The 57391-nt window shown below is 70.9% G+C and carries 51 protein-coding genes and 2 pseudogenes (2 of these 53 cut by a window edge); 29 read left to right on the top strand and 24 right to left on the bottom strand.

Going from position 1 to position 57391, the window contains the following annotated elements; translation table 11 throughout:
- The 5 genes from ACX27O_RS09005 to ACX27O_RS08985 all read left to right on the top strand — a co-directional run.
- Positions 1–1308, top strand: the 3' portion of a protein-coding gene (locus ACX27O_RS09005) for a mannitol dehydrogenase family protein (protein WP_458939240.1). Its footprint begins 186 nt before the window's first position; only the last 1308 of its 1494 coding nucleotides appear in the window; its start codon lies beyond the left edge, outside the window; its stop codon occupies positions 1306–1308.
- Positions 1298–2509 carry a Gfo/Idh/MocA family protein gene (locus ACX27O_RS09000; RefSeq protein WP_458939239.1) on the top strand — a complete coding sequence of 404 codons (1212 nt, stop codon included), beginning with the start codon at positions 1298–1300 and terminating at the stop codon, positions 2507–2509. The genes ACX27O_RS09005 and ACX27O_RS09000 overlap by 11 nt, the downstream gene beginning before the upstream one ends.
- Before the next feature lie 29 nt (positions 2510–2538).
- Positions 2539–3894 (top strand): pectate lyase family protein, encoded by a 1356-nt coding sequence (locus tag ACX27O_RS08995; RefSeq protein WP_358136507.1) that lies wholly within the window; start codon positions 2539–2541, stop codon positions 3892–3894.
- An 83-nt stretch (positions 3895–3977) separates the two neighbouring features.
- Entirely contained in the window at positions 3978–4703 is a 726-nt protein-coding gene (locus ACX27O_RS08990) for an HD domain-containing protein (protein ID WP_030327477.1), read from the top strand.
- 150 nt (positions 4704–4853) lie between these two features.
- Positions 4854–6347 carry an FAD-binding oxidoreductase gene (locus ACX27O_RS08985; RefSeq protein WP_458939238.1) on the top strand — a complete coding sequence of 498 codons (1494 nt, stop codon included), beginning with the start codon at positions 4854–4856 and terminating at the stop codon, positions 6345–6347.
- 505 nt (positions 6348–6852) lie between these two features.
- On the opposite strand, the gene ACX27O_RS08980 is transcribed toward ACX27O_RS08985, so the two are convergent.
- Both ACX27O_RS08980 and ACX27O_RS08975 read right to left on the bottom strand, forming a co-directional pair.
- Positions 6853–7218, bottom strand: coding sequence for a barstar family protein (locus ACX27O_RS08980; protein ID WP_051708073.1), 366 nt, complete (start codon positions 7216–7218; stop codon positions 6853–6855).
- An 82-nt stretch (positions 7219–7300) separates the two neighbouring features.
- Positions 7301–7750 (bottom strand): ribonuclease domain-containing protein, encoded by a 450-nt coding sequence (locus ACX27O_RS08975; RefSeq protein ID WP_156057207.1) that lies wholly within the window; start codon positions 7748–7750, stop codon positions 7301–7303.
- Positions 7751–8033: 283 nt separating this feature from the next.
- Here ACX27O_RS08975 and ACX27O_RS08970 point away from each other — a divergent pair, with 283 nt between their 5' ends.
- Together ACX27O_RS08970 and ACX27O_RS08965 are read left to right on the top strand one after the other, a co-directional pair.
- A complete protein-coding gene (locus ACX27O_RS08970) occupies positions 8034–8882 on the top strand; it encodes a hypothetical protein (protein ID WP_210857916.1) in 849 nt (282 codons plus the stop codon).
- Between the two features lie 80 nt (positions 8883–8962).
- Positions 8963–9529, top strand: coding sequence for a hypothetical protein (locus tag ACX27O_RS08965; RefSeq protein ID WP_210857915.1), 567 nt, complete (start codon positions 8963–8965; stop codon positions 9527–9529).
- A gap of 45 nt (positions 9530–9574) precedes the next feature.
- On the opposite strand, the gene ACX27O_RS08960 is transcribed toward ACX27O_RS08965, so the two are convergent.
- Positions 9575–9829: a hypothetical protein gene (locus tag ACX27O_RS08960; protein ID WP_210857914.1), complete on the bottom strand. Its 255-nt coding sequence runs from the start codon at positions 9827–9829 to the stop codon at positions 9575–9577.
- A gap of 117 nt (positions 9830–9946) precedes the next feature.
- Between ACX27O_RS08960 and ACX27O_RS08955 the strand changes: the two are divergent.
- A pseudogene (locus tag ACX27O_RS08955) lies at positions 9947–10174 on the top strand (helix-turn-helix domain-containing protein); the annotation flags it as partial.
- A 366-nt stretch (positions 10175–10540) separates the two neighbouring features.
- Positions 10541–11314 (top strand): hypothetical protein, encoded by a 774-nt coding sequence (locus ACX27O_RS08950; protein WP_247675107.1) that lies wholly within the window; start codon positions 10541–10543, stop codon positions 11312–11314.
- A 47-nt stretch (positions 11315–11361) separates the two neighbouring features.
- Here the strand turns inward: ACX27O_RS08950 and ACX27O_RS08945 are convergent, their stop codons facing one another.
- Together ACX27O_RS08945 and ACX27O_RS08940 are read right to left on the bottom strand one after the other, a co-directional pair.
- Complete coding sequence (locus ACX27O_RS08945) at positions 11362–11940, bottom strand: DUF6642 family protein (protein WP_210857912.1); 579 nt, start codon at positions 11938–11940, stop codon at positions 11362–11364.
- Positions 11941–12056: 116 nt separating this feature from the next.
- Positions 12057–12296, bottom strand: a complete 240-nt coding sequence (locus tag ACX27O_RS08940) for a winged helix-turn-helix domain-containing protein (protein WP_089020718.1) — start codon at positions 12294–12296, stop codon at positions 12057–12059.
- A gap of 312 nt (positions 12297–12608) precedes the next feature.
- Here ACX27O_RS08940 and ACX27O_RS08935 point away from each other — a divergent pair, with 312 nt between their 5' ends.
- Positions 12609–12902: a DivIVA domain-containing protein gene (locus ACX27O_RS08935; protein ID WP_458939237.1), complete on the top strand. Its 294-nt coding sequence runs from the start codon at positions 12609–12611 to the stop codon at positions 12900–12902.
- Between the two features lie 261 nt (positions 12903–13163).
- Here ACX27O_RS08935 and ACX27O_RS08930 read toward each other — a convergent pair whose 3' ends face one another.
- The 4 genes from ACX27O_RS08930 to ACX27O_RS08915 all read right to left on the bottom strand — a co-directional run bounded on the left by ACX27O_RS08930 (position 13164) and on the right by ACX27O_RS08915 (position 17822).
- On the bottom strand, positions 13164–13688 hold the full coding sequence (locus ACX27O_RS08930; RefSeq protein ID WP_458939236.1) for a carboxymuconolactone decarboxylase family protein: 525 nt from the start codon (positions 13686–13688) through the stop codon (positions 13164–13166).
- Between the two features lie 192 nt (positions 13689–13880).
- On the bottom strand, positions 13881–14753 hold the full coding sequence (locus ACX27O_RS08925) for a hypothetical protein (RefSeq protein WP_458939235.1): 873 nt from the start codon (positions 14751–14753) through the stop codon (positions 13881–13883).
- A gap of 13 nt (positions 14754–14766) precedes the next feature.
- Entirely contained in the window at positions 14767–16461 is a 1695-nt protein-coding gene (locus ACX27O_RS08920) for a hypothetical protein (protein WP_458939234.1), read from the bottom strand.
- Between the two features lie 572 nt (positions 16462–17033).
- Positions 17034–17822 carry a nucleotidyl cyclase domain-containing protein gene (locus tag ACX27O_RS08915; RefSeq protein ID WP_458939233.1) on the bottom strand — a complete coding sequence of 263 codons (789 nt, stop codon included), beginning with the start codon at positions 17820–17822 and terminating at the stop codon, positions 17034–17036.
- A gap of 168 nt (positions 17823–17990) precedes the next feature.
- On the opposite strand from ACX27O_RS08915, the gene ACX27O_RS08910 reads away from it, so the two are divergent.
- Both ACX27O_RS08910 and ACX27O_RS08905 read left to right on the top strand, forming a co-directional pair.
- Entirely contained in the window at positions 17991–18515 is a 525-nt protein-coding gene (locus ACX27O_RS08910; protein WP_458939232.1) for a hypothetical protein, read from the top strand.
- Between the two features lie 78 nt (positions 18516–18593).
- Positions 18594–19370 (top strand): Crp/Fnr family transcriptional regulator, encoded by a 777-nt coding sequence (locus tag ACX27O_RS08905; RefSeq protein WP_285796400.1) that lies wholly within the window; start codon positions 18594–18596, stop codon positions 19368–19370.
- A 142-nt stretch (positions 19371–19512) separates the two neighbouring features.
- Here the strand turns inward: ACX27O_RS08905 and ACX27O_RS08900 are convergent, their stop codons facing one another.
- From ACX27O_RS08900 to ACX27O_RS08875, 6 genes and pseudogenes are all read right to left on the bottom strand, one after another.
- A complete protein-coding gene (locus ACX27O_RS08900; protein ID WP_458939231.1) occupies positions 19513–19851 on the bottom strand; it encodes a hypothetical protein in 339 nt (112 codons plus the stop codon).
- 52 nt (positions 19852–19903) lie between these two features.
- Positions 19904–21337 (bottom strand): hypothetical protein, encoded by a 1434-nt coding sequence (locus tag ACX27O_RS08895; protein ID WP_458939230.1) that lies wholly within the window; start codon positions 21335–21337, stop codon positions 19904–19906.
- A gap of 114 nt (positions 21338–21451) precedes the next feature.
- Positions 21452–22084 (bottom strand): restriction endonuclease, encoded by a 633-nt coding sequence (locus ACX27O_RS08890; RefSeq protein ID WP_458939229.1) that lies wholly within the window; start codon positions 22082–22084, stop codon positions 21452–21454.
- 257 nt (positions 22085–22341) lie between these two features.
- Entirely contained in the window at positions 22342–23283 is a 942-nt protein-coding gene (locus ACX27O_RS08885; protein ID WP_210866055.1) for an endonuclease domain-containing protein, read from the bottom strand.
- 189 nt (positions 23284–23472) lie between these two features.
- Positions 23473–25098 (bottom strand): ABC transporter permease, encoded by a 1626-nt coding sequence (locus tag ACX27O_RS08880; RefSeq protein ID WP_210866054.1) that lies wholly within the window; start codon positions 25096–25098, stop codon positions 23473–23475.
- A gap of 122 nt (positions 25099–25220) precedes the next feature.
- Positions 25221–26144: pseudogene (locus ACX27O_RS08875) on the bottom strand (ABC transporter ATP-binding protein); the annotation flags it as partial.
- Between the two features lie 112 nt (positions 26145–26256).
- Between ACX27O_RS08875 and ACX27O_RS08870 the strand changes: the two are divergent.
- Positions 26257–27084: a TetR family transcriptional regulator gene (locus ACX27O_RS08870; RefSeq protein WP_458939228.1), complete on the top strand. Its 828-nt coding sequence runs from the start codon at positions 26257–26259 to the stop codon at positions 27082–27084.
- A 58-nt stretch (positions 27085–27142) separates the two neighbouring features.
- On the opposite strand, the gene ACX27O_RS08865 is transcribed toward ACX27O_RS08870, so the two are convergent.
- The gene (locus ACX27O_RS08865) at positions 27143–28921 is read right to left on the bottom strand and encodes an ABC transporter ATP-binding protein (protein ID WP_458939463.1); all 1779 of its coding nucleotides are present in this window, start codon (positions 28919–28921) and stop codon (positions 27143–27145) included.
- A 97-nt stretch (positions 28922–29018) separates the two neighbouring features.
- On the opposite strand from ACX27O_RS08865, the gene ACX27O_RS08860 reads away from it, so the two are divergent.
- A complete protein-coding gene (locus ACX27O_RS08860; protein ID WP_030327447.1) occupies positions 29019–29450 on the top strand; it encodes a MarR family winged helix-turn-helix transcriptional regulator in 432 nt (143 codons plus the stop codon).
- 144 nt (positions 29451–29594) lie between these two features.
- Positions 29595–31379, top strand: coding sequence for an N-acetylglutaminylglutamine amidotransferase (locus ACX27O_RS08855; RefSeq protein ID WP_458939227.1), 1785 nt, complete (start codon positions 29595–29597; stop codon positions 31377–31379).
- A 27-nt stretch (positions 31380–31406) separates the two neighbouring features.
- On the opposite strand, the gene ACX27O_RS08850 is transcribed toward ACX27O_RS08855, so the two are convergent.
- From ACX27O_RS08850 to ACX27O_RS08840, 3 genes are all read right to left on the bottom strand, one after another.
- Positions 31407–32540, bottom strand: a complete 1134-nt coding sequence (locus ACX27O_RS08850; protein ID WP_030327444.1) for a carboxylate-amine ligase — start codon at positions 32538–32540, stop codon at positions 31407–31409.
- A gap of 73 nt (positions 32541–32613) precedes the next feature.
- Positions 32614–33822 carry an RNA polymerase sigma factor gene (locus tag ACX27O_RS08845; protein WP_210859752.1) on the bottom strand — a complete coding sequence of 403 codons (1209 nt, stop codon included), beginning with the start codon at positions 33820–33822 and terminating at the stop codon, positions 32614–32616.
- 2 nt (positions 33823–33824) lie between these two features.
- Entirely contained in the window at positions 33825–34184 is a 360-nt protein-coding gene (locus tag ACX27O_RS08840; RefSeq protein WP_030327441.1) for a YciI family protein, read from the bottom strand.
- A 277-nt stretch (positions 34185–34461) separates the two neighbouring features.
- Between ACX27O_RS08840 and ACX27O_RS08835 the strand changes: the two genes are divergently transcribed.
- On the top strand, positions 34462–35040 hold the full coding sequence (locus ACX27O_RS08835; RefSeq protein WP_458939226.1) for an FAD-dependent oxidoreductase: 579 nt from the start codon (positions 34462–34464) through the stop codon (positions 35038–35040).
- Positions 35041–35155: 115 nt separating this feature from the next.
- Here ACX27O_RS08835 and ACX27O_RS08830 read toward each other — a convergent pair whose 3' ends face one another.
- Both ACX27O_RS08830 and ACX27O_RS08825 read right to left on the bottom strand, forming a co-directional pair.
- Positions 35156–37789, bottom strand: coding sequence for a galactose-binding domain-containing protein (locus ACX27O_RS08830; protein WP_458939225.1), 2634 nt, complete (start codon positions 37787–37789; stop codon positions 35156–35158).
- A 229-nt stretch (positions 37790–38018) separates the two neighbouring features.
- Complete coding sequence (locus ACX27O_RS08825) at positions 38019–39218, bottom strand: ROK family transcriptional regulator (RefSeq protein ID WP_358125977.1); 1200 nt, start codon at positions 39216–39218, stop codon at positions 38019–38021.
- Between the two features lie 236 nt (positions 39219–39454).
- On the opposite strand from ACX27O_RS08825, the gene ACX27O_RS08820 reads away from it, so the two are divergent.
- The 5 genes from ACX27O_RS08820 to ACX27O_RS08800 all read left to right on the top strand — a co-directional run bounded on the left by ACX27O_RS08820 (position 39455) and on the right by ACX27O_RS08800 (position 44833).
- A complete protein-coding gene (locus ACX27O_RS08820) occupies positions 39455–40753 on the top strand; it encodes an ABC transporter substrate-binding protein (protein ID WP_210866045.1) in 1299 nt (432 codons plus the stop codon).
- 70 nt (positions 40754–40823) lie between these two features.
- Complete coding sequence (locus tag ACX27O_RS08815; protein ID WP_458939224.1) at positions 40824–41816, top strand: carbohydrate ABC transporter permease; 993 nt, start codon at positions 40824–40826, stop codon at positions 41814–41816.
- Positions 41809–42648, top strand: coding sequence for a carbohydrate ABC transporter permease (locus ACX27O_RS08810; protein WP_203122170.1), 840 nt, complete (start codon positions 41809–41811; stop codon positions 42646–42648). Before ACX27O_RS08815 ends, ACX27O_RS08810 begins: the two co-directional genes overlap by 8 nt.
- A 29-nt stretch (positions 42649–42677) precedes the next feature.
- Positions 42678–44054: a GH1 family beta-glucosidase gene (locus tag ACX27O_RS08805; RefSeq protein ID WP_458939223.1), complete on the top strand. Its 1377-nt coding sequence runs from the start codon at positions 42678–42680 to the stop codon at positions 44052–44054.
- Between the two features lie 110 nt (positions 44055–44164).
- Complete coding sequence (locus ACX27O_RS08800; RefSeq protein ID WP_458939222.1) at positions 44165–44833, top strand: TMEM175 family protein; 669 nt, start codon at positions 44165–44167, stop codon at positions 44831–44833.
- Positions 44834–44884: 51 nt separating this feature from the next.
- On the opposite strand, the gene ACX27O_RS08795 is transcribed toward ACX27O_RS08800, so the two are convergent.
- Positions 44885–45472 (bottom strand): nucleotidyltransferase family protein, encoded by a 588-nt coding sequence (locus tag ACX27O_RS08795; protein ID WP_458939221.1) that lies wholly within the window; start codon positions 45470–45472, stop codon positions 44885–44887.
- 125 nt (positions 45473–45597) lie between these two features.
- Here ACX27O_RS08795 and ACX27O_RS08790 point away from each other — a divergent pair, with 125 nt between their 5' ends.
- From ACX27O_RS08790 to ACX27O_RS08760, 7 genes are all read left to right on the top strand, one after another.
- Entirely contained in the window at positions 45598–46095 is a 498-nt protein-coding gene (locus ACX27O_RS08790) for a 2Fe-2S iron-sulfur cluster-binding protein (protein WP_458939462.1), read from the top strand.
- The gene (locus ACX27O_RS08785) at positions 46092–47075 is read left to right on the top strand and encodes an FAD binding domain-containing protein (RefSeq protein ID WP_458939220.1); all 984 of its coding nucleotides are present in this window, start codon (positions 46092–46094) and stop codon (positions 47073–47075) included. Before ACX27O_RS08790 ends, ACX27O_RS08785 begins: the two co-directional genes overlap by 4 nt.
- Complete coding sequence (locus ACX27O_RS08780; RefSeq protein WP_458939219.1) at positions 47072–49156, top strand: xanthine dehydrogenase family protein molybdopterin-binding subunit; 2085 nt, start codon at positions 47072–47074, stop codon at positions 49154–49156. The genes ACX27O_RS08785 and ACX27O_RS08780 overlap by 4 nt, the downstream gene beginning before the upstream one ends.
- A 28-nt stretch (positions 49157–49184) precedes the next feature.
- Positions 49185–49550, top strand: a complete 366-nt coding sequence (locus ACX27O_RS08775) for an ArsR/SmtB family transcription factor (protein WP_458939218.1) — start codon at positions 49185–49187, stop codon at positions 49548–49550.
- A complete protein-coding gene (locus ACX27O_RS08770) occupies positions 49550–50191 on the top strand; it encodes an SRPBCC family protein (protein WP_458939217.1) in 642 nt (213 codons plus the stop codon). The genes ACX27O_RS08775 and ACX27O_RS08770 overlap by 1 nt, the downstream gene beginning before the upstream one ends.
- A gap of 131 nt (positions 50192–50322) precedes the next feature.
- Entirely contained in the window at positions 50323–50832 is a 510-nt protein-coding gene (locus tag ACX27O_RS08765) for an NUDIX domain-containing protein (protein WP_030327421.1), read from the top strand.
- 169 nt (positions 50833–51001) lie between these two features.
- Positions 51002–51811, top strand: coding sequence for an SAM-dependent methyltransferase (locus ACX27O_RS08760; RefSeq protein ID WP_458939216.1), 810 nt, complete (start codon positions 51002–51004; stop codon positions 51809–51811).
- A gap of 135 nt (positions 51812–51946) precedes the next feature.
- Here ACX27O_RS08760 and ACX27O_RS08755 read toward each other — a convergent pair whose 3' ends face one another.
- Positions 51947–53404 carry an ATP-binding protein gene (locus ACX27O_RS08755; RefSeq protein ID WP_458939215.1) on the bottom strand — a complete coding sequence of 486 codons (1458 nt, stop codon included), beginning with the start codon at positions 53402–53404 and terminating at the stop codon, positions 51947–51949.
- A 110-nt stretch (positions 53405–53514) separates the two neighbouring features.
- Entirely contained in the window at positions 53515–55173 is a 1659-nt protein-coding gene (locus ACX27O_RS08750; RefSeq protein WP_030327416.1) for an NAD(P)/FAD-dependent oxidoreductase, read from the bottom strand.
- Between the two features lie 151 nt (positions 55174–55324).
- Here ACX27O_RS08750 and ACX27O_RS08745 point away from each other — a divergent pair, with 151 nt between their 5' ends.
- A protein-coding gene (locus ACX27O_RS08745) for a hypothetical protein (protein WP_458939214.1) crosses the window boundary here: on the top strand, positions 55325–57391 show its 5' portion. Its footprint extends 171 nt past the window's final position; only the first 2067 of its 2238 coding nucleotides appear in the window; the start codon lies at positions 55325–55327; its stop codon lies off the right edge, out of view.

The following is a 57391-nucleotide window of genomic DNA, read 5'->3' as shown; positions in this document are numbered from 1 at the left end:
TGGGGCATCGTGGCCGTCGCCCCCCGCAGCACCGCGCTGGTCGAGGCGCTCGCCGCGCAGGACAACCTGTTCAGCGTCAGCACCCTCTCCGCCGCCGGCAGCACCACCCAGGTGGTGGGCGCGCTGAGCGGCGTGCGGCACGCGCCCAGCGACCCGGACGCGGTGGTGGCGCTGATCGCCGACCCGGCGGTACGCGTGGTGACCCTGACCGTCACCGAGAAGGCGTACCAGCTCGATCCGGTGACCGGCCAGCTGTCCCCGGACTCGGCGCTCGCCGCGGACCTGGCCGGCGGCGGCCCCCCGCGCACGGTTCCGGGTCTGCTGCTGCGCGGGCTGGCCGCCCGGGCGGCCGCGGACGCCGGGCCGGTGGCAGTGGTGAGCTGCGACAATCTGCCGGCCAACGGTCGACGGCTGCGCGGCATGCTCGACCAGGCGGTCGGCCGGGCGGCCGGGGTGCCGGCCGGGCTGGTCGAGTGGGTGGCCGGCAACGTCACCTGCCCGGGCACCATGGTGGACCGGATCGTGCCGGCCAGCACCCCGGGCACGATCGAGGCGGCCCGCCGGGCGCTCGGCGTGACCGACCTGGCCGCGGTGGCCGCCGAACCGTACGCGCAGTGGGTGATCGAGGACGACTTCCCCGGTGGGCGGCCCGGTTGGGAGTTCGCCGGGGCGGTGCTCACCGACGACGCCGGCCCGTGGGAGCGGCTGAAGCTGCGCACCCTCAACGGTGTGCACTCGGCCATCGCGTACCTCGGGGCGTTGGCCGGTCGGGAGACGATCGCCGACGCGCTGGAGATCCCGCACCTGCGCGACGTGCTGCGCCGGCTGATCGCCGAGGACGTGGCGGCCAGCTTCACCCCGCCGGACGGGGTCCGGGTGGTCGACTACGGCGAGCAGGCCCTGGCCCGGTTCGGCAACCCGGCGATCCACCACCGCACCCTGCAGGTGGCGATCGACGGCTCGCAGAAGCTGCCGCAGCGCGTCCTGCACACCATCGCGGACCTGCGCGCGACCGGACGGTCCGCGCGCTGGGGCGCGCTGGTCGTGGCGTCCTGGTTGCGCTTCGCGCAGGGGTACGCCGACGACGGCCGGTCGTTGCCGTTGCAGGACCCCCTGGCCGGGCCGATCCGGGCCGCGCTGGACGACGGGGTGCAGACCCCGGCCGGCGCTGTCGACGCGGTCTTCGCGTTGCGCGAGGTCATCCCGGCGGAGGTGGCCGAGGACGACGACGTGCGCGCCGACGTGATCGCCTGGCTGACCGCGTTGCAACGGCACGGCGTCGAGGCCACCCTGGCCGGTGCCCGGTGACCGGGTCGACACCGGCCGGCCGGCGGTGAGCGGGGCGACGCCGCCCCGGGTGGCGGTGATCGGGGCGAACGGGCACGGTCGGTGGCACCGGCGGGTGATCGCGCCCCTGCACGACGCCGGTCGGCTGCGGTTGGTCGCCCTGGTCGACGTACGACCGGTGGAGGACGACCCGGCCGCCCCGGTGCCGCCCGGGGTGGCGGTGTTCACCGACCACCGGGCGATGCTCGCCGCCACCCGGCCGGAGGTGGTGGTGATCTGCACGCCGCCGCACACCCACCTGACGATCGCCCGCGACGCCCTGGCCACCGGTGCGGACCTGCTGCTGGAGAAGCCTCCGGTGCTGTCGCTGGCCGAGCACGAGGAGTTGGCCTGGGCGCTCACCGCCGCCGGCCGGGTGGCCCAGGTCGGCTTCCAGGCGCTCGGCTCGGCGGCGCTCACCGCGTTGACCGACGCGCTGGCCGCCGGCCGGTTGGGCACTGTCACCGGCATCTCCACCATCGCCGCCTGGCAACGGCCGGACGCCTACTACGCCCGCTCCCCCTGGGCCGGTCGTCGGAGTCTGGACGGCCGGCCGGTGCTGGACGGCGCGCTCGCCAACCCGCTCGCGCACGCGGTGATGCAGTGCCTGGCCATCGCCGAGGCGCTCGCCGGGGCGACGCCCTGGCCGGTCGCGATCGAGGTGGAACGCTACCGGGTCCGGCCGATCGAGGTGGAGGACACCGCCGTGCTGCGGGTCCGGTTCCGGGCCGGGCCACCGGTGCTGGTGGCGGTGACCCTGGCCGCGGAGGAGTTCGTGGCGGGCGAGGTGGTGGTGACCGGGACGACCGGGCAGGCGGTGCTGGAGTACCCGACCGACCAGTTGCGCCTGCCCGGGGACGTGGTGACCCGTCGGGTGCCGGGGCGGTTGGGGCTGCTGGAGAACCTGCTCGCCCATCGGGTCGATCCGGTGGGCGTGCCGCTGATCGCGCCGCTGGCCCGTACCGCGCCGTTCACCGCGCTGCTGGACGCGCTGCGGCCGGCGCCGGAGCCCCGGCTGCTCGACGGCGATCTCGTGACCACCCTCGGCGAGGGCGGGCAGCGGGTCCGCCACCTGCGGGGCGTCGTCGACGTGTTGCGCCAGTCGGCTGAGCGGGGGGCGCTGCCGAGCGAGTTGGCGGTGCCGTGGGCGTCCGCCGCGTACCGCGCCGAGCTGGCGGGATAGACCTCCACCACAACGAACGGAGAGAGCCGATGCGCAGAATCCTCGGCGGCGCCACCGTGATCGCCGTCCTCCTCGGTGCCGCCCCGGCCGCCGCCGTGGCGAGCCCGGACGTTCCGTCCGCCGACCGGCTCTCCTGGACGGCCCGGCACCTCGGCCGGCAGGCGCTGCCCGCGCGGGACGGCTGGGCGGCCGACGGACCGGGCACCACCGGCGGCTCGGCGGCCACCCCCGAGCGGAGCCGGGTGGTCCACAACCGGGCCGAACTCGTCGCCGCGTTGGGTGGCGACAACGCCAGCAACGCCGCCGACGCCACCCCGAAGCTGATCTACGTCGACGGCACCATCGACGGCTTCGAAGGGCCGGACGGCACCGCCCTGGACTGCGCCGACCTGGCCGACCCGGGGTACCGGTTGGACGCCTACCTGGCCGCGTACGACCCGGCGGTGTGGGGTCGGGTGGCGCCGAGTGGGCCGCTGGAGGAGGCGCGGGTGCGTTCGGTGGCCAACCAGACCCGGCAGACCCAGATCAACGTCGGCCCGAACACCACCATCGTCGGGCTGCGCGGCGCCCGGCTGACCGGGCTCACCCTCATGATCGACCGGGCGTCGAACGTGATCGTCCGTAACCTCACCCTCGTCGACGCCCGGGACTGCTTCCCGGCCTGGTCACCGACCGACGGCGAGGCCGGCAACTGGAACAGCCAGTACGACCAGATCTCGGTACGCCGCAGCGAGAACGTCTGGGTCGACCACAACACCTTCACCGACGGCGACAACCCGGACAGCGCCCAGCCGGTGTACTTCGGTCGGCCCTACCAGGTGCATGACGGGTCGCTGGACGTCACCCACACCGCCAGCCTGGTCACCGCCTCCTGGAACCGCTTCTCCGGTCGGGACAAGCTGCTGTTGATCGGATCGTCCAACACCGTGGGCCCGGACGTGGGCCGGCTGCGGGTCACCCTGCACCACAACCTCTTCGACGGTGTCCTGCAACGGCTGCCCCGGGTCCGTTTCGGGCAGGTCGACGTCTACAACAACCACTACCGGCTCGGTGGGGACGACTTTCAGTACGCGCTCGGCGTGGGTGTCCAGTCGGCGATCTACGCGCAGAACAACTTCTTCACACTGGACGCGCCGGTCGACCCGGCCGACCTGCTCTACGACTGGGGTGGCACCGCGGTGACCGAGCGGGGTTCCTGGGTGCGCCAGGGCGGTGGCGTGGCGCGACCGGTCGACCTGCTGGCGGCGTACAACGCGACCCATGACCCCGACCTGGCCGCGGACGCGGGCTGGACGCCCACCCTGCGCCGCGACCCCGTTCTGCCCGCACCGCTGGTCCCCGTCCTGGTGGGCCCGCTCGCCGGCGCCGACCGGCTGCCCATCTGAGCGGCTCGGCGCGCGGGCGACTCGCGGTCGGGTCGGCGACTTAGGGGCTCATCGATGCGGAGAAGATCGGCTATAAGTGACGCATGGAATTCCCGCCGCACCTGGGCAGCATGCCGATGCACGCGATCACCGAGATCCACGGCGAACCGGGCCTGCTGGAACGTTTCCGGTTGGAGGTCCAGCAGTTCGACGACGCTGCCCGGACGCGGCTGACCGCCGCGCTCGACCTCGCCGCCGACCTGCACCGCGACGATCGACGCGTCCGCGAGCCGTACCTCAACCACCTGCTGCGGGTGGCGATCCGGTTGATGCACCACTACCAGGTGCGGGACGTGGACGTGATCGTCGCCGGCCTGCTGCACGACGCTGTCGAGGATCATCCGGCGGAGCTGGCCGACGGTGACCCGGGGGCCGACCCGACCGGGGCCGCGCTGGCCGCGCTCGCCGCGCGGTTCGGGCCACGGGTGGCCACCCTGGTCGCTGCGGTCACCAATCCGGTGTACGACCCCGAGCGGGACCGCAACGCGCAGTACCGGGAGCACCTGGCGGTCAGCCTGGAGCGCGAGCCCTGGGCCCGGGTGATCAAGGTGTCGGACTTCACCGACAACGGGGTTGGCGTGATCCACACGGTGGGGCCGAAGGTGATCTCGTCGGCCCGGAAGTACCGTCCGCTGGTGCCGCTCTTCCGGGACCTGATCGGCCGACCCGACACCCCGTTGTCGCTGGCGGTGAAGCGGCACATCTTCGGCCAGCTCGACCTGGCCGAGGAGCGGTTCAGCGCCATCCTGGACCAGCCCGCGCCGAACTGACCCGTCCCCTGATCACCCGACCGGGTTCCGTGACAAGTTCTCAGGTCTACCGGGAAGCCTCGGGCATTACGGTTGGTTTGCGCCAGATGAGCGGTATATCCCCTCGTGGTTCATCTTTCGGGCGCGCCACCAATCGAGAGGATTTGGATCATGCGCGACCTTTCCCGTCGGGATCTGCTCAGAGCCACAGCCGTCGGCGCCGGAGCGGTCGCTATCCCGAGCGTGATCGCTGGCAGCTCGGCGAACGCGGCCGATGGTCCCGGGTGGCCCGCGGACACGAAGTACCCACCGGCGCAGCTGACCGGCCGTATCGTCCGCCCGCAGAGCCCCGACTACGCGCAGGCCAGCCTCGGCTGGGACGAGCTGTTCGTGCACTATCCGCTGGTCATCGTCTTCGCCCAGGAGACCCAGGACGTGGTCAACGCGCTCACCTGGGCGCGGCAGCACGACGTCGCGCTGCGGGTACGCAGTGGCCGGCACAACCTGGAAGGCTGGTCGAACGTCGACAACGGCATCGTGATCGACGTCAGTGAGCTGAAGGACGTCCACATCGACACCGCCAGCCGCACGGCGAAGCTCGGCGCGGGGCTCAACCAGTCGGAGGCGGTGACCGCCCTCGGGGAGCACGACCTCGCCGCGACGACCGGCACGGAGGGGACCGTGGGCCTCTCCGGGGCCACCCTCGGCGGCGGCTTCGGCTTCCTCACCCGCTACCTCGGGATGGCCTGCGACAACCTGATCGGCGCGGAGATCGTCGTGGCGGCGGGCGCCGACGGGGCGAAGGTGCTCGAGGTGGACCCGTGGAATTACCCGGACCTGCTCTGGGCGCTGCGCGGCGCGGGCAACGGCAACTTCGGGATCGTCACCTCGCTGACCTACCAGGTCGCTCCGCTGACCAGCGTCGCCTACCTGCAGGTGACCTGGCCCGGTCTCGGAGACCTGCACGAGGTCTTCGACGCCTGGCAACGCCTCGCACCGTTCACCGACCCCCGGCTCGGCAGCCAGGTCGAGGTCCACCCGGATGAGATCCTGCTGTTCGCGGTGCTCGCGGAGGGCTCCGAGGCAGAGGCCAGGAAGCTGCTGGCGCCGATCCTGTCGATCGGCAATCCCACTGTCACCGTGCAGACCGGCGGCTGGGGCGACGTCTACGCCGGCTTCCAGATCCCCAACGAGGACGAGCCGGCGAAGTGGAAGTTCTTCTCCCAGTTCACCCGGGAACCGTTCCCGGAGAAGGCGGTCAGCATCGTCCAGGCGTTCATGGAGAAGGCGCCCTCGCCCGACAGCAACTTCTTCACCCAGGCCTTCGGGCGCGGGGCGCAGCGGCAGGAGCCGTTCGGCGGCGCGGCCTTCCCGCACCGCGACGCGCTCTTCTACTCCGAGCCCGGCGTCGGCTGGGGCACCCGAGGCGAGCCCGACAGCGACGACGCCGTCACCCCGATCGCGCAGACCTGGATCGCCGAGTTCAGCCAGGCGCTGCGCCCCTATGTGGACGGCGCCTACGTCAACGTGCCGAACATCGGCATGGCCGAGTGGGAGAAGGCCTACTGGGGGCGCAACTTCCCCCGGCTGCGCAAGATCAAGGCGAAGTACGACCCGCACAACGTCTTCCAGTACGAGCAGAGCATCCCGCCCGCGACGCACTGACCGGCCTCATCGCGCCCCGCTCGGCTCACCTCACCTCATGCGCGTCCTTTGCTCTGCACCCATGGGCGCACCCACTACGGACGGTGACTGTCGCCTCCGTGGGTGCAGAGCAAAGGACAAAGGAGAGGTGTCCGGGGGCGACGCCCAACTTCCGGCCGAGGTCGGCGCGGAACAGCTCGAACCGGCGTACCGCCTCGTTGATGTTCCGTTCGGCCAGGTGCACGGCGGTCAACGCCACCTGAACCGCTTCGCCGTACCGGCCCTGCGTGGTGAGCCGCTCGGCGAGCGCCCCCAGCGCTTAGCCCAGGTTTGCCCTCCAGCACGGGCGGCGGCGCGGGGCGGTGTCGCTGACGCGCGACATACCTCAGAGTCATATTTATACCTCTGGGTCATATCGCTCAGCCGACCATGCGCCTCCAGACGCCGTCACCCACGGTGAGACGCCGTCGACTCTGCGAATGACAGCCGGCCCACCGCGAGGCGGGAGAGTCGGCGGGAGGTGCGATCAGAAGGGCGAGACCTCGCCGAGGACGACGCGCAGCGGGTGGGGCGCGGTGGTGGCGAGGTCGCCGAGCACGGTGAGCAGCAGGGCGTACTGCTCGGCCGGCTCGTCGACGAGCAACTGACCGGCGTCGCTGACTACCAGGGTAAGCGGTCCGGCGTCCAGCCGATCCCGGAGCGCGTCGGCGAGGGCGTCCCAGGTGTGTCCGAGGTGGGTCGGCAGGGCCAGCGCGTCGGCCAGCGCGGCGAAGAGCGCGGGCCGGGTCCGGGTGGCCGCACCGCGCAGCACCACGGCGTCCGGCACCTCCTGCGCGCCGGCACGGGACACCGTCAACCAGTCCGGCCATCGCCTGTCGTCATGGTCGGCCATCACGTGCCTCCTGGTCCTGGCGGGCACCGAAACCGCGTGGTCGGCCGGCCGCGAAGACACGACCGGCCGACGCCCGGGCCGGTCAGAGCCGGTAGAAGTCGGTGTAGTGGTTGGGCGAGAACCAGGTGACCCCGGTGCTGCGGTTCACCACGATCCGGTACGCGTCCCGGGCGGCGCCCTGGGTCCGCGGGTAGACGTCGTACTCGTAGTAGGTGGCGTTGGTGGGCAGTTGACCCTCGTAGTTGTAGAACTGGCCACCGGCGAAATTGGACTTCCCGCCGCTCCAGGAGTACCAGCCACGGCTGGTCGGGAACCCCTTGGCGGACCAGCCCGAGCGGGCGGTGCGGGCGTCCGCGCAGCGGCTCATGGTGCAGGAGCTGTAGACCGCCGCCGACGCCGGGTCGGTCAACCGGGGGGTGACCACGGACGGGCCGACGAGCGCGGCGGCGACCATGGCGAGGAGCAGGGCGACGCTGGTGGTACGCCGGCGGATCGCGCCGAGCGTGGCCAGCGGGGACACGAGGGTGGACACAGGCTGCCTCCAGACCATCCAATCCATCGATCCGCGTGATTGTCGGACCAGGACCAGTCTCACCGTTGCCGGTCGACGGCGACAGCCCTTGCCGCCCCAACGTCGCCACAATGCTCGGTGAACCCCGGACGACCCTCTCCCCTCCGGAGGCCCGGCCCCCGTCGCACCCCCGGGCCCGAATGGGTGTGACCGCTTCGCCGCGGCGTCACGTCGGCGTGGCGGCGACCAGATCGGTTACCCGTTGTTAGCGTGGGACGCGAATCCGTGACCAGGGAGGGGTGGTATGTCCGACGCCCCCGACGGCAGGCCGAGACCGGCGGAGCCGCGGCGGCACTGGGCAATCCGCAGCCTCACCGCCACCCGCGACACGAGCGTCCGCAGTTGGCGGTGGTGGGCGCGAAACTGGGATCGACTGGTGGCGGCCCTCCAGGACGAGGAGCCGGTCGGGTTGGCCGCGCCCGCGACGCCGTCCGGCCCGCTCGTCGAGCAGCGCACCGCGCCCCGGCAGATCGTGGTGCCCGCCCAGGGTTACGTGTACTCCTTCCACATCCGCGCGACGTTCGCCTGGTCGTCGACGGTCAGCCTGCGCGCCGAGGTGCTGACCTGGTACGCCGACTACTTCATGCCGCAGGCGATCCAGCGCCTGACCCGGCTCGCCGCCGACGCCGCCCGGGAGTTGGCCCCCCACCGTGCGGCGGAGCTGGAGATGCAACTGCAACAGACGCTCGCCGCGCAGGGCCCCTGGCGCTACCAGCGGGGCGACCTTGAGGTCAGCTGCGCGCCGGACGTCGCCGTCCGGCTCGACGAGCACATCAGACGAGCGGTTCAGCCACAGATCGATCGGCTGGTCACCCTCGAATGCCGCCTCGAAGAGCACCTGCGGCAGGCGCGGTACGCCGAAGAACTCAGCCGCCGGTGGGTGGCGATCCTGGACGACCACCTGGCGGTGGCCGGCGGCGACCCGGAGCTGGCCACCGCGCGCCAGCACATGCTCAGCAGACAGCGCGACGCCGTCCGGTGGATCGACGAACTGCTGGCCCAGCGCCGCCGCCCGCAGCAGGGTCAGTTCGCCTCGCCGACCGTCGCACCCCGACCGAGTGGCCTCGACACCGGCGGTGACCTGCCAGGTTGAGGCAGCCCAGCGAGCAACCAGCTGTCAGATTTTTGTCATTCTCGACGCCTTGATCGGCGTGCAAACATCGAAATGGGACGGTGGGCGGCTCGGTCGGCGCTCAGTACTATCCGCTGGATCCTGGCCAGCACTCGCCGGAGCGCGACGAGAAGGCGCGGGCCCTCTACGCGGCCGCGCGGATGGTCATCGAGTCGGCGAACGAGGACGGCGACTCCCGCATTTACGCGGTCAACTCATTCGTGGAAGTCGGCGTCCAACCTGGCGACGTTCACGTGAAAGATCACAGCCTGCGCTACCTCGAATCACTCAACCGGAAGCTCGGCAAGGTCGCCTACCACCGCATCGTGCAGCTTTCGCACTTCGACATGGCCTGCTTGGAGCGCCACCCCGACGAATCAATCGCAGAGCTCGTGGCAGAGAACTACCTGGCGCACTATCGGGAAATCGTCAAAGCCGGCCAGCAGGGCAAGGAAGCAGTACTGGAGGCGGTGCTCGGCAAGTACCCGACCTGTTTCGTCCTCCTCCAGAACGCCGCAGACGGAAAGTACGGCGGCCGGCTGATCTGGCAGATGCACCAACACGTCGACGGGCGGCCGCGCGAGGACATCGTCGAACTCACATCCGGCGAGCACCAGTCGACCAGGTAGGGGAAAGGTAGGCGGTCAGCGGTCCAGGCGCACAGGTCGCGGGTGTCACTGTTGGTCATGGCGACGAGAGTGGCTGGCAGCGAGGCCGACCAGCGCAGTGACGATGGCTCCAACCGCGGCGACCGCAGCGGTTGCCGTGCCTTCAGGGCCGTTCAACGCGACCACCAGAAGCACCCCAGTGGCCGACGCACCGATAGCCAGGGCGCGACCCACTACGTTTGACGATTGATCACTTCGCGCCGGCTTCTCCGACTCATCCATCACGACTCCCAACGAGTAGCGTTCGATCACGTTCAGCACAGCATTGGTGTGCGTGTGCGAGCACTCGGCCTGTCATATTGCGAAACAGCCTTGCGTGAGACGTCATTCACGCAACACAGTCGACAAAGGCAACATCGGGGCCGAACGGAGGCCGCCATGGGCGCGGACCGTCGCTGGTACGAGCTACCGGAGGCCAGGCAAGCGGCCTCCACGGGAGACTTCGGCGTGTTGCTGCGGGTAGCCCGTACCGCTGCTCGGCTCACCCTCGCAGAGGCCGGTCAGCGCTGCGGATATTCGGCAGCGACCCTCTCCCGGATCGAGCGTGGCCGCCAGCCGCTGACAGACGTCACGGTGTTGCGTCGCCTCGCTGAGATCTTCGACATTCCGCCGGAGTTGTTCGGACTCGCAGGAGGAGGCGGCCCGACATTCAACCGTCTCGGTGGCTCACTGGATAGGGTGCACGGTGAAGAGCCATCGCGCGAGGCGGGAGATGGTCCGGTGCGACGACGTGACGTGCTCGGCGGCCTGGCAGGCATCGTGGGCGCTGCCATTCCCGGGACGGATGACGGACCGGCCGCGGTGCCGGGCCGAGTCGTCAGCAGCCTTGAGGACGCTCTACTGGGGAACGCACCGCCCCCAACCGGCCCCGTTGGCACAGCGTCGATACGCGCGGCGCTCGGGACCGCCTGGTCCGACTTCCACGCCTGCCGGTACGCCCGATTATCGTCACGGCTCTCGGGCCTGGTGTCGATGGCAACGGCTGCGCGCGTCACCGCCGACGTTGATGATCAGCCGACGGCGGCCAGCGCCCTGACCGAGACCTACCACCTGGCAACGCAGGTGCTCATCAAGCTGCACGAGGACGGCATGGCGTGGTCGGCCATGGACCGGGCCCGCCAGGCGGCGCGCGAAGCGGACGACCCACTGCTGACCGCAGAGACGGAACGGATCTCCGCGATCGTGCTACGACGCTCCCGGCACCGAGCCCGCGCAGAACAGACGGCGGTCAGCGCCGCCCAGGCCCTCGACGCCGGGACCGGCTTGACCTCGATTGAGCAGAGCTGCGCGTACGGGCGGCTGCTGGCGACAGCGGCATACACGGCAGCTCTCTCGGACCGCCGGGACACCGCTTGGGAGTTGCTGGCCGAGGCCGACGAGGCCAGCCGGCGGGCCGGAGCGGGCGGCGGTTTCGCGGAGGTCGACGTCGCGCTCTACAAGATCAGTGTCGCCCGAAGACTGGGTGACTTCGGAGCGGCGGTCGAATACGCCCGCGCACTACGCCCCGATCAGCTGGGCAACGTGGAGCGGCGGGCGCGGTACTGGGAAGACGTCGCGTTGGCCCTGTTCGGACGCGGTGCGCACGCGCAGGCGTACCAAGCGCTGCTCGCCGCCGAGCAGACGGCACCGCAGGAGGTCCGCTACCGACCGTGGGCTCAACAGCTCACCGACGCGCTGCTCAGCGCCGACCGCCGTCAGGCGTTACCCGGGCTCCGCAGCTTCGCCGCCCGCACCGGCGTCACCTGACCGCGCGGACTCGGTACCGCGTTGATCAGATTCGGGATGCGAGTGACTTACGTCGAACGGCCACTCTGGTAAACGATCCTGAAGCCGTAGTGCCGCGCCAGCGCCGCCCAGCGTGACGACTTAACCAGCCGCTCCACGCTGTCTACCTTGCCACCGTTGACCATGTTGTTGAGGACCACCGTCTCGAATGCCGCAGACTCGATCCAGTCGATCTCTTTGGTGAAACCACACAGCATCGCCGCCTTCGTCTCACGAAGGAACTCGGCGAGCGTGGTGTCCGAGGCGCGAAGCACCGAGCAACTTCCGAAATAGAACCGCTTACCCTCGCACTGACCTGACATCCAGCTCGCAATCTCGGCGAGCCCTACGGAGTGCGAACTGGACAAGTGCAGCCGGGTGGGCGAGCCGTGCAGCGCGAAGAAGCCGACCTGGTAGGCGGAGTACTTGCGAGACAACCACCGCTCCAGGAAGTAGCGCAGTTCCTGTGGAGTGGCGGTGTCACGGTGGATGAAGCGGATGCTGCCGAGCCGTTCAAGCAGTTCGAGGGTCGGCAGAACCGAACCCCGCTCCGCGAGATCGTCCTCCCACTCGCCCTCGAAGCAGAAGACACCACCTGGCTTCGCCACGCCGGCTCCCCTCGCCTGATCCCGGACGTCGACCCTAACGAATCCGATGGATCTCGGCGTACCGCTGATGGTCCGGTCGCCTTCGGTCCGTCCGTGGCCCCGGTCGAGCCGATCGTCTATGGCTCCCGCATCCAGGTCTTCGGGTCGGTCACGAAGACGCCCTTGCCCTGCTGTCGCCGAATAACCCGCAGCGCCTCCAACCGGGCGTAGGCCATCTGCACGGTCCCGTGGCTGACGTCGTAGCGGGCACGCAGCTCAACGATCGAGGGCAGCTTGTCCCCCGGCTTCAACTTCTTCGACCTGACGTCGGCGATCACATCATCGGCGATGCGCCAGTAGTCCGGCACTTCTCGCATGGCTCTCCTCGCGTGGCAATCCGATTTGATCACACCGCGACTCACCTAACAAGCAGCGTTGACTCATCTGACATGTCTAGCTATGTTGGTTCCGAGCTGCTCCTCGCGTGGCAACGAGTTCGGCTCATCCCCTGGTCGGGGCGGGTGCGTGTGCCCGTCCCGACCCACCGGACTGCTCTGCTGTCGTACCGCCGAATGGGGCTGCGGCGGCGGAGCGGGCGGGTCGCCCGCGGCCCTCGCGCGGACGGCCCGCCCTTCCCGACCCACCGCACGGACCTTCCGCGCTCCCGCCTGCCCTCAGAGAGGACCGCCGTGGCTCAGGTGTATCGAGGTGGCCAGCCCTACCCCGCCGACTACCCAGGCCGGTTGACGCCGCACGAGGTGCGGACCCGCGAGTTCGCCACGTGTCGGCGCGGCGTCGACCCCGATGAGGTACGCGAGTTCCAGGCCCGGGTGGCCGACGAGCTGGCCATGACCAACGAGACGGTACGGCTGCTGAGCCAGGAGAACGACCGGATCAAGCGGGCGCTGCGCGACTGGCAGACCATGCACGCCCGGGAGTGCCCGCCGGCCCAGGAGCAGAGCCGCAACTCCGGCCACTGGTGACCACGCGCCCCTCGCCCGGCGACCTGCTCGTCATCGACGGCCGAGCATCGGTGCAGTTCGCCGGGGATCGCGCGCTGACCTTCCGCGTCGTCTCGGTCTGCGACCAGCCGACGTACGAGGGTTGGGTCTGGTTGACCGGCTACGTCCTCAACCGCCGAGGTAACGCGACAGCCAGACGCGAAGTCTTCGTCCAACTCGCCGGCCTCCGCCGCGCTCCGGCACCCGCTGCGTCAACTCCGGGCAGGGTGCGTCTCGCTGGGCCTACCCGCCGAAGCTCAGCGCCTGCCGCAGATCCGCGTCCAGGCTCTCCTGGTACTGCGGATCGGGCTCGGCCCCGGCAGCACTGAGGACGGTGCTGAAGAAGCATCTGGCGCCAACGGTGAGGATCACGCGGAAGATGTCCGTGTCATCGAGACCGTGAGCGCGCAGGTCCTCAACGTCGGCCTCAGTGACGGAGTTCGCATCGGCCGCGACCTTGCCGGCGAAGTTGACGACGGCGACCTCCTGCGCGGAGAGGCCGGCGCTGCCGTGATCCGACGCGATGGCGGCGACAGTCGGCGCGTCGAAGAACTTGTCGCGCAGAAACTTCCCATGTGCCAGACCGCAGTAGGAGGACTTGAGGGCCCGGGCCGCGGCGAGGGTCGCCAACTCATAGCGGCGCAGCTCCATCCCGTCCTTCACCGCGCCGTTGAGCTGCTGCCATGCCAGATACGCCGCCGGATTGTGGGCGAACAACCTGGTGTAGTTGGGCAGGTAGCCCATCGCCTTCGTGTCGGTGTCGAACATCCGCTCGGTGTCCGGGGACCGCTCTGCCTGCCGTAGGAAACTCATCCGGCTCCTCCCTGTTCGGACCCGGACGGTACGCCGTTGGGGCTGCGGACGCTGTCGGGAAAACGGCCCTGCGCGGAGGGTCGAACGCTGCCCGCGCTGAGCGCGGTCTCCAACGTCGGCTTCGGGGCATTCCCGTCCGACCTTCTATCACGGCCTACCCGCTGGCGGTGCTGCGTGCCGACCGTTTCCGTTCATCTCGGAAGCCTCAGGAGTCGCGGTCGCCTCGTCCCGGAGGATGTCGTCGAGAAGCTTGATGATCTCTGCGGCCTCGTGCTCTTCCAAGGGCTGCCCGACTCGGCCGCTACGGCGCAGGGCTTCCTCCAGTAGGGCCGCCAGACGCTCGACGTTTGACCGTTCCTCCTTGAGGACGAATTGGTCGAGGACGTTGGCAAGCTCCTGGTCGGTGAGGCGGAGGGCGGCGGGCGCCAGTGGGCTCAGGCGTAGACGATCGATCAGAGCGACCCAGCGTTGAGTCAGCTGGTCGGTCAGTTGGATCCGCCGAATCCGCAGCTCGTGTTCGCTCTCTTCCCGGAGCCGCTGCAGGTGGACGTGCCGGAGTTCTGCCTTCACGTCCTCGTCGAGCTTCACCCGCACCTCTGGCCTGCAGTGCAATACGACACCCTGACGCTCGTAACGTCGACGACCGCGAGAAAGCTCACGGTTGAGCTGAATCTCCAGGGCGCCTGCCTGGTGAGGATGGAAATGTCGAGCGAGGTCCGCCGCCTTGTGTTCAACGTCGCGACGGGCGAGGTCCGCGAACTGCAGTGACCATGCGCCGAGCTGATCCTCCCTCAAACCTTCCGAGTACCAGGTAAGAGCCACGTGTATTTCGAACGAGAAAACATGACCCCGAGCTGGCACGATGACCGGCCTGGGGTGGCGGCGGCGTTGGGTGAGGTCGGGTGCCGGCGGTCGGTCCCAATAGCTGAACGCCGCTCGAAAATGGGTCAGCAGGCGGCGAATGGGGCCGGCGCCCTGGAGAGGTTCAGATTTGGGAGGAATCTGGTTATCGGCGGTCACAGTGGCTCCTGGATCAGGCGAGGGAAGTGGATGTCGTTGGGGCCTTGGAGAGCCAGTAGTTCAGCCGGGAGCGGATCGCGGGTTCAGCGGCAAGCCTCATCGCGAGCGCTCGGACCGGCTCCCTGAGTCGTGCGTCGCTGGCACCACTGCGTAACCAAGCCGCGAGGCGCCGCCACGCGGCGACGGAGCATCCGGGATCGAGGAGTACGACTCGCCACAGCGTGGCCACCCGATCGACCATGGATGGCTGGGCCTCCAGGAGAGCCACGAGCTGATCAACTCGCTCGGTGAGTGGCTCCTCCAGCCAGTTCAGGAAGGCGAGGGTGGCACCAGCGCGGAGAGTCACGCCGTCGCTTTCGAGCCACCAGGAAAGGACGTTGATCGTCCATGCGCTGCCATACTTTCGAGACAGATTATCGATCGCGTCCGTGACGGTCCAGATGGACGACGCGTTGGCATTTGCTGCCACGGCAGTGAGGGCGCGTGCGGTCTGGAAGGGGTGCCGTGGCGTGTAGCCCATCCCCCACACCATCGCTGCGGTGTCTCGTTCGAACGCCGACCTGGAGTGGGCGAGCCATTCGAGCTTCTTACCCACGTCTGCCCTGACCTGAGAGCTCACCGTCAAGCCAACCGGCACCGCACCGTCGAGGTTTGCGGCGGAAGCCATGGCGGCTGCGGCTGCCTTCCGCCTCCCGCGCCTTCGATCCCTCGCCCATCGCCGAATCACCTCCTCGTAGACCTGCTCAAAGTCATGAGTGGCAAAGATCGCGGCGGCGACGGCGGCGCAGTTGCTGAACCCTGGGGCAGGATGGGCGGCGAGTTCGTCGATCCATTCGATGAGGGCCGGACGGGTGTTGTCGAAATCGTTCCAGGCAACGTCGAGGATCGCCCTCACCATCTCGGGCTTTATATGGGCCACTCTCGCCTTCGTATGCGGAGACTCTCCCTCCGTGGCTCTGTCGTGCCAGTCAGCTCCGAGTTCCTGACCCAGCAGGGCCGGCATGTCGTTGAGCAGGGCGGGTCGGCCGATGGCCGGCTCATTGAAGAGTCGATCGAGTTTTCCGAGCAGCAGACCAGCACCCTCTGAAACCCGCGCCATGGATTGTCCAGCGAACACAGCGTAGGCGATCCGCAGCGCTCGTCTATGTTGTGCGGGTCTGTTCTGAAAAACCGGTTCTTTGTCGTCGGGCAGCAAGAGGATCTGCCGCGCCTTATCGCGGTACCGCTTGTTCTCAGATGGCAGCAGCGCAACGAAACCATGAGCGTCTGCCGGGAGTTCACGCGCGATCGTTTCCGCGTGCAGGACGCACTCACCCGGTCTCGTCAGCAGATCAATTAACCTGCTCACCTCTGGTGTGATCATCTGGATCGTGTACGCTCTCCCGCAACTGCGATCACAATCGATGCAGTTGCCAACGCATTTCTCTCTGAGGTAATACAAGAGATGCTGACGGAAGACCTCTACGCGCGAGACTGATGAGTGGTGGAACACCTCCGCCCGATGGAGGGACGCCTCGGACTCCTCCGTGTCGCGAATTATGACCCCGCTACATTCGTTCTCGTGAAACGCCGCCTCGATAGATCGGACGGCGCTCCGGACCTGCCGGCCGCCAACCTTGATGATGTAACCAACACCCTTCTCCAGAAAATCGGGCTGCTCACGGATCAATCGGACGTCGTCCAATCCGGGAGGCATCACGATCTCCATGACCTCGTCGGATCCAATATGCTCTGCGAGAGCGACGCAGGCGACCGTCGAACGACCGCTGCCCACTGGTCCAGCAAGTCCCACTACTGGGTAACGACGCAACCGATCCTGCAACTCACCGAAGTGGGCTGGGCGCACGAAGGTGTGACGCCTCGCGGTCAGGTCGCTGATTCGGTCTGCGAAGAACCTCGGCTTCGAGTTGCCCTGCCCGAGATTCAGATTTCCGATGACCGTCGCCCGATCGCCGAACGCACTGGGACCAGCGTTGCTCAAGTCCTCGATCCGGAACCCACTGCCCCTGCGTGACGTGAAGGAGCGAAGGGTGGGATTGGCGCGAATGAAATCGTCGGGCGAGTCGCGATCATCATTCCGCTCGTCGGATACATCTGTCGGGCCTTCCGAATCGCGAAGGCCTCTATCGCCCGAGGTCGCCTCGCGCTGCGTACCCTGCTCTGGAACAGCTCGCGACTCCGCTGAATCTGGGCTCTGCGGCGCAGCCGGCGCAGCCGAATCGGCGGCTGGCTCGACCGCCGGCGCACCCGCCTGCACCGCCCCTGTTGCGGACTCCGGGCTCACTGTCGCCCCTGCCGATGAGCTTGTGCATCCCCCGTGCCCCACGCTCGGCCATGGTCACCGAAGACGCTCGGACCGTGGTTGACTACCGAGCCGAAGGCGAATCGGCTGCCACTCGTCGGCTCGGCCCCGGCTCGCTCGGTTCCGCCCAGGTCAGGCCGAGGGGCTGGTGTCGAGGCGTCGACAGATGCGATTGGCGCCGAGTTGACGTTCTCATCGGGAATGAAGATCCAGGCCTCATCGCCGAACGACTTGACGCGAACGCTGACCCGACCGTAACGCTCCTTCCGTATCCCGCTGTACGACTGGCTCACCACGTCCTGGTAGATCGTTGAAGACACAATCATCGCTACCGCCGCCTCGGGGAACGAGGCTAACGCCTCCTTCAGCGCGGGCGCCTCCACCAGGCGAGCCGCAGTCACCACTGCTGATCCGGCGTAACCGTTCTCGGTCCTCGTCACAAGTCCCTGATGGAACGCGACCCGCATCCGCACCTGCGCATGCGCGCCGGCATCGCGATTGTGGTCGCGGAGGATCCGGTCGATGGCGGGTACGAGGTCGGCAACAAGCCGAGGCTCGGGCGTCCCGAGGGGAAAGAGCGCAAGTTCCCCATCCCCGGATGATTGGATCTCCCAGCCGTCCCGGTCCAGGCCGCACTGCTCGGCCGCCCTTCGCATGAGCGGGCGGAAGTTCATCTGGGCGTTGATCTGGCCGGCGTCGTCGTGCCGGCTGTAGCTCTCCATGTCGACGAACATGATCAATCTGCGGTCTGGCTGCAGCGTTGCCATTTTGCCTCCGCACGCTCGGCGCTCCTGGTCATGTCACTTATAGCGATGGCCAGCCGTGGGAAACCCGTCGAAGTACGGGTTGTCAGGAAGTAGCTGAGCATGTGTCGGATTCGCGAGATCCCATATTCCTACGGACGTCGACGGCACCCGGTTGCCTTCACTGGATGCATGACCACCTCATCGCGCCATGTGAAAAACCGCCGGTCCGACCTGGAGGTAGATCGGGCACTCGCCGCGACCCGCCTACACCAGGACGCCATCCGACATGCCGACGCCAAGATCTCTCAGCTGTTCGCCTTCCACGGCTCGGTGGTAGCGCTCATTGTCAGCAAGGCGCCCGCGGTCTTCGACCTCATGGATTCCCCCGTCCTATCCATGGTCGTATCCGGAGTCGGCTTGCTCTTCGTGATCACTCTCCTGATCGCGGCGCGACACCTCGCCATCGGCTTTCGACCACAGACGTCCGGCCCCCGCTCGCCCAACAGGTTCGGGTTCCCAGCGCAGCCGAGCGCCCGCATCGAGCCGCCCCGCCTCGACGCGGGTCGGGAGGCCACCGAAGCATGGTCTCTGGCGACGGTTCTCGCGAACATCGCACTCAGGAAGCACCGGCGGGTGCAGGCGGCTGTGCCGTGGAGCGTGGCGGCGAGTTGCGCCGCCACAGTTTGGCTGGCCATTGCCCTGATGAGCGATTGAAAGAGGCAGTGCAGGGCTTCTCCCGGGATCCGCAATCAGAAATACTTGCATCCGTTGACTAACCGTGCTGCATCCGACATGAGCAGGGTTGCCGCCGACGAACGGGGTGCTGAGGTGCGACGCGACCACGAGCAGCCGCCGACGAGCCTTCGCTGGCCTCCTGGCACGCTGCTCGCGTGTCTCAGCCCGAAGACACGAGCCAACCTTCTCGCGTTGGGAACAACCGTCTCGGTTAAAGCCGGAGACCACATCTTGCGGGAGGGAACCACCGGTAATCACTTGGTACTGCTCAGGGAAGCCCTAACAAAAGTAACCGTCAACATGGCAGATGGCCGTCAGACGCTCTTGGCGATCCGGGTCTCGGGTGACCTGGTCGGCGAAATCTCCGCGCTCAATGACACCCCACGGACGGCGACGGTCACGACGTGCGGTGCGGGATTGGTCAGCGTCATCTACAAGCGAGAGTGGTATCCATTTCTACATGACCAGCCGGAGGCGGCGCTTGCCCTGGCAAGGACCATCGCGGCGCGCTTCCGGTGGGCGAACCGCCGCCGAGTCGACTTCACCGCCTACCCGGCAAAGATCCGCCTGGCACGCGTTCTGGCCGAGCTCTCGACGGCGCACGGAGAGGCCATCAGCGACGGACGCACCGTCGGTGTGGCGCTGACTCAGCCGGAGTTGGCGTCACTCTGCGGTGCTGCGGAGCCGACGGTCGAGAAGGCCCTCCGCGAACTGCGTCGGGCGGGAGTCATCCGGACCGGTTACCGGCAGATCGTCGTTCACGATCTGGCGCAGCTACAACGTGTCGGCCACCTGGGAGACATCGGTCCACACTGGTCCGCGGGTGCCAACTGACCCCGTACGGCTCACAAACACCGGCCCACCCGAGCATCTGGGCGGTCGATCATCCGGCCCGGCCGAACCGCCACCTCACCTGCCGACTGGGCGCCTCCCTCGTGCTCGCCGATCGAGGCCGCCAGGGCGACGTTCACATCCGCTACAGGCTGTTGACGGCCTGGGAGACGCGCAGAACGGCGTCGGCGACGGCGGTCACCGTTCCGGCACCTGCCAGCAGGGCCGGTAGCAGGCTGCGGATGCCCTCCACGTTGGGGCGCGGCTCGGCGGCGTACGCCGCAGCCGTGCTGGCCAACTGGGTCAGCCGATCAGCCTCACGAACCTCCGTCCGGTGCTTCGCGATCTCGTCGACCAGGGCGGCGACGAGCCCGGCGAGGTCCGAGCCTCGACTGAAGTCGTTGCTCCGGTTGTGCACCTGCGCGTGGTCACCGAAGACGTTCGCCTCACCGTTGATGTCGCCGCTGAAGTTGAACTGACTCACTGGCTCGTCCTTCCGGGTCGCCCGCTGGCCGGGCCTGCGGGACACCAACCGATCAGTCCGGCTGGTCGTCGCGATCGACATTCGTCACGCGTCCGTGGCTTCCGAAGATGTTGCCCCGGCCGGACACCTCTCCGATGTTGGTGATGTTGTTGATGATCCGCTGCTTTCCGGCGGCTATCTCGGACGTGTCGATGCCCTTGTCCGTCAGGAACGCGACCAGACAGTCGATAACTCCTCGCTGCATCCGCAACAGACAGTCGCGCACATCCGCGACTTCGAAATAGCTTGCGATGCTCGCGCTGGCCGCGAGTTCCCGGGCGCTGAAGGGCGCCCCGTAGTCGTAGCGTCGCCCCTCTTGGAGCGCCTCGTAGTGCTGCTGCGTCCGTTCCTCGTGCGCCTCGGCCAGGTCGATGCCCCGGTCCGAGCGCAGGAACAACTGGGCAAGGTAGGTGCGCCACGCCGCGAGGGCGAGGGCCCAGGTGGTCGAGCGTCCGTGAAGCGGGCTCAGATCCTCCCCGAACAGGCCGTAGAAGCCGGTGGCGGGCGCGGAGTCGCGACGGACGGGTGGCAGCACGAAGGCGGCGAACTCGCAGGACAGAATGCCCTGGTCGAGGGTGTAGCGGGCGAAGAGGGTGACGACGATCTGGCCACCGACGAGGCTCTTCGCCAGACACACGTACGTCCTGGCCTGCTCCCCCGGCGCGTCGCTGCCCAGATCAACCCAGGAGGTCTCCAGTCGGGACGGCGGGCGCACCTCGTCGGGATGGAACAGGCCCTCACAATCCGGCAGCACGTCCCCCCGCACGTAGATCCGCTTGGTGACCTCGATGTCGCTGAGCCCGAGCCGTGATCGGGAGAGCCGGATCAGATCGTCGTGCAGCTCGCGGATGGTGAAGGTCGCGGGTGTGCGCGTACCGTCTTGATTCTTCTCTCGACCCCGGCTGACATCGATGGGTGGCAGGGCCCAGCGGCCGATCTCGGTGCCGCTGCCGACGAACGGGTTGCCCGCGGCAACGGCGAAGACGATCATGTTGGCGTCCTGTAGGTCGGCGAGCTCGTCCTCCAGCTCGGACTCGACCTCTGGCGCCTGGGCGGCCAGCGCCTCATCCTCCTCCATGGTGCCGATCGCCGCCGCGCGGGTCTCCTGGAGGCTGAGGAAGGTGGTGCGCCACCCGACCCCGCACGCCACGGCGATGAGCGGCAGCGTGAGCAGCGCCGTCACCAGCCCGTCACGCCAGAGGAGGAGGATGCCCAGCCCGACCAGACCGAGTAACGCGTAACGCGTCATCGCGACCGCGTCGTACAGCCTCCGCCAGTGGGCGTCGGCCGCCTGGGCGTGGCGCACCAGCGCAACCGCGTCCACCCCGAAAGAGGGACCCCACGCCTTCGGGTTGTCGAGGCTGTACAGCAGCAACACCTGCGCCGCCAACGGCGGACGCAGATGCATGGCGCAGCACATCTGCCGGCTGGCCAGGTCCTTCGGCACCGAGGGCAGCGCCGACCCTCCGCCGCTAGGGCCGCTCAGTGGGTCGGCAACGTCTTTCGCACTGACACTTCTGGGAATTGACGCTGCCATGTCGAGACAGTAATTCCCGCACTGTCAATTCGCTGTCCTCGATCTTTCAGTACCGGACCGCAGCGGAGGTCGCCCCGTCCAGGCCCACATCTGCAACGCGTGCCGGTCGATGAGGTCGATGTTGAGCTGTCGGGCCATCCGGATGCCGTCGCCGGCGGTGAAGAAACTGTTCGTCACGAGCAGGCAGACCTCGCCGCCATGGATCACCCGGCAGGTGCCGGCGAACCGCTGGATCGCGGCGCTGCCCACCCGGTTGGTGACGCTCTGCCGCTTGCACTGCACCACGACGCGTCGGCCGTCGGGGGTTGCCGCGGTGACGTCGGCTCCCCGGTCACCGGAGCCGCCGCACACCCGCACGTCACGGAACCCGGAGGCGACCAGGAGCCGGGCGAACCACTGCTCGAACTCGGGGCCGCTCATCGCGTCGGTCACCGCTATCAACCGGTCCCGTTGGGCCTGGTCGGCCCGCTCGCGGGCCCGCTGCTTCGACACCACGAGAACCACCGCGACCGCCGCCGCGACGACGACGCTCACCAGGAGAGCGGTCCAGTATGGATGGCGGCGTACGACGTCGACGACCGCGCGCAGGAGCACGAAGGCGACGACGGCACCCAGCGCGAGCAGCCAGCCGTTGACCGACCCGCCGCCACCGGCCACGCGGCGGACCGTCGATCTGCGCCGAACACTGCCGGTGCGCCGCCGTCGGTAGTGCGCCCGAACTCGCGCGCCGCCCTTCCTGGTGTGTGACCTGACGTACGGCACGAGGCACCTCCCCGGTCGAGGAGGCCCCAGTGTGGCGGCCGCGTGCGACACAACGGCTGTCGCTGCACCACTGACGGCGTCGGCGCGCTCGATGGTGGGATGAGCGCCAGCAGGCTCGGCCCGCCAGGACACCCCGCCCGCAGAGGACCCCGTCAGGTCCGGCGGGTCGCCAGGATGGCGAGGGTTTCCCGGCGCACCTCGTCGACCTCGTGCACGAGGCGGCGGTGGGCGAAGCGGACCACCAGGATCCCGATGGCCGCCAGGAGGGCGTCGCGGCGCAGGTCGATCTCCCGCTGACCAGGGTTGCCGTGGGTGGTCGCCCCGTCGAGTTCGATGTTGACCCGTTCCCGCTCGGCGAACATGTCGAGGTACACGGTGCGCCGCCCGACACGGACCGGCACCTGCCGGTGAAACGCCGGCATTCCGGGACCGGTGAAGACGTGCTCGTGCCCCCAGATTTCCAACGGGCTGCGGCAGCCGTCGGCAAGCCTCGTCAGCAGATGCCGGAACGCCGCCCGATCGATCAGCTTGGGCACCCGCTCCAGTGCTGCCGACAACCGCTCGGGTGTGGTCAGCCGGTCGTTGACCGCTCGGATCACCGGCGTCCGCCGGTCGGCGGGCGACAACGTCGGCCAGCAGTCGACGAGCGACTGTTCGAGGCGGGTGACCCTCAGCCCTCGCCGGACGACCACCTGCGGCGGCTCGATGGTGAGGCTCCGGCGTCGATGGACGATCACTCCAGGCCGACTGCGCAGACCGGTGCTCGCTGGTGCGCTCAGGTGCACGAGGTCACCGACCGCCTGCGGGTGCAACCCCCACACGGCGAGCGCACTGAGATGACTGAGCGCGCCGTTTCCGCCAGCCCAGGCGAGAGCAGCCCGCAGACTCAGGGCACTGTCGAGTCGACTCAGGACCGGGGCACCGGGTCGCCCACCGACGAGGTGCGCCGCCACGAACACCTCGGGCAGCACCCGTACCAGTTCGCCGTTGCGACAAGCCTGCCGAACCGTCCACGACGGCACCACCTGCCCGGCCGCCCCGAACGTCACCAGACCCGCGCCACGTTCGACGAGTTCCCGAAGCACCAGGTTCACGCACAGAACCGTGAAGCCCCACCCAGCCCTCCGCAAACACACCAGCAGGCCCTCTGTGGACAGCCGCCACCCTGTGCACAACGCCCCACCACGGCCCCGGTGGGCTACGTCAGGTGATCGGTGGCAGTTGAGGAGGGCTGGCGTCGGCGTGTCGAGTCGCTCAGCTGCCAACGATCATGAAACGCAGGCTCAGGACGGGACGTCGCGGTGGCGGAAGGCGGCCACGCCGACGGCGAGCAGGGCCGCGGCCACCGCCGCCAGCACCACCAGGGGAAGCGCCGCCGGGTGGACGGCGGGCACGGCCGGCACATGGGTGTACGGCGAGACGTTGAGCGCGGCCTGCGGCAGCTCCAGCACCGCGCCGAGCTGCCCGAGGAGCAGGAAGACCAGCAGCGCCGTCCAGGACAGCACCACCGACCAGCGGGGCAGCAGCCCGAAGAGCGCTGTCACCACCCCGGCGACCACGAGCAGGGCGGGCAGGCGCAGCAGCGCGGCGCCGCCCAGCTCGACGGCCTGCCCGAGCGGGTCGCCGATGACGATGCCGTAGCCGAGGCCGGTGGTCACGCCGGCGAGCAGCAGCAGGGCCACCGCGCCGAGCGTCGCGGCGAGCACCTGGGTGCCGAGCCAGCGGGTGCGGCTGACCGCCGTCGCGAGGGCGGCCTCCAACACCCCGTCGGCCTCGTCGCCGCGGACCCGGAGCAGGGCCTGCACGACGTACGCGCCGATGGTCAGCGCGAAGAGGCCGAGCATCGCGGTCAGGTACGCCTTGATCAGGTCGTCCCCGCCGCCCATCGCGTTTATCGCTTCGGCGGCGGCCGGGTTCGCGTCGATCATGTCGTTGAACTCGTCGGCGGCGACACCCATGGGCAGGCCGAGCGCGGCCACCCCGACGGCCCAGCCGAGTAGTGTGCCGCGTTGCGTCCGCCAGGCCAGCCCGGTGGGGCTGAGCAGCAGTGGCGCGCCGGTCGCCGGGCCGCGTCGGGGGGCGATCAGCCCGGCGCCCTGGTCGCGTCGCTCGGCGAGGGCGTACGCCAGCGCCACCCCGGCGAGCAGCAGCGCGACGGGCAGGGCGAGCACCCACCAGCGTTCGCCGTCGAAGGCGCGGACCTGGTTGCCCCAGCCGAGCGGGGAGATCCACGACGGCCAGGCGCTGCGGACCCGGGTGCCGTCGGCGCTCTGCTCGCCGAGCACGTCGCCGGCGGCGCGCAGCACGAAGGAGAGCCCGACGGTGGCGGCGGCGAGCGCGTTGGCGCCGCGCGCGGTGACGGAGAGTTGGGCGGTGACGGCGGCGATCGCGGTGAAGGCGACCCCGACGCCGCCGATCGCTGCCGCTGCCGCGACGGAACCGGCGAGCGGCAGACCGGCACCGACCAGCGCGACCGCGAGCAGCGCGGCGGCCAGTGCGTTAGCGGCGACGATGACGAGCAGCGCGGCGGTCAGCGGCGCGTACCGGCCGACGACGTTGGCGCCGAGCAGTTCGGCGCGGCCGGTCTCCTCGTTCTGGCGGGTGTGCCGGGTCACCGCGAAGGTGCTCAGCAGCGCGACGATCAGGGCCAGCGTCACGTACGTCTCGGCGACCACCACCGCACCGAGGTCGGTGCCGTGGATGGGGCCGTTGAAGGCGCGGGCGACCAGGCTGGACGCCGACGTGGTGGCGTAGCCCAGCCGGGCGTCCTGGTCCGGGTAGATGCCGGCGACGCTGCCGGCGAGGGCGTAGCCGAGCAGGGGCGTGCCGAGGATCCAGATGGCCAGGCGGATCCGGTCGCGACGCAGGACGAGCCGGGCCAGCCGGGTCGTGCCGGTGAGGGCGCTCACCGGGCACCCGCCTGCGGTACGTCGGCCTGCGTGTCGGCGTGCGAGCCCTCGCCGGCCGGAGCAGCACCCGCGGCAGGACCGTGGGCCGGCCCAGCACCCGTGCCAGGAGCACCAGCCGACCCGGCACGGTCGGCGGGACCATCGGCCGACGCCGCAGCCGCGGCGGAGGCGTCGCCGTAGTGGCGCAGGAAGAGCTGTTCCAGGGTGGGTGGCGTGCTGGTCAGCGCGCGGACGCCGAAGCCGATGAGGTGCCCGAGCAGTTCGTCGAGGTGGGCGGGCTCCACTTCCAGGTGGGTGCGGCCGTCGACCTCGTGCACGTCGTGCACGCCGGGGAGCACGTCCAGGCCGGTGACCGGGCGGGCGGTCTCGACGGTCACCGCCGTGCGGGTGAGGTGGCGCAGCTCGGTGAGGGTGCCGGATTCGACGGTGCGGCCCTCGCGGATGATGCTGACCCGGTCGCAGAGCGCCTCGACCTCGGCGAGCACGTGACTGGAGAGCAGCACGGTGGCGCCGGCCTGCTTGACCCGCCGGACCTCGTCCTGGAACACCGCCTCCATCAGGGGGTCGAGACCGGAGGTCGGTTCGTCGAGCACGTACAGCTCCACCGGGGAGGAGAAGGCGGCGACGATGGCGACCTTCTGCCGGTTGCCCTTGGAGTAGGTGCGGCAGCGGCGGGTCGGGTCCAGGTCGAAGCGGTGCAGCAACTCGTCGCGGCGGCGCCGGTCGAGGCCGCCGCGCAGCTGACCGAGCAGGTCGATGGCTTCCCCGCCGGTGAGGTTGGGCCAGAGGTTGACGTCTCCCGGCACGTACGCCAGCCGGCGGTGCAGGCGGACCGCGTCGCGCCACGGGTCGGCGCCGAGCACCTGGGCGTCGCCGGAGTCGCGGCGGAGCAGCCCGAGCAGGATGCGGATGGTGGTGGACTTTCCCGAGCCGTTGGGGCCGAGGAAGCCGTGCACCTCCCCTCGCTCGACGTGCAGGTCCAGCCCGTCGAGCGCCCGGATGGCGCCGAACGTCTTGACCAGGTTGCCGATGGAGATGACGGGCATGGCCCCTCCTGCTGTTGGCTGCTTCGTCGACCACCCTCACTGTACTGACCGTTGGTCAGTGGAATCAACGGTGATCGTGCCCACCGGTCAGGACGTCGCTAGGCTGGCCGGCATGACCGCCGATCCCGCGGACGACACCCGCACCCGGATCCTGCGCGCCGCGCTCGACCTGTTCGCCGAACACGGCTACCAGCGCACCTCGCTGCGTCAGATCGGCGAGCGGCTGCGGCTGACCAAGACCGCGATCCTGTACCACTTCCCGGCCAAGGAGCATCTGCTCGCCGCCCTGATCGAGCCGCTGCTGGCCGACCTGGAGAGGCTGCTCGACGCCGCCCAGGGACAGCCGACCGACCGGGCCCGGTGGACGGTGCTGGAGGGCTGGGTGGACGTCATGCTCGCCCACCGCCGGCCACTCGGCATGCTCTTCCACGACATCGCGCTGGTCGGCCGGGGCGACACGTACCACCGGCTGATGGTGATCGCGATGCGGGCCAACGACCTCATCGCGGGGCCGGACGCCGGGCGTCGGGAGCGGGTCCGGGCGGTGCAGGCGGTGGCAGCCTGCAGCGATCCGATCGTCTTCTTCACCGACGTGTCTGACGAGGTGCTGCGCGCCGACATGCTCGACGGCGTACGCCGTCTGCTGACCACAGCGGCCGCGGACGCCGCTTATCCGCCGGACGCCGACGCGGCGGGCGTGGCCGTGCGCCCTGCGGACCCGGCGGCCGCGGCTCTGGCCCCCGCGAGCCGGCCGGACGCGGCGCCGGGCGGCGGGACGGCTGCCCGTCGGCGGCGGCCGGGACGACCTCCGGCGCTGGGTCGGGAGCAGGTCGAGGCGGCCCGGCGGATGCACGAGGCGGGCACCCATTCGGTGGACGCCATCGCCACCGCGCTGGGTGTCTCGCGGGCCACCGTCTACCGGCACCTGACCGCGCCATAACGAGACAGTTCTAAGAACGTTTTGAGATTGTTGTGAGCCGGGGCCTGGCCGGCAGGTGTCAGGCCGCCAGGGTGGCGTAGCGGCCGTTGCGGTCCAGCAGGCTGTCGTGGGTGCCGGCCTCGACGATCCGGCCGTGGTCGAGCACCGCGATCTGGTCGGCGTCGCGGATCGTGGAGAGCCGGTGCGCGATGGTGATCGTGGTGCGGCCCTGGGCGAGCACGTCGAACGCCCGCTGCACGGCGCGTTCGGTCTCGGTGTCCAGCGCGCTGGTGGCCTCGTCGAGGACCAGGATGCGCGGGTCACGCAGCAGCGTACGGGCGATGGCCAGGCGCTGCTTCTCGCCGCCGGAGAACCGGTGCCCGCGCGAGCCGACCATGGTGTCGTACCCGTCGGGCAACCCGGCGATCAGGTCGTGGATCTGGGCGGCGCGGGCGGCGTCCTCGATTTCGGCGTCGGTGGCGTCCGGCCGGGCGTAGCGCAGGTTCTCCCGCACTGTGGTGTGCAGCAGGTACGTCTCCTGGCTGACCACGCCGACGATCGCGGCCAGATCGGCCAGGCGCAGGTCGCGTAGGTCGACGCCGTCGACGGTGATCCGGCCGGCGGTCGGGTCGTGCAGCCGGCTGACCAGCCCGGCGAGGGTGCTCTTGCCGGAGCCGGTCTCGCCGACCAGGGCGAGGCTGGTGCCGGCGGGCACGTCCAGGGTGATCCCGGCGAGGGCGGCGGTGTCGCTGGCCGGGTAGCCGAAGGTGACGTCTTCCAGGCGCAGGTGACCGCGCACCCGGGCGGGGTCGAGGCGGACCGGATCGGCGGGGTCGGCCACGTCGACCGGCAGGTCCAGGTATTCGAAGATCCGGGCGAACAGCGCCAGCGACGCGGTGAGCGAGACGCCCACGTTGAGCAGGCCCATCAGCGGGCGGAACAGGCCGCCCTGCAGGGCCGTGAAGGCGACCAGGGTGCCGATGCTCAGCGTCCCGGCGGTGCCGGGCAGTCCGGCGGCGAGGTAGATGACCGCCGGTACGGCGGCGAAGATGATGCTCATCGAGGCCATCCGCCAGCGGCCGGCCAGCTCACTGCGCAGCTCCAGGTCGACCAGTCGCTCCGAGGAGGCGGTGAAACGGTCGATCAGCGCGGGGCCGGTGCCGAGGGTCTTGGCGAGCTGTACGCCGCTGATCGACAGGCCCTCCTCGACGGTGACGTTGAGGTCGGCGAGTTCGCGTTGCCGCTGGGCGGTGATCTCGCGACGCATCCGGGCGACCCGACGGGTCAGCCAGATGGCCGGCGGCAGCACCACGAGCGAGACCAGGGAGAGCTGCCAGGAGAGCGCGACCATGGCGACGGCGGTGGCGACCACCGTGGTGAGGTTGGCCGCGACGGCGGTGGCGGTGGAGGTGACCACCGACTGCATGCCGCCGATGTCGTTGGTGATGCGGGACTGCACCTCGCCGGTGCGGGTGCGGGTGAAGAAGCCCAGCGACTGGCGCTGAAGGTGGCTGAAGACGTCGGTGCGCAGCCGGTGCATGACCCGCTGGCCGACCTGGGTGGAGATCCAGGTCTGTACGACGCCGAGCGCGGAGGTCACCGCCGCGACGGCGACCATGCCGAGGACCAGCCAGACCAGCAGTGTCACGTCGCCCTGCGGCAGGGCGCGGTCGATCACGGCACGCAGCAGGAACGGGCTGGCCATCGCGATGATCGAGGAGGCCACGATGATCGCGGTGACGGCGGCCAGGGCGGGCCGGTGGGGGGTGAACAGGCGACCGATGCGGCGCAGGGAGACCTGACGGGCCTGCGTCTTCTCTTCGGCGCTGACGGTGCGGTGGCCGCGGTCGCGGCCCATCGGGGTGGGTTCCAAGGGGGTGCTGCCTTTCGTCGGCGATATTGCTGAGGTTACCTCATCATGAGGTAGCAACCACATCTCCTGCTACCGTATTCCGGTGACCGAGCACACCGCCGACAGCGCCGACGACGAGAGCCTGGCGGAGACGTTCTGGGCGGTGGCGTCCCGGCTGCGCCGGCAGGCCCGGGACTCGCTGGCACCCTGGGACATCACCCCCAGCCAGTCCCGGGCGCTGCGCGTGCTGACCCGGCACGGCGAGGTGCGACCCGGCACCCTCGCCGAGCATCTGCGCATCGCGCCGCGCTCGGCGACCGAGGTCGTCGACGACCTGCAGACCCGCGGCCTGGTCGAGCGTCGGCCCGACCCGGCCGACCGGCGGGCGACCCTGGTCGCGCTCACCGAGGAGGGCGACCGGGTCAGCACCGCCATCCGGGCCGCCCGCCGGGCCGAGGCGGACCGCTTCTTCGGCCACCTCGACGACACCGACCGAGACGAGCTGGCCCGCATCCTGCGCACTCTGCTCGACTGAGCCGCCCGCGCGGGATCACCTGCGGGTTTGTCGGCCCGATGCGCGGGTAGCCAGCGGCCCGTTCCCACCGGGCCCCGCCACCACCAGTCGGGGAGACCTGACAGGAGGGGCCATGTCTGCCCTGGACCAGCACCGCAACGCCTGATGTGCGGGATCAGCGGGGAGGCACGGTTCGACGGCCGCTCTCCCGACGCGGCGGCGGTCAGCCGGATGTCCGAGGCGATGCGCTCACGCGGCCCGGACGACGAGGGCCTGTTCGCCGCCGGCTGGGTGACCCTCGGGCACCGCCGGCTGACCATCATCGACCTGTCCGACGCCGGTGGGCAGCCGATGGTCCGCGACGATCTGGGCCTGGCGCTGGTCTTCAACGGCTGCATCTACAACTACCCGCAGCTGCGCGAGGAGTTGCAGAACGCCGGGTACGCCTTTCACTCCACCAGCGACACCGAGGTGATCCTGGTGGCGTACGCACACTGGGGTGAACGTTTCGTCGACCACCTGGTCGGCATGTTCGCGATCGGGCTGGTCGACCGGGCCCGGCGGCGGCTGATCCTGGCCCGCGACCGGCTCGGCATCAAACCGCTCTACCTCGCCGAGACACCGGGGCGGCTCCGGTTCGCCTCCACCCTGCCCGCGCTGCTGGCCGCCGGTGACGTGGACACCGCAATCGACCCGGTGGCGCTGCACCACTACCTCTCCTGGCACTCCATCGTGCCCGCCCCACGCACCGTGCTGCGCGGCGTACGCAAGCTGCCGCCGGCCACCCTGCGGGTCATCGAGGCGGACGGACGCAGCCGTGAGGAGGTCTACTGGCGGCCCGACTACGTGCGGGAGCCCGCCGACGCGGGGATGGACGCCGCCGACTGGCGGACCGCGATCGGCGACGCGCTGCGCGCGGCGGTACGCCGACGACTGGTCGCCGACGTGCCGGTGGGGGTCCTGCTCTCCGGCGGACTGGACTCCAGCCTCATCGTGGCGCTGCTCGCCGAGGCCGGCCAGCGACACCTGCGCACGTTCAGCATCGGCTTCGACAGCCACGGCGGCGAGTCCGGCGACGAGTTCCACTACTCGGACCTGGTGGCCCGCGCGTTCGACACCGACCACCACCGGATCCGACTCGCCGACGGCGACCTGGTGCCCGCCGTCCGACGGGCCGTGCTGGCGATGACCGAGCCGATGGGCAGCCACGACGTGGTCGCCTTCCACCTGCTCTCCGAACAGGTCGCGCAACACGTGAAGGTGGCCCAGTCGGGGCAGGGGGCCGACGAGGTGTTCGCCGGCTACGGCTACCACCAGCCACTGGTCGACGCGCCCCGGCACGGGGCCGCCGAGACGTTCGCCGCCGCGTTCTTCGACCGCGACCACGACGAGCTGCGCCGCATCGTCGACCCGGCGTACGCGCTGGAGCAGGACGCCAGCCGGGACCTGCTCACCGGCCACCTCGGCGCGCCCGGGGCGCAGACCGCGCTGGACGCCGTGCTGCGCCTGGACACCCACCTGATGCTCCCCGACGACCCGGTCAAGCGGGTGGACAGCATGAGCATGGCGTGGGGCCTGGAGGTGCGTACGCCCTTCCTCGACCAGGATCTGGTCACCCTGGCCGCGCACTGCCCACCGGAGCACAAGGTCGCCCAGGGCGGCAAGGGCGTGCTCAAGGAGGTGGCCCGGGAGGTGCTGCCCGCCGAGGTGATCGACCGGCCCAAGGGCTACTTTCCGGTGCCGGCGCTGCGCAACGTGGACGGCCCGGTGCGCGAGATGGTCGCCGAGGCGTTGCAGGCGCCGGTCGCCCGCGAGCGGGCACTGTTCCGCCCGGAGTACGTGGCGCACCTGCTCGCCGAGCCGGACCGGGCGCAGGCGGCGGCCGGGAGCAACAAACTGTGGCAGCTCGGTCTGCTGGAGCTGTGGCTGCAGACGCACGACATCAGCTGAACGTCGTCCGCCGCCATCGGCGGGCGGTCAGCTGGCGGCGGTGCGGGTGATCAGGTCGTCGAGGACCAGGCGCAGGTCCCCGTCGCGCTCCAGCACCTGCCGCTGCCGGGTCGCGCCGGTGCCGTCCCGGCGGAGGCGGGCGAGTTGCGCCACCACGTATCCCAGGTCGCCGTGGCGCAGCAGGGCCGGGGCGATCACCGCCATCAGTTCGTCGACGAGCGCCCAGGCCGGGCGGGTACCGCCGGCCCGCAGGTCGATCAGCTCGCCGTCGAGGCCGTCGTGGGCGGCCCGCCAGTGCGCCGCGGCGACCAGGCAGTCCCGGACGTTCGGGGCGTCGACCCCGGCGCGGACGTCGTCGGCGAGGGTGGCCACCAGGGACCGGACCAGCGCGGCGACCAGCACCGCGTCGTCCACCTCGGTGCAGACGTCGCCGACCCGCACCTCCACCGTGGGGTACGCCGACGACGGCCGGGCGTACCAGTAGACCATCGCCGCGTCGAGCATGATGCCGGCGGCGATCAGCTCGTCGACGGTGCGGTCGTAGTCGGCGGCGGAGTCGAAGTACGGCGTCGGGCCGATGCTGGGCCACCGCTCCAACTGCATGGAGCGCCAACTGGCGTGCCCGGTGTCGTACCCGTCGTGCAGCGGGGAGTTGGTGGTGATCGCCTGCACCACCGGCAGCCACACCCGCAGGTGGTTGCAGACCTGCACGGCCAGTTCCCGGTCGGGCAGCCCGACGTGCACGTGGCAGCCGCACACCGCCGGGTCGTGCGCCACCGGCCCGTACCGGCGGGACATCGCGTGGTAGCGCGGTTCGTCGGGCACGGTCCGGTGCGGTTCGGCCACCGGGGTGGCGCCGACCGCCACCAGTCGGGCCCCGGCGGCCGTGGCGGCCTCGGCGGCGGAGCGGCGCAGCACCACCAGGTGCGCGCGCAGCTCGGTGAGGTCGGCGCAGACCGGGGTGACCATCTCCACCATGCTGTGCCGGAACTCCTGGCGGCTCTGGTCGCGGGCGGTGCCGCTCAGCGCGGCGAGCACCCGGTCGGCGACCGGCAGGTTCCGGCCGCTGTCCGGGTCGAGCAGCAGGTACTCCTCCTCCACGCCGAGCGTGAGGATGGACAGGTCGGGCACGGTGTCGACGGCGGTCGGACGGTAGGCCATGACCCCTCCCCATACCCTGCTGCGGCCGGCCGGTGCGTCGGGGTTCCCGACCACCTCTGCGGCAAACGCCCCGTCAGGACGTCGCCAGGGCCGTCGCGCGGGCGGTGAGAAAGGCCCGTTCCGCCGCGTTGTCCGTCAGGGCGACGGCTGTCCGGTACGCCTCGACGGCCTCCCCGCCCCGGCCGAGGCGAGCCAGCAGGTCGGCGCGGACCACGTGGTAGACGTGGAAGCCGAGAAGATCGAGGCGGTCCACCTCGGCCAGCGCCACCGCCGCACCGGCCACCTCGGCGAGCGCGACGGCCCGGTTCAGCGCCACCACCGGGCTGGGGGCGATCGCCGTCAGCTGGTCGTACAGCGCAAGGATCTGCGCCCAGTCGGTGTCGGCGGCGCGCCCCGCGGCGCTGTGCACGGCGGCGATCGCGGCCTGGATCTGGTACGGCCCGGGGCGGTCGCGGCGCAGGCAGCGGCGGACCAGCGCCTGCCCCTCGGCGATCAGCCCGGCGTCCCACCGGCCGCGGTCCTGGCGGGGCAGCGGCACCAGGTCGCCGGTGGCGGTGGTCCGCGCGCCACGGCGGGACTCGGTGAGCAGCATCAGGGCGAGCAGGCCGATCGCCTCCGGCTCGTCGGGCATCAGCGCGACCAGCAACCGGGCCAGCCGGATCGCCTCGGCGCACAGCTCGCCGCGGACCAGGTCCGGGCCGGCGCTGGCCGTGTACCCCTCGTTGAAGATCAGGTAGAGCACCGCGAGGACGCCGTGCAGCCGGTCGGGCAGGTCGGCGTCGTGGGGCACCCGGTACGGGATCCCCGCGTTGCGGATCTTCGACTTGGCGCGGACCAGCCGCTGCGCCATGGTCGGCTCCGGCACGAGGAAGGCGCGGGCGATCTCGGCGGTGCTCAGGCCGCCGAGCAGTCGCAGGGTGAGCGCGACCCGAGCGTTCGGGGCGAGCGCCGGATGGCAGCAGGTGAAGATCAGCCGGAGCTGGTCGTCGCGCACAGGTCCCTCCTCGACGGGTGGGTCGGCGGCGAACAGCAGGGCCGCCTCGGCGTGCCGGTGCGCCCGGGAAGCCTCCCGACGCCGCCGGTCGATGGCCCGGTTGCGGGCGGTGGTGATGATCCAACCGGCCGGGCTGGGTGGTGGGCCGCTCCGCGGCCACCGCCGCACCGCGATGACGAAGGCCTCCTGGACGGCCTCCTCGGCGAGGTCGATGTCGCCGAGGAGGCGGACCAGGACGGCGACCGCGCGGCCGTACTCCGCGCGGAACACCGCCTCCACGTCGGACACGGTCAGTCGCCGGCCCCGCCCTGGAAGGGGCGCACCTCGACCGGCAGGGTGGTCGCCAGCGCGTAGCGGCGACCCCAGTCCAGCGCGGCGTCCAGGTCCGGCACGTCGATGATGGTGATGCCGCCCAGGTGCTCCTTGCCCTCCACGAACGGTCCGTCGGTGACCAGCACCTCGCCGCCCTCGCGGGCGCGCAGCACGGTGGCGGTCTCCGGGCCGTGCAGGCCCTGCCCGAACACCCACGACCCGGTGGACGCCAACTCGTCGCGGAAACCGGCGAGCTGGCGCATCACCCCGGCCAGGAACTCCGGGTCCGGCGGCAGCTCGCCCTGGGGCTGGTGAAGGCTGAGCAGGTACAGCGTCATCGTTCCTCCTCGCGGGGCGGCCGGCCGCTCGCCGACCTCTCATCCTCCATACGATCGGCCGCCGTTCCAATCGACAGGTCGGCAGAAGATTCTCGGCGCCCGACCCGAACCCGGCGGTGATGCGCCCTTTGCTCTGCACCTGCGGAGGCGACGGGGGCGCAGGCCAGGTGTCGCATCGGTGGGTGCAGAGCAAAGGACGAAGGACAGGGGTCGCGTCCGCCGGTGCCGGGACCGGAGCCGACAGTCATAGCGACGACAGTTGTGGGTAGACCCCGGCGTGGCTGACGCCTTGCGGGTGGTAGTGGTCGGCGCCGGTTTCTCCGGGCTCGCCGCCGCGCTGGCACTCACCCGTGCCGGCGCCCAGGTGCGACTGCTGGAGGCCCGCGACCGGGTCGGCGGTCGGGTGTTGACCCGCTGGCTGCCCGACGTCACCCAACTCGACCTGGGCGCGCAGTGGATCGGCCCGACGCAGGATCGGATGTACGCGCTGGTCGCCGAGCAAGGGCTGACCACGTGCGCGTCGGCGGCGTTCGGCGCGCCCACTGTGCTCTGGGCCGGCGAGCGCCGAGGCGAGCCGCCGGCGCAGGTTGCCCGGGTTCTCGGCCTGCTCGACGAGTACGCCGCCCGGCTGGACCCGGCCGCGCCCTGGCAGGCGCCGGAGGCCGGGCAGTGGGACCGGACGGTCCTGGGCGGCTGGCTGCGTGCCACCGCCGGGGACGACGACACCGCCGACTACCTGGGGCGGGTGCTCGCCGGCGGGCTGCTGGCCACCGGCGCGGACGAGGTGTCGTTGTTGCACCTGGAGGGCGCGGTGCGCGCCGGTGAGCGGGCGGCCGCCGAGGTGCTGGCCGGCTGAGCGGCGGACGCGACCGTGGCCGGCCCGGTCTCGGCGGGACCGGGCCGGCCTCGGCCCACGGTGCGACCCGGCCGACCCGGCCGTCAGACGTTCGGGTCGGCGCGGGGCGCCCGGGTCAGGGGTAGGTGGTCAGGTACACCGTCTGGTTGGCCGCGTTCGCGGTGCCACCGGCGTTGTTGATCACCCGGTTGATGGTGCCGACTCCACCGAGCGAGACGGTGACCATGTTCGTGAAGCGCACGTTCGGGTTGGTGGGCACCTCGAAGGACCGTTCCTCGACCACCGCGGGGTTGACGTTGAAGTAGCTGTAGCTGCCCAGCCCGAACGCCTGGTGACTGGTCACCGAGTCGGCGACCTTGTACGCGGCGTAGCCCCGGGTCGACCCGTTCATCCAGGCCGCCTGGTTCGGCACGTCGTAGGGCAGCTCGTTCTGGTAGAAGTACGTCCGCCCACCGTTGCCGTTCCAGATGGTCTGGTACTTCTGGTAGTGCTCGACGAAGAGGCCGTACATCGTGACGTTGTCGCCGTTGACGGTGAGCCCGGTGTCGGCGGTGTTCAGCGTCCACCCGGTCGGCACGCCGCTGGCGGCGTGGTCGGCCCGCCACAGCCACATGTGGTCGCCGATCACGTTGTCGCTGTTGACGGTCAGCGTGTTGGTGGCCCGACCGACGTGCGGCCCCCCGATGCGGAAGAACACGTCGTGCAGCGACGTCGGGTTGGTGGCGTGGCTCGCGGACGAACTGGCCGGCCCGACCTCCATCAGCACCGGCGAGTTCGTCGTGCCGGCCTCGAACATGATGCCGGCGACCTTCACGCCGTCCACATCGGCCACCCGCATGCCCACCGCGCCGTTGTCGGCCTGAATGGTGGCCAGGCCGAGACCGAGGATCACCGTGTCGGCCCGGTTGACCTGGATCGGCTCGGTGACGTGGTGCACGCCCGGGGTGAAGAGCAGGTGCCGCCCCTGGGCGAGGGCCGCGTTGATGGTGGCGGCGCTGGTGCCCGGCTGGACCACGAAGAACTGCGACAGCGAGATCGACGAGCCGGCCGGGGTCTTGTTGTACCAGCTGGTGCCGGTGGAGTTGGTGCGCGGCGCGGGCACGAAGACCCGGTACTCGCCGGTGCCGTCGACGTAGAGGAACGGCTTCTCTCGGACCTGCGGGGTCTGCGCGATGACGGTGTGCGACGGGTTGGGGAAGCTCGGCGCCGGGGCGCCGACGACGCCCTGGAAGACCATGTTCCACACCGAGCCGGTCCAGCCGTTGCCGAACTCGCTGTTGCGGGAGTACCACTGCTGCTGCGAGCCGGAGACGACCAGGCCGTCGATGCGGGTGTCGGCCAGCAGGCCGCCGCTGGACCAGCCGTCGCCGCCGTTCCAGAGCTGGATCTGGTTCTGCGCGCCACGAAGGTGCATCCGCCGGTACGGCGCGGCCTGCGACACCGCCCACCGCTCGACGGTCTGCCCGGCGGGCAGGGTGACCGAGAGGTTCTCGGCGGCCCGCCAGAAGTTCTGGGTGGCGTTGCCGCCGAACCAGAACGCCTCGGCGCGGACGTGGCCGTTGAGGTTGACGTCGTCGGGGCTCATGCCGAGCCCGGCGACCTGGGTGAAGAAGCCGAGGTTGACGTCGGCGGTGTAGGTGCCGGGCTTGAACAGCACCGCGTAGCGCTGCGCCCCGAACTGGTTGGTCTCCTGCTGGGTGAAGAGGGTGTTCAGTCGACTCTGGATGGTCGACGTCGGCGTGCTCGGGTCGAAGACGAAGGTGTTCGGGCCGAGGTTGGGGTTGTACGGGTCGGTCGTGCCGACCGGCGGCTCGCTGGTGCCCCCGCCGGTGGTGTTCACCGCCAGCTCCCACAGCGAGTAGCCGTAGGCGGTGCCCCGGGCGTTGCCGTACATCCGCAGGTAGCGGCCGCTGCCGGCGACGGTGAGGGACTGCGTCCCGCCGGTGGCCGTGGTGGTGGAGTAGATGGTGGTCCAGGTGGTCCCGTCGGTCGAGGTCTGGAGCTGGAAGGCCCGGGCGTACGCCGCCTCCCAGGTGAGCACCACCCGGCAGATGGTGCGGGTGCTGCCGAGGTCGACGCGCAGCCACTGCGGGTCGCTGGCGGCGCTGGCCCAGCGGGTGCCCGGGTTGCCGTCGACGGCCGCGGACGCGGCGAGGCCGGCGTCCTGGGTGGACGAGGCGGCCGCCGGGCTGCCCTGTGCGACGTTGGTGCTGCCGCAGGTGGGGGTGCTGCCGCCGCTCTCGCCGTACACCTGGAACTCCCAGAGCGAGTAGCCGTAGCCGGTGCCCCGGGCGGTGCCGTTCATCCGCACGTAGCGGCCGGCGCCGGTGACGGTGAGGTTCTGGGTGCCGCCGGCGCCGGTGGTGGTGGAGTAGATCGTCGTCCAGGTGGCCCCGTCGTCGGAGGTCTGGAGTTGGAAGGCCCGGCCGTAGGCGCCCTCCCAGAGCAGGTTGACCTGGCTGATGGTGGCGCGAGCGCCCAGGTCGACCTGGAGCCACTGCGGGTCGCTGAACGCGCTGGCCCAGCGGGTGGCGGTGTTGCCGTCGACGGCGGCGCTGGCGGGGGTGCCGGCGTTCTCGGTGGACGAGGCGGTGGCGGGGCGGCCCTGGGACAGCAGGGTGGGCGCGGCCTGCGCGGGGGCGCTGGCCACGGCCGGGGTGAGCGCCGCGACCAGGGCCACGGTGAGCCCGACGAGCAGGTGTCGGACGACCCGGGGACGCGGGCGTACGGATGTAGCACGAGATGTCATGACATCGCCTGTCGCTAGGGGGTTACGGGTTGCCACGCGGAGGGGATCGGGCGCGCCCGTAGCGCCGTGGATGGTGTCGCCGCCGACGCGACACCGAGGGAGGAGAGCGCTCTCGTAGGAGTGTTGCGGCGAGATTGCGACGGCGTCAAGACATCGATCTATAACTTCGTTATTTATCCCGAGGATTCTTTTTGGGTAATTTGCTGGCCGCCCGCGCGGTCGCCCCCGCTCAGCGGCGGACGCCACCCTGGGTGAGGAAGCGGGCGATCGGGAGGGTGGCCGCACCCAGCGCCACCGCGTCCACCCCGAGCCGGCACAGTTCGATCGACGCCTGCTCGTACGGCTGGCGCAGCGCCTGCCGGCCGGCGGCCTCCCGGACGGCCGGCAGCAGGTCACCGAGGGCCATCGCCGCCCAGCCGCCGAGCACCACCCGCTCCGGATTGAACAGGTTGATCAGGTTGGCCACGCCCGCGCCCAGGTAACCGGCGGTGTCATCGAGGACCCGTCGGGCGGTGGCCGAGGTCTGCGCGGCGGCGACCAGCGCGGCGAGCTGGGACTCCTCGTCCTCGCCCGGAACGGCGCGACCCCGACGCGCCTCCCGGTAGCGGTCGATGATCGCCTCCGCACCGACGTACGCCTCCAGGCAGCCGCGCGCGCCGCACCGGCAGGCCCGGCCGCCGTACACCAGGGTGGTGTGCCCCCACTCCCCCGCGCTGCTGGACGCCCCCCGGTAGGTGACGCCGTTGGTCACCACCGACGCTCCCACCCCGGAGCCGACAAGCGCGAAGACGGCGTGCCGGGCGCCCCGACCGGCACCGAACCACATCTCGGCCTGACCGAGGGTCTTCGCGCCGTTGTCGATGTGCAGCGGCACGTCGGTGCCGGCGCCGATCAGGCGCTCCAGCGGCACCCGGTCCCAGCCGAGGGCCTGGGCGTGCACCACGGCCTCGACGCCCTGCTCGACGACGCCGGAGACGCCGATCCCGACGCCGAGCACGTCGCCGGGGGCGACCCCGGCCTGGCCGGTCAGCGCGTCGATGCCGGCCAGCACGTGCCCGGCCACCAGGTCGGGCTCGGTGCGGGCCGGGTCGAGCGGGTACTCGACGCTGGCCAGCAGGGTCATCGCGAAGTCGAACAGCTCCATCCGGACCCGCGTCTCGCCGACGTCCACGCCGACCACGAAGGCGAAGCGGGGCTCGATCCGCAGCAGCATGCTGGGCCGGCCGCCGTCGGACTCGGCGGCCCCGGCCTCGGCGACGAGCCCTTCGTCGATCATGTCGGCCACCACGTTGCTGACCGCGGGCTGGCTCAGCCCGGTGCTGCGCACCAGGTCCTGCCGGGTGAGCGGGCCGTCCAGGAAGAGCTTGGTCAGCAGGGCGGACCGGTTGCGCAGCCGCACGCTGCGGTTGGTGGCACGCGCCAGCTCCACTCGTCACCTCGTTCCCGTCGGCCGTTCGAGGCGACTGTAACCGCCTCGTGCTTGACGACCCACCGGCCAGCAACTTTAATGACGACATAAATTAAGCCGTGATGTAACTCCCGGGAAACGCCGACGGACCCCGACGGCGCACCCCCGAAACCCTGCCCGCAGCCGGCCCCCGCCGCCCGACCCCTATCGGCGACGAAGGCCAGCGGACCCCCACCACGCACCGGAAGGGCTGACCCGTGTCGAGACGACACCTCGGGATATTCACCGCCGCCGTACTGGCCGCCGCCTCGCTGACCGCCTGCGGTGGCTCCGGCGACGACTCCGCCGCATCGCCCAAGACGCTCACCTACTGGGCCAGCAACCAGGGCGCCAGCCTGGAGGCCGACAAGACCATCCTCCAGCCCGAGCTGGACAAGTTCGAGAAGCAGACCGGCATCAAGGTCACCGTCGAGGTGGTCCCCTGGTCGGACCTGCTCAACCGGCTGCTCGCGGCCGCCGCCTCCGGCAAGGGCCCGGACGTGGTCAACATCGGCAACACCTGGTCGGCGTCGTTGCAGGCCACCGGCGCGCTCGTCGAGTTCGACGACGCCACCCTGCAGGCCGTCGGCGGCAAGGACCGGATCGTGCCCGCCGCGCTCGCCGCCGCCGGCGCCCCCGGCAAGCCGCCGGCCGCCGTGCCGCTCTACAGCATGGCGTACAGCCTGTACTACAACAAGAAGTCGTTCGCCGACGCCGGCATCACCGCGCCGCCGACCACCTGGGAGCAGCTCGCCGAGTACGGCAAGAAGCTCAGCACCGGCGGCAAGTGGGGCCTGGCCATCGAAGGGGCCAACCCGTCGGAGAACGCGCACCACGCCTTCACCTTCAGCCAGCAGTACGGCGGCGAGTGGTTCGACTCGGCCGGCAAGCCGACCTTCGACACCCCGCAGAACGTCTCGGCCATCAAGCGGTACATCGACTTCATGGCCGCTGACAAGATCACCAACCCGAGCAACGCCGAGTACGCGCAGAACCAGTCGGTCTCCGACTTCGCCAACGGCAAGGCCGCCATGCTGCTGTGGCAGTCCGCCGGGTCGAACCTGAAGACGCAGAACATGCCCGCCGACGCGTACGGGGTGGCCCCGGTGCCGTTCCTGGCCAACCCGCCGGCCGGCGGCAAGAAGGTCAACAGCATGGTCGCCGGGATCAACATGGCGGTCTTCAAGCACACCAAGAACAAGGACGGCGCGCTGAGCTTCGTGAAGTTCATGACCAGCGACGAGGAGCAGACGATCCTCAACAAGACGTACGGCTCGCTGCCGGCGGTGAAGACCGCCGCCTCCGACCCGGCGTTCAGCGCCACCGAGCAGAAGACCATCCAGGAGACGCTGGTCACCACCGCGGCCCCGCTGCCGCAGGTGCCCGACGAGAGCACCTTCGAGACCCTGGTCGGCACCGCGATGAAGGAGCTGTTCGCCGACGCAGCCAGCGGCAAGCCGGTCACCGAGGAGTCGGTGAAGGCGAAGCTGACCGACGCGCAGCAGAAGATGCGCTGACCCAGGCGGCACCGGTGGCCGTGGTCGGGCGCTGAGCCCGACCACGGCCACCGCCTCCGAGAGGACCCCGATGGCAACCAGCACCACCGCGCCGGACGCCGACCGGCGCGAACCCCGGGCCGGGTCGCCGGCCCGGGGGCCGGTCCGCCGGCCCCGCGGCCCGCGCCGCTCACTCCTGCCGTATCTGCTGCTCGCACCGGCCGTCGTGCTGGAACTTGCCATCCACGTGATCCCGATGGTGGTCGGGGTCTGGATGAGCCTGCTGGAGCTGACCCAGTTCCACATCCGCGACTGGTCCACCGCGCCCTTCGTCGGGCTGGAGAACTACCGGGCGACGCTCGACCTGAACAGCGCCGCCGGTAAGGAACTGCTGCACTCGTTCTGGGTCACCCTGGCCTACAGCCTGCTCTCGGTCGGGTTCGCCTGGCTGCTCGGCATCTCCGCGGCGGTCGTCCTGCAACGGCCGTTTCGGGGCCGGGCGATCCTGCGGGCGCTGTTCCTCACCCCGTACGCGCTGCCGGTCTACGCCGCCGTGATCACCTGGAGTTTCCTGCTGCAACGCGACACCGGCCTGGTCAACCACGTCCTCGTGGACCAGCTCGGGCTGATGAACGACCGGCCGTTCTGGTTGATCGGCGACAACAGCTTCGCCTCGCTGCTGGTGGTGTCGGTCTGGCGCAACTGGCCGTTCGCGTTCCTGTGCCTGATGGCCGGGCTGCAGAACGTGCCCGGCGAGCTGTACGAGGCCGCCGCGATCGACGGCGCGGGCTTCTGGCGCCGGCTGCGCTCGGTCACCCTGCCGATGCTGCGGCCGGTCAACCTGGTGCTGCTGCTGGTGCTGTTCCTGTGGACGTTCAACGACTTCAACACCCCGTTCGTGCTCTTCGGCGGCTCCGCGCCGGAGCAGGCCGACCTCATCTCCATCCACATCTACCGCAGCTCCTTCAAGACCTGGGACTTCGGCTCCGGGTCGGCGATGTCGGTGGCGCTGCTGCTGTTCCTGCTGGTCGTCTCGGCCGCGTACCTGCTGATCACCAACCGTCGGAGGGACGACCATGCGTGAGACCGCCGGTGAGCGCTGGGGCCGGCGCATCGTGCTGACCCTGCTCGCCCTCTTCGTCGTCATCCCGCTGTACGTGATGGTCACCTCGGCGGCGAAGCCGTTGCAGGACGTGCAGAACGGCTTCACCTGGTGGCCCAGCCGGCCCACCCTGCAACCGTTCATCGACATGTGGAGCACCGTGCCGCTGGCCCGGTACCTGGTGAACAGCCTGGTGGTGTCGAGCATCGCGGCGGTCTGCTCGGTGGCGGTGGCCATCTTCGCCGCGTTCGCGGTCAGCCGGTACCGCTTCCGGGGCCGGGGGGTGTTCTCGGTGACGGTGCTGTCCACCCAGATGTTCCCCGGCATCCTGTTCCTGCTGCCGCTGTTCCTCATCTACGTCAACCTGGGCAACGCGACAGGCATCGAGCTGTACGCCAGCCGTACCGGCCTGGTCATCACGTACCTGACCTTCTCGCTGCCGTTCTCGATCTGGATGCTGGTCGGCTACTTCGACTCGATCCCCCGGGGTCTGGACGAGGCGGCGCAGGTCGACGGCGCCGGCCCGCTGCGCACCCTGTTCCAGGTCATCCTGCCGGCCGCCGTGCCCGGCGTCGTCGCGGTCACCGTGTACGCGTTCATGACCGCGTGGGGTGAGGTGCTCTTCGCCTCGGTGATGACCGACGAAGGCAGCCGCACCCTGGCCGTCGGCCTGCAAGGCTACTCCACCCAGTTCAACGTCTACTGGAACCAGATCATGGCCGCCTCGCTGGTGGTCAGCATCCCGGTCGTCGTCGGGTTCCTGGCCCTGCAGCGGTACTTCGTCGCCGGCCTCACCGCCGGCGCGGTCAAGTGAACCACCCAACCCCAGAGGAGAACCGACCCGTGCCCGACCTGTCCAAGCTGCCACCCGACTTCCTCTGGGGTGTCGCCACGGCGGCGTACCAGATCGAGGGGGCCGTCGACGTCGACGGCCGGGCACCGTCCATCTGGGACACCTTCTCGGCGACTCCCGGCAACGTCGACAACGGCGACACCGGCGCAGTGGCGTGCGACCACTACCACCGGTGGCCGGAGGACCTGGCGCTGCTGCGCCGCCTCGGCGTGGACGCGTACCGTTTCTCGGTGGCCTGGCCCCGGGTCATGCCCGACGGTGTCGGGCGGGTCAACGCCGCCGGGCTGGACTTCTACGACCGGCTCGTCGACACGCTGCTCGCCGACGGGATCCGGCCGTTCGTCACCCTCTACCACTGGGACCTGCCGCAGGTGATGCAGGACCGGGGCGGTTGGCCCGAGCGCGCCACCGCCGAGGCGTTCGCCGACTACGCGGCGGTGGTGGCCGGCCGCCTCGGTGACCGGGTCGCCGACTGGTGCACCGTCAACGAGCCGCTCTGCGTGTGCTGGATCGGGCACCTGGAGGGCAACATGGCCCCCGGCGAGCGGGACCTGACCCGCGCGGTGCACGCCTCGCACCACGTGCTGCTCGGGCACGGCCTGGCCACCCAGGCGATCCGGGCCAACGCGGCCCGGCCGGCGTCGGTGGGCCTGGTGCTCAACCTCAGCCCGATCGAGGCGGCGACCGACCGGCCGGAGGACGTCGCGGCGGCCCGCCGGGCCGATGGGCACGTCAACAGGTGGTGGCTGGACCCGATCCACGGGCGGGGCTACCCCGCCGACATGATCACCACCTACGGCGTCGAGCCGCCGGTACGCGGCGACGACCTGGCGACGATCGCCACGCCGACGGACTTCCTCGGGGTGAACTACTACTTCCGTCAGCTGGTGGTCGACGACCCGACGGGCGCGGCGCCGTACGCCCGGCAGGTGCCGGTGCCCGGCTCGGTGGAGACCGCGATGGGTTGGGAGATGTACCCGGCGGGCCTGGAGCGGCTGCTGGTCGACGTGCACGAGGAGTACCGGCCGGGCCGGATCATCGTCACCGAGAGCGGCTCGGCGTGGCCGGACGAGGTCACCCCGGACGGCACGGTGCAGGACAAGGAGCGCACCGACCATCTCGAGCAGCACCTGGCCGCCTGTGCGTCGGCGGTGGCCCGGGGTGTTCCGCTGGACGGCTACTTCGTCTGGTCGCTGCTGGACAACTTCGAGTGGGCGTACGGCTACGACAAGCGCTTCGGGCTGGTGCACGTCGACTACGCCACCCAGCGCCGGACGGTGAAGGCGAGCGGTCTGCGCTACGCCGAGCTGATCCGTGCCCACCAGCGGCTCGCCCGGGCGACCGGCAGCGCGGCACCGGTGGCCTGACCGTCGGCGGTACGGGAACGGCCGCTCGGGTGTCGATCCCGGGCGGCCGTTGCCGTACCGATCGGCCGAAACCGCCGCGGGCCGCGTTGCCCAGTGGCTAGCCTGCGGCAATGGCCGCAGCACCCGACGAGGTCGAGCAGCCCGGTCCCCGGGGGCGGGTCTCCCCGACCGACCGGATGACGGCGTTCAGCGACGGTGTCTTCGCCATCGTCATCACGCTGCTGGTCATCGAGTTGCGGGTGCCGGAATACCACGAGGGCGAGCTGCTCACCGGGCTGCTCGACGAGGGCGCCTCCTACCTGGCCTTCGTGGTGTCCTTCGTCTACATCGGGGTGCTGTGGCTCAACCACCACGCGCTGCTGCGGCTGATCCGTGGCACCACCCTCGCGCTGAGCTGGATCAACCTCGCCGTGCTCTTCGGCGCGGTGATCATTCCGTTCCCCACCGCGGTGCTGGCGTCGGCGTTCACCCACGGCGACACCGACGACCAACGCGCTGCCGTCGCCCTGTACGCCCTGGCCGCGGCCCTGATGTCGGCCCCCTGGCTGGTCTTCTTCGGCTACCTGCACCGGCACCCGGCGCTGCTGGACCGTCGGGTCACCCCCGGGTACGTGCGGACGCAGCGGCTGCGGCCGATCACCGGCCTGATCCTGTACGGGCTCAGCGGTCTGCTCGGCTGGTTCGTCAGTCCGGTGCTGGGCCTGATCGGCGTCATCGCCATGATCGCCTATCACGCGGTCACCAGCGAGGGGCTGCCCCGCTGGCTCGCCCGTCGCTGACCGGCCGAAGCGGTCCCCGGTGTCAGGCCGGCCCCGGTGCCGGCCGCCGCGTCAGTCGTCGCAGGTCGGCCGCCGCGTCAGTCGGCGCAGGTCGGCCGGGGTGTCCACGTCGACCGGGGAGCCGACGTCGTCGCAGGGCACCTCGACCACCAGGTCCGGTCGGTCGCGCAGCAGGTCGCGGGCGCCCCGGTCGCCGACGGCGTACCCGCTCAGCAGCGGCCAGGCCCGCCGGGCCAGCAGGATCGGGTGCCCGGGGCGGCCGGCGTAGGTGGCGACCGCGACGACCGCGCCGTCGGCGTACGCCGCCCGCACCCGGCGCACCGCGACCGGGCTGAGCAGCGGCTGGTCGACGAGGACCACGACGGTGGCCGGCACGTCGGCCGGCAGCGAGGCAAGGCCCCGCAGCAGTGACGAGCCCAGCCCGTCGGCCCAGCGGTCGTGCCGGACCGGCACCGCGCCGGGCAGGTCGGGCACCCCGTCGGCGCCCGCGCCGAGCACCACGTGCACGGGTGCGCAGCCGCCGTCGGCGAGCAGTCGGACCGCGCGCCGCACCAGCGTTTCGCCGCCCAGTTCGACGAGCGCCTTCGGCCCGCCGTAGCGCCGGCCGGCGCCGGCGGCCAGCAGCAGTCCCGCGGTCACCGCCGTCACCTCCGTACGAACGGCTTTGCGTTATTCGCCCTGAGATATACCGACAAAGCTAGTCTGGGCCGGTGCAGGGCGGAGCGGAGAACGCGACGACGATCGACGAGCGGCACTCGTCCCGGGTGACGGTCGAGGTCAACGGCGTGTCCCGCGAGGTCACCCTGGACAACCGCACCACACTGCTCGACACGCTGCGCGAGCACCTCGACCTGACCGGGGCGAAGAAGGGCTGCGACCACGGCCAGTGCGGCTCCTGCACCGTGCTGCTGGACGGCCGCCGGGTGAAGAGCTGCCTGATCTTCGCGGTCACCGTGGACGGCCGGTCGGTGGTGACCGTCGAAGGGCTGGCCGGGCCGGACGAGCTGTCCCCGTTGCAGGCCGCCTTCATCGCGCACGACGCGTTCCAGTGCGGCTACTGCACCCCCGGGCAGCTCTGCTCCGCCCGCGGCATGCTCGACGAGGTCTCCCGAGGTTGGCCCAGCGCCGTCACCGGCGAGCTGAGCACGCCCGCCGCGTTGACCGACGCGGAGATCCGCGAGCGGATGGCCGGCAACCTGTGCCGCTGCGCGGCGTACCCGCACATCGTCGCGGCCGTGCGTGAGGCGGCGTCGTCGTCGTGAGGGCCTTCCGTTACCACCGGCCGGCCGACGTGGCCGAGGCGGTCGCCGTGCTGGCGGCCGAACCGCAGGCCGCCTACCTGGGCGGCGGCACCAACCTGGTGGACCTGATGAAGCTCGGGGTGCAACGCCCCGACGTGCTGGTGGACGTGACCCGGCTGCCGCTGGACACCGTCGAGGAGCTGCCCGACGGCGGGCTGCGGATCGGCGCGACCGTCCGCAACAGCGACCTGGCGGCCCACCCGGTGGTGCGCCGCGACTACCCGGTGCTGGCCCGTGCCCTGCTCGCCGCCGCCTCCGGGCAGCTGCGCAACATGGCCACCACCGGCGGCAACCTGTTGCAGCGCACCCGCTGCGTCTACTTCCAGGACACCGGCAAGGCGTGCAACAAGCGGGAGCCGGGCAGCGGTTGCGCCGCCCTGCACGGGCAGAACCGCGACCTGGCGGTGCTGGACTGGTCCGAGCAGTGCGTGGCCACCCACCCGTCGGACCTGGCCGTCGCGCTGGCCGCCCTCGACACGGTGGTGGAGGTGCACGGGTCCGACGGCGCCCGCGACATTCCGATCGCCGACCTCTACCGCTCCCCCGGCACCCACCCGGAGCGGGAGACCACCCTCGCCCGAGGCGCGCTGATCACCGCCGTCCGGGTCCCGCCGCTGCCGGCCGCCCGCCGTTCGACGTACCTCAAGGTGCGCGACCGGGCCTCGTTCGCCTTCGCCGCCGGGTCGGTGGCCGCGGTGCTGGACCTCGACGAGGACGTGGTCCGCGACGTGCGGCTGGCGTACGGGGCAGTCGCGCACCGGCCGTGGCGCGCGTACCGGGCCGAGGAGGAGCTGCGCGGCCGCCCGTTCAGCCCGGAGCTGGCGGCACGCGCGGCGGACGCGGAGCTGGCCGAGGCGCGCCCGCTGCGGCACAACGGCTTCAAGCTGCCGCTGACCCGGGCCATCACCGTCCGGGCGCTCACCGAGTTGGCGTCGTCGTGAGCACCGTCGGCCAGGCGTACCCCCGGCTGGAGGGCCGCGAGAAGGTCACCGGGACGGCCCGGTACGCGGTGGAGTACCCGGTGGACGGGGTCACCTACGGCTGGGCGGTGCCGTCGACGGTGGTGCGGGGCCGGATCACCCGGGTCGACACCACCCCGGCGTTGGCGTCGCCCGGCGTGCTGGCCGTGCTGCACCACGGCAACGCGCCCCGGATCGCGCCCGGCCAGCAGCCGGAGCTGTGGCTGTTGCAGGAACCGCTGGTGCACTACCGGGGGGAGTACGTCGCGGTGGTGGTGGCCACCAGCCTGGAGGCGGCCCGCGAGGGTGCCCGGCTGGTCCGCATCGACTACGACGCCGGCCCGCACAGCACTGTCCTCACCGACGACCACCCGGGCCTGTACAAGCCGGACCACGTCAATCCCAGTTATCCGACGGACACCGCCGAGGGTGACTTCGACGCCGGGTACGCGGCGGCCCCGGTACGGGTGGACGCCACGTACCGGACTCCGGCGTACCACAACAACCCGATGGAGCCGCACGCCACAACGGCGCAGTGGCGCGACGGGCGGCTGCTGGTGCACGACTCCAACCAGGGCGCGTCGTCGGTCCAGGCCACCCTCGCAGAGCTGTTCGAGCTGCCCCCGGAGTCGGTCCGGGTCGTCGCGCAGCACGTCGGCGGCGGCTTCGGCAGCAAGGGGTACGCCAAGGCCGCGGTGGTGCTCGCCGCCCTCGCCGCCCGACACGTGGACCGCCCGGTGAAGCTGGCGCTGACCCGCCAGCAACTGTTCGGGCCGATCGGTTACCGCACCCCCACCATCCAGCGGGTCCGCCTCGCCGCCGACACCGACGGTCGGCTCACCGCCATCTGCCACGACGCGATCAGCCAGACCTCGACCATCCACGAGTTCGCCGAGCAGACCGCCGTCTACACCCGCAGCATGTACGCCGCGCCGCACCGCCGCACCACGCACCGGCTGGCCCGCCTCGACGTGCCCACGCCGTTCTGGATGCGCGCCCCGGGCGAGTGCCCCGGCGCGTACGCCCTGGAGTCGGCGATGGACGAGCTGGCCGTCGCCGTCGGCATCGACCCGGTGGAGCTGCGCATCCGCAACGACACCGACATCGACCCCGACCAGGGGCAGCCCTTCACCAGCCGCAACCTGGTGGCCTGCCTTCGCGAGGGGGCACAACGCTTCGGTTGGGCCGGCCGTGATCCGTCTCCCCGGGCCCGGCGCGACGGGCGTTGGTTGATCGGCACGGGGGTGGCCGGGTCGAGCTACCCGGCCCGGGCCCGGCCATCCTCGGCGACGGCCACCGCCCGGCCCGACGGGAGCTTTTTGGTGCGGGTCAACGCCACCGACATCGGCACCGGCGCGCGGACGGCGATCTGGCAGGTGGCCGCCGACGCGCTCGGGGTGCCGCCGGAGCGGGTGGAGATCCGCATCGGCGACAGCGCCCTGCCGACCGCCCCGGTGGCCGGGGGGTCGATGGGGACCTCCAGCTGGAGCTGGGCGGTGATCCGGGCCGCTGAGGCGCTGCGCGAGAAGCTGCGCGACGGCGGGCCGCCGACCGACGAGGTGACCGCCGAGGCGGACACCGCCGAGGAGGTGGGCGGTCAGCCGACGCGACCCCGGTACGCGTACGGGGCGCAGTTCGTCGAGGTGCGGGTCGACGCGGACACCGGCGAGGTGCGGCTGAACCGGATGCTCGGCGTGTTCGCGGCAGGGCGAGTGGTGAACCCGACGACGGCGCGCAGCCAGCTCATCGGGGGCATGACGATGGGGCTGTCGATGGCGCTGCACGAGGAGGGCCTGCTCGACGAGCGGTACGGCGACTGGGTCAACCACGACCTGGCCACCTACCACATCACCGGTTGCGCGGATGTGGAGTCCATCGAGGCGTACTGGTTGGACGAGCGGGACGACGAGCTGAACCCGGCCGGGGTGAAGGGCATCGGCGAGATCGGCATCGTCGGCGCGGCGGCGGCGGCGGCCAACGCGGTGCACCACGCGACCGGCGTCCGGATCCGGGAGCTGCCGATCCGGCTCGACAAGCTCGTCGGAGTATCGGGCTTGGCTTAAATAAGCCGTCAGTGATACAACTGTCGTCGTGCACGCCTTCGACGTGCTGGGCGATCCGGTCCGGCGCCGCATCCTGGAGCTGCTCGCCGACGGCGAGCAGCCCGCCGGCGCGGTCAGCGCGGTCATCCGCGAGGAGTTCGGCATCTCCCAGCCCGCCGTGTCCCAGCACCTCAAGGTGTTACGCGACAACGGCTTCGCCACGGTGCGGGCGCAGGGCACCCGGCGGCTCTACGCGGTCGACCCGCGCCCACTGCGCGAGGTCGACGGTTGGCTGGAGCACTTCCGCCGGTTCTGGACCCCACCCCTGGCGGCACTCGCCACCGAGCTGGCCCGAGGCCGACGCGAGCGTCGCCTTCGTGGGCCCGCCGACCCAACCGACGAGAGGAACACCTGATGTTCGACGCCACCGAGCAGATCAACGCCGTCCAACGCACCGTCGGCAGCCGCACCCTGGAAGCCGGCGAGGCGCGGGTCACCACCATCAGTCAGACCTACCAGGCGACGGCCGAGGACCTGTGGGACGCCTGCACCAGCGCCGAGCGCATCCCGCGCTGGTTCCTGCCGATCTCCGGCGACCTGCGACTGGGCGGCACGTACCAGCTTGAGGGCAACGCGAACGGCACCGTCGAAAGCTGCGAGCCGCCGCACCGCTTCACCGCCACCTGGGAGATGGGCGGCGAGGTGAGCTGGATCGAGGTACGGATCACCCCGGTTGACGGGGATCGGGCCCGGCTCGACCTGGACCACATCGCGCACGTCGACCAGGACCGGTGGGCCCAGTTCGGCCCGGGCGCGGTCGGTGTCGGCTGGGACCTGGGGCTGCTCGGCCTCGCCTCGCACCTGGCTGGCGACGGCAACGGAATCACCCCGGAGCAGGGCGCCGAGTGGACCGCCTCCGCGCAGGGGCGACGGGCCATGGAGCTGAGCAGCCAGCTGTGGTGCGAGGCGAGCATCGCCGCCGGCACCGACGCCGACGAGGCGAAGGCCGCCGCCGAGCGCACCACCGCCTTCTACACCGGCACCCCGGCAGCCTGACCGCAGGGCGGAACGGCGGCCCGACCGCACGACGCGACGGCAGCGCGGCAGTCGGGCGGGACAGCGGCCTCACCGCACGGCGGGGCGGCGGCGCGGCAGTCGGGGCGGGGTTCGGAGTAACGTGCTGCGGCATGACCGGCACGCCGTACTCGCACTGCTCCTACTGCGGCGCCGCCTACCCGGCCGCCGCCGGATGGCCACGGGTCTGCGCGGTCTGCGGCGAGACCGTCTGGCGCAACCCACTGCCGGTGGCTGTCGCGGTGTTGCCGGTCCGCACGGCCGGGGGCCTGGGTGTGGTGGTGGTCCGCCGGGACATCGAGCCGGCCCGTGGCCTGCTCGCGCTGCCCGGCGGCTTCATCGAGTACGGCGAGGAGTGGTCCGACGCCCTCGTCCGTGAGCTGCGGGAGGAGACCGGCCTGATCGCGGCGGCCGAGGACGCCCGCCTGTTCGCGGTGCACGGCGCGCCGGCGGGAGGCACCATGATGATCTTCGGAGTGCTGCCCGAACGGGCCGCCGAGGACCTGCCCCCGTCGGCACCGACCGACGAGGCCACCGAGTGGCTGGTGCTCACCGACCCCGTCGAGCTGGCGTTCTCCACCCACACTCGCGTCCTAGCCGAGTTCCTGACACCCACCTCCTGACGGCACCGACGGCACCGACCGCAGCGGGTGGCCTGACGACTCTGACCATGCCTTTGCCGCCATCAGGCAGCAGGGGACAAGGGTTTGGTCGATCCGCCAGGACCATGCGGGTGCCGCCGCGCCGCTAGGCTACGGCCTCGACGTCGTATGGCTGGTAAGGGGAGACGACATGTCGCAGGACCAAGCTGAGCAGCCGGTGGGAGGTTCGGCCGCCAAACTGGACACGACAGTGCCGCACTCGGCACGGGTGTGGAACTACTGGCTCGGCGGTAAGGACAACTTCGCCCCGGATCGCGAGGTCGGCCAACAGGTACAGTCGGTCTTCCCGGAAATCGTCGAGGCCGCACGGTATTCGCGCGCGTTTCTCGGACGAGCGGTGACCTATCTCGCCGCAGAGGCGGGGATCCGCCAGTTCCTCGACATCGGTACCGGCCTACCCACAGCCGATAACACCCACGAGGTCGCCCAACGGATCACGCCACAGGCGCGCGTCGTCTACGTCGACAACGACCCGATGGTTCTCGCGCACGCCCGGGTGTTGCTGACCAGCAGCCAGGAGGGCGCCACCCAGTATGTCGACGTCGATCTGCGCGACGTGGACACGATCGTCCACGATGCCCGCGAGACACTGGACTTCGGTGAGCCGATCGCGCTGATGATGCTGGGCGTTATGGGTCACGTCGAGAAGCCGGCCGAGGTGCGGGCCATCGTCAACGCTTTGGTCTCGTCCCTACCGTCGGGGAGCTTTCTGGCGATGTCCGACGGTACCGCTACCAGCGAGCGGGCCATCGAGTCGCATCGGCAGTACAACGAAAGCGGTGCTCTGCCGTACCACCTGCGCGAGGTCGCGGACTTCACGGCGTTCTTCGACGGTCTCGACCTCGTCCGGCCTGGTGTCGTGCCGCTGGGGCACTGGCGGACCGACAGCCGGCCCGCGTCCGCGGTGGATGGCTACTGCGGGGTCGCCCGCGTGCGCTGACGCCCTGGCATATCCGCAGGGTCTGTCCGCAGCCTCCTCGGCTGGTCTCTGCGCAATCTGGTCAGCGGGTGTCGGCGTGCCGGACGGTGGCCAGTCGGTGGGTGATCAGGACGACCGCCCGGTCGGGGCTGCGGCCTAGGTAGTAGGCGCGTCGCCCCGCGCGTCCGGTGCACCCTCGGCGATCGGCAGCAGGACCCGGAAGGTGGTGCGGCCCGGCTCGGTCTCCACCCGGATGTCGCCGTGGTGTTTGTGCACCACGATCCGGTACGAGATGTCCAGCCCCAGACCGGTGCCCGCCCCCACCGGCTTCGTGGTGAAGAACGGCTCGAAGATGCGCGGACGCACCTCCGGCGGGATGCCCGGCCCGGTGTCGGTGATCTCCACCGCCAGCAGGTCACCGGCCCGTCCGGTGCGGACGGTCAGCACCCCCTTCTCTCCCATCGCGCCCAACGCGTTGTCGATCAAATTGGTCCACACCTGGTTCAGCTCGGCCGCGTACGCCGGAACCGGTGGGAGGCTGCGGTCGTACTCGCGGACCAGCTTGACCTCGGCGGGGATCTTGCCCTTGAACATCACCAACGTGGCGTCGAGCAGGTCGTGCACGTCCACCACCCGGTGCGGCGCGCGGTCCAGCTGGGAGTACTGCTTGGCGGCGCCCACCAACCCGGAGATCCGGGTGACCGCGTCGCCGATCTCGCGCATCAACAGCTCGGTGTCGACCGTGTACGTGAGCCAGCGCACCGCCGCCTCCAGGTCCGCCGCCCCGACCGCGGCCTTCACCTGCGCCAACCACTGTGCGTCCAGCCCACCGCCGACCAGGATCGGCGCCAGGTCCCAGGCCCCGTCGACCCCGTGCTCCTCCAACCAGTCGGTGAGGGCGTCCTCGGCGTCCGCGGTCGCCATCGGGGTCAACTTCGGCGCGGTGGCCACCCGGGCGACCGCCTCCTCCTGCAACGCGACCAGACCGTGCAGGGCACTGCCGTCGAGCCGCCCATCGGCGATCATGGCGAGCTTGTGCCGCATCCCGGCGACCCGGTCCCGCAGCACCGACGTGGCCCGCACCGCCGCCGCGGCCGGGTTGTTCAGCTCGTGGGTCAGCCCCGCCGACAGCGAGCCGAGGGCCAGCAGCCGCTCCCGCTCGCCGACGATGGCCTGACTGTCCCGCATCCCGAAGAACAGCCCCTCCAGCAGGTGCATGGGCATCGGGAACCAGGACCGCAGGGCCTCCGCGAAGTCCTCCGCCGGCAGCACGAAGAAGTCCGCGTCGGTCACCGCCCGCAGACTGTTGCGGTAGATCTGGTCGACCTGGTCACCCAGGTACGCCTGGACGGCCCCGCCGTACACCCCGCGCTGTTCGGTCCGGCTGACCTCGACGTCGTCGCCGCGCACCTGACGACTCAACGCCACCGCGCCGCGCAGCAGCACGAAGAAGCAGGTGGCGGGTTCACCCTCGCCGTACACGAGGGTGCCGCCGGCGCGCTGCTCCACCCGGCCGCGCTCGGCCAGCCAGGCGAGCTGCCCGTCGTCGAGCGACTCGAACAGGAACAGGGTGCGCAACTGGGCCGGTGTCAGCCCGTCAGGCTCGGTGCTCACTGGATCTCCTTGGTTCGCGGCTGCGGGGCTCGCAACACCGGCTCACTCCTCGCGCTCACCGGGACTCCTTCGCTCGCGACGGGGCTCGCACGACCAACCACTCCTCGCGCTCATTGGGCTTCCAGGTAGCGGTGCACGAGCGACACCGCCATCGCGCCCTCGCCGACGGCCGAGGCGACCCGCTTGACCGACTCGGCCCGCACGTCGCCGGCGGCGAACACCCCCGGCACGCTGGTCTCCAGGTGGTACGGGTCCCGCGACAATGACCAGCCGGGGGGTCGCCGGCCCCCGGCGAGCAGATCCGGGCCGGTCACGATGAACCCGCGCCCGTCGCGGACCAGCACCCCGTCCAGCCAGTCGGTGCGCGGCTCCGCGCCGATGAAGATGAACAGCCAGGAGGTGTCGACCGAGCGGGCCTCCCCGGTGCGGGTGTCGCAGAGGGTGAGCCGTTGCAGGTGGTCCTCCCCCGCCGCGCCGACCACGGCGGTGTGCGGATGCACAGTGATCTTGTCGATTCGTTCCAGCTGGTCGATCAGGTATCGCGACATCGAGGCGGTCAGGTCCGCACCCCGGATGAGCAGGTGCACCCTGGCCGCGTACCGGGAGAAGTGGACCGCCGCCTGACCGGCGGAGTTGGCCCCGCCGACGATGTAGACGTCCTGCTCGACGCAGCTCGGCGCCTCGGTGGCAGCGGCGCCGTAGAACACCCCCCGCCCGGTGAAGTCGGCCAGCCCCGGGGCGTCGAGCACCCGGTACGACACGCCGGTGGCCAACACCACTGTGTGCGCGGCGATCTCGGTGCCGTCGCCGAAGCGCAGCAGCCGGGCACCGCCGGCCTCGCTGAGACCGACCACCTCCCGGGCGCTGAGCAGCTCGGCACCGAACTTGACCGCCTGGCGCCGGGCCCGGTCGGTCAACTGCGCGCCGGACACGCCGTCCGGGAAACCCAGGTAGTTCTCGATCCGGCTGCTCTGCCCGGCCTGACCGCCGGTCGCCCGTCGCTCCACGAGCACGGTACGCAGCCCCTCCGAGGCGCCGTACACCGCGGAGCCGAGCCCGGCGGGGCCACCGCCGATCACCACCAGGTCGTAGAAGTCACACGCCGGCACCACCGTCAACCCGGCCAGGGCGGCCAGCTCGGCCTCACTCGGGGCGACCAGCGCCTTGCCCTCGGGCGTCACCACCAGCGGCACGTCCGCCTCGGTGGCCCCGGCCGCGTCGAGCAACCGGACACCCTCCGGGTCGTCGGACAACAGCCACCGGTACGGCACCAGGTTGCGGGCCAGGAAGTCGCGGACCTTGAACGACGGCGCGGACCAGCGGTGCCCGACGACCCGGATCTCGGCGCTGGCCGCGTCCGGGGTGGCCGCCCAGGCCTCCAACAACCCGTCGACCACCGGGTACAGCTTCTCCTCCGGCGGGTGCCAGGGCTTGAGCAGGTAGTGGTCCAGGTCGACCACGTTGATGGCCTCGATCGCGGCGTCGGTGTCCGCGTACGCGGTGAGCAGCACCCGCCGGGCGGCCGGGAAGATGTCCATGGCCGCCTCGAGGAACTCGACGCCGGTCATCTCCGGCATCCGGTGGTCGGCCAGCAGCAGCGCCACCTGTTCGCCGCGCAGCTTGACCTCGCGCAGGGCGTCCAGCGCCTCCGGCCCCGAGGAGGCCCGCAGCACCCGGTAGCGGTCGCCGTAGCGGCGCCGGATGTCGCGGGCCACCGCCCGGGACACCACGGGGTCGTCGTCGACGGTCAGGATCACCGGGTTCGCCATGGCGCCATGAAATCACCTGCACCCTGTCGACCGCACCACCGCCGGGGTCGGACCCATGGTTGATCGCGTTCGCGATGGGTAAGCCGGGGATCCGCGTGGGTGCCCGGAGATCGACGACCCGCCCGGTTGCCGCGCACACCTCGGGGGGCCCATGGCGCACGCGACACCGACCCGACCGACGACGTCGGGCGCGATCGTGGAGCTGCGGGTGCACGGGGTCTCCGGCGCGGGGGCGGACCAGGTGTTGAACCGGCCCCACGTGCACCAGGTCGCCGGGGACCGCAGCGGCGGCTTCTTCCGACCACGTCCCGGCTATCCGGACTCCACCGGAACCGACGGGGTGACGCTGGAGGCGTACCGCTGGAGTGACCTGCCGTCCGGCACCGCGGTGCGGACGTTGTCGCTGGTCTTCCTGCTGCCGTTCATGCTCTGCAACGTGGCGCTGTGGATGCGCCCGGCGGACACCGTCTCGGCGCGCGGCTTCATGGCGCTGTGCCGGGTGCTCGCGCTCACCCTCACCGCGCTCTACGTGCTCTCCATCGTCGGGGTGGCGTTGGACCTGATCGCCTGGCGGTGCCTGGACACCCCGTCGTGCCTGGCCGGCCGGAGCTGGCTGTCCTGGCTCGGCGGACGCCCGCCCGGGCTGCGGCTGGGCGTGCTGGCGCTCGTGCCGGTCGCCGCCATCGGGCTCGTCTGGTGGCTGGGCGCCCGCCCGAGCCACTCGTTCGACGCGTTCCGGACGCCGACGACGCCGGCGTCGAAGCACCGGTTGAGCGCCGTCGGCCAGTGGGACGGTGAGCCGCTGGTGGGTCGGCTGCGCTCGGTGCACGTCGCGGCGGCGTTCGCCACTCTGAGCGGCAGCCTGCTGGCCGCGCGGGCCAGCCAGCACTCCTCCTGGGTGATGGTGATCCTGCTGACGGCCACCGGGGCGGTGCTGCTGGCCTGCCTGGTCCTGGTCACCGTGGTGGCGAGCATCGACCGCACCGACCCGTCGCCTCGGGTGGACGGCGTCTGCCGCGGGCTGCGCACGATCGCCTGCGGCGTGACGATGCTGGTGATCGTGCACGTCGTCATCAGCCCGGCACCGTGGCCGCAGGGTGGTTCGTTGCCCGGTTACGGCGCGATCGTGGCCTGGCTGTTCGTCAGCCAGACCGTGCTGGTGGCCGTGCTCGCCACGCTGGTGCTGTGGCGCCGGGGTGGCGGGCAGCACAGGTCGCCGCTGCGCGCGTTGGGGTCGCCGGTCTTCATGACGATCTCGGCCGGGCTGGCCGTGGCGTTCTCCGCCGAGCTGGTCTACCGGATGGCAGACCTGCTCGATCGCCATGGAACGACGGCGGACCACCTGGAGACCAGCCCGCCGCTGGCGTACAAGTGGGCGATCTTCGGGTTTTTCCTGGCCGTGGTGACCGCTGTGCTGGTGGCCGGTCTGGTCACCAGGATGACCCGGCGGGAGCGGCGGCGGGCCGCGCGGGCCATCGTGGCCGCCGACTTTCCACACGCGCCGCCGCAGGCGGCGGACCGGCTGCGGCGGGTCGAGCAGGCAGTGGCCCGGGCACGCTTCACCGAGAACCTGGAACCGCTCTCCGTGGTGTACGCCTGCCTGGCGGCGCTCGGCCTGGCCACCAGCGTGCTCGGCCTGCTCCAACTTCCCCCGGGTGAGGTGGTCCAGCGCTACGTCGGAGTGCCGGAAAGCATGGTCAACTTCCTGATCGGGTCGGGTAGCTATGCCATCGCCGCGATCCTGCTCGGCCTGGTGGTGGGCGGCATCTTCGCGTACCGGACACCGCAGTTCCGCCGGTACGTGGGCGTGCTCTGGGATCTGGGCACCTTCTGGCCCCGGGCGGCGCACCCGTTCGCCCCGCCCTGCTACGCCGAGCGGGCCGTGCCGGAGTTGGCCAAGCGGATCTCCTACCTGGTGGAGCAGGGGCACGGCGTGCTGCTGGCCGGGCACAGCCACGGCTCGGTGCTGCTCGCCGCCACGGTGCTGCAACTGCCCACCCGGATCACCGACCGGGTCGCCCTGCTGACCTACGGGTCGCCGCTGGGCCGGCTGTACTCCCGGCTGTTCCCGGCGTACGCCGACGAGCCGGCGCTGTGCGAGATCGGCGAACGGGTCGGCTGGCGCTGGATCAACCTGTGGCGCGACACCGACCCGATCGGCGGCTGGATCTTCGCCGCCCACCGTCCCGGAAAGGCCGAGACGCTGACCGGGCCGGCG

Source organism: Micromonospora sp. SD19 (assembly GCF_054462275.1).
Note: the sequence above shows the minus strand (reverse complement) of the source record. Positions and strands in the feature narration are given on the sequence as shown.

Coding starts and splice junctions, on each gene's coding strand:
- ACX27O_RS08995 (WP_358136507.1), top strand. CDS start 2,539: ATGCGCAGAATCCTCGGCGGCGCCACCGTGATCGCCGTCCTCCTCGGT.
- ACX27O_RS08990 (WP_030327477.1), top strand. CDS start 3,978: ATGGAATTCCCGCCGCACCTGGGCAGCATGCCGATGCACGCGATCACC.
- ACX27O_RS08985 (WP_458939238.1), top strand. CDS start 4,854: ATGCGCGACCTTTCCCGTCGGGATCTGCTCAGAGCCACAGCCGTCGGC.
- ACX27O_RS08980 (WP_051708073.1), bottom strand. CDS start 7,218: ATGGCCGACCATGACGACAGGCGATGGCCGGACTGGTTGACGGTGTCC.
- ACX27O_RS08970 (WP_210857916.1), top strand. CDS start 8,034: ATGTCCGACGCCCCCGACGGCAGGCCGAGACCGGCGGAGCCGCGGCGG.
- ACX27O_RS08950 (WP_247675107.1), top strand. CDS start 10,541: ATGGCAACGGCTGCGCGCGTCACCGCCGACGTTGATGATCAGCCGACG.
- ACX27O_RS08940 (WP_089020718.1), bottom strand. CDS start 12,296: ATGCGAGAAGTGCCGGACTACTGGCGCATCGCCGATGATGTGATCGCC.
- ACX27O_RS08930 (WP_458939236.1), bottom strand. CDS start 13,688: ATGTTCGACACCGACACGAAGGCGATGGGCTACCTGCCCAACTACACC.
- ACX27O_RS08920 (WP_458939234.1), bottom strand. CDS start 16,461: ATGGAGATCGTGATGCCTCCCGGATTGGACGACGTCCGATTGATCCGT.
- ACX27O_RS08915 (WP_458939233.1), bottom strand. CDS start 17,822: ATGGCAACGCTGCAGCCAGACCGCAGATTGATCATGTTCGTCGACATG.
- ACX27O_RS08910 (WP_458939232.1), top strand. CDS start 17,991: ATGACCACCTCATCGCGCCATGTGAAAAACCGCCGGTCCGACCTGGAG.
- ACX27O_RS08905 (WP_285796400.1), top strand. CDS start 18,594: ATGAGCAGGGTTGCCGCCGACGAACGGGGTGCTGAGGTGCGACGCGAC.
- ACX27O_RS08870 (WP_458939228.1), top strand. CDS start 26,257: ATGACCGCCGATCCCGCGGACGACACCCGCACCCGGATCCTGCGCGCC.
- ACX27O_RS08865 (WP_458939463.1), bottom strand. CDS start 28,921: ATGGGCCGCGACCGCGGCCACCGCACCGTCAGCGCCGAAGAGAAGACG.
- ACX27O_RS08855 (WP_458939227.1), top strand. CDS start 29,595: ATGTGCGGGATCAGCGGGGAGGCACGGTTCGACGGCCGCTCTCCCGAC.
- ACX27O_RS08850 (WP_030327444.1), bottom strand. CDS start 32,540: ATGGCCTACCGTCCGACCGCCGTCGACACCGTGCCCGACCTGTCCATC.
- ACX27O_RS08840 (WP_030327441.1), bottom strand. CDS start 34,184: ATGACGCTGTACCTGCTCAGCCTTCACCAGCCCCAGGGCGAGCTGCCG.
- ACX27O_RS08830 (WP_458939225.1), bottom strand. CDS start 37,789: ATGACATCTCGTGCTACATCCGTACGCCCGCGTCCCCGGGTCGTCCGA.
- ACX27O_RS08815 (WP_458939224.1), top strand. CDS start 40,824: ATGGCAACCAGCACCACCGCGCCGGACGCCGACCGGCGCGAACCCCGG.
- ACX27O_RS08810 (WP_203122170.1), top strand. CDS start 41,809: ATGCGTGAGACCGCCGGTGAGCGCTGGGGCCGGCGCATCGTGCTGACC.
- ACX27O_RS08800 (WP_458939222.1), top strand. CDS start 44,165: ATGGCCGCAGCACCCGACGAGGTCGAGCAGCCCGGTCCCCGGGGGCGG.
- ACX27O_RS08770 (WP_458939217.1), top strand. CDS start 49,550: ATGTTCGACGCCACCGAGCAGATCAACGCCGTCCAACGCACCGTCGGC.
- ACX27O_RS08765 (WP_030327421.1), top strand. CDS start 50,323: ATGACCGGCACGCCGTACTCGCACTGCTCCTACTGCGGCGCCGCCTAC.
- ACX27O_RS08760 (WP_458939216.1), top strand. CDS start 51,002: ATGTCGCAGGACCAAGCTGAGCAGCCGGTGGGAGGTTCGGCCGCCAAA.
- ACX27O_RS08750 (WP_030327416.1), bottom strand. CDS start 55,173: ATGGCGAACCCGGTGATCCTGACCGTCGACGACGACCCCGTGGTGTCC.